The organism is uncultured Spongiibacter sp., from assembly GCF_964011655.1.
Classification (GTDB): Bacteria; Pseudomonadota; Gammaproteobacteria; order Pseudomonadales; family Spongiibacteraceae; genus Spongiibacter; species Spongiibacter marinus.
This window is the reverse complement of record NZ_CAXGPO010000010.1, coordinates 1-57,671: the sequence shown is the minus strand read 5'-3', so window position 1 is coordinate 57,671 and position 57,671 is coordinate 1. Positions and strand designations below refer to the sequence as shown.

Sequence of the window (57,671 nt, the reverse complement as noted above, 5' to 3'; positions counted from 1 at the left end):
CGAACTCACAGCCACCGACCTCGAGGTGATTGGCACCATTCCCAGCGATATCGACGGCGTCTATATTCGAAATACCGAGAATCCCGTCCACGAAGCTATCGGCCACTATCACCCCTTTGACGGCGACGGCATGCTGCACGCGATGGTGTTTAAAGACGGGAAAGCTGAGTACAGGAATCGCTTTGTTCGCACCAAAGGCTTTGACGCGGAACAAGAAGCTGGCGAGGCCATTTGGGCGGGCATTGCCAATAACCCGAAGAAATCCAAACGCCCTGGCTGGGGCGCCCAGGGCTATCTAAAAGATGCCTCATCGACGGATGTTGTGGTTCATGCCGGCCAGGTTCTGTCCACCTTCTGGCAATGCGGCGACGGCTACCGCCTCGACCCTTTTACCCTGGAACAGTACGGTGCAGAGCGATGGACGCCGCTGGACGGCATCTCTGCCCACCCAAAAGTGGACGAGCGCAGTGGCGAAATGCTGTTTTTTAATTACTCCACCTATCCGCCTTATCAACACTATGGCGTGGTCGACAGCAACAACAAGTTGGTGCACTACACACCTGTACCAACACCGGGGCCGCGCCTTCCACACGACATGGCGTTCACGAAGAACTACTCCATCCTGGTCGACCTGCCGATGTTCTGGAATCCCACCCTGCTCGAGCAAGGCAAATATCACGCGGAGTACCACCCCGAACTACCCACGCGCTTTGCCATTTTGCCGCGCTATGGCACTGCCGAAGACGCCATTTGGTTTGAAGCGTCGCCCACCTATGTGCTGCACTGGATGAACGCCTACGAAGACGGCGATGAAATTATTTTGGACGGCTACTTTCAGGATGACCCCGACCCAGCGCCGCTGCCGGGCCTACCGCCGGCTGCGGGTAAAATGATGGCCAACATCGACCTGTGCTCGCTAAAAACACGGCTGCATCGCTGGCGTTTCAACCTGAAAACCGGCGAGGTCAAGGAGCAACATCTGGACGAGCGCGCCCTGGAATTCGGTACCTTCAACCAGCGCTATGCCGGCACCAAGTCCCGCTACCTTTACTCCGTATGGAACGAACCCGGCATGTTCCTATTTTCCGGCCTGGTCAAACACGACCTGGAAACCGGCGACAGTTGGGAGCTGCCCTTTGGCGAACAACGCTACGGTAGCGAAGCGCCGTTCGCGCCGCGGATAAATGCCAAAGACGAGGACGATGGCTATCTGGTGAGCTTTATCACCGACATGAAAGCCGACCGCTCTGAGTGCGTTTTGATCGACGCCAAAGACATTGAGGCGGGCCCCGTTTGCCGAATTATCCTCCCCCACCGGATCAGCAGCGGTACCCACGCGACTTGGGCCGACGGCCAGAGTATTCGCGCGTACCAAAATCCCTGAAGCGCTGGTAGTCTTGACGTTCGTGCCGCCGACAGGCGGCCATAACAACCAACAATAAAAGTGGGGAACATATGGACGCAGCATTCTGGGACGGCCTCCGCGCGCCGGGTATTCCAAATACCGTAGATACTGAAGCCTACAACAATGTGCTGGAAATCATCGAGCAGGCCTTTGCCGAGCACGCCCAGCGCCCTGCTTTTACGGGCATCAATCACACATTGAGTTACGCCGAGATTGATCAACTTAGCGACGCTTTCTGCCGCTACCTTCAGCACAACACCAATCTTAAACCCGGCGACCGCATTGCCATCCAAATGGCCAACCTGTTGCAGTACCCCGTGGTGATTTACGGTGCGCTGCGCGCTGGCTTGGTGGTGGTGAATACCAACCCGCTCTATACCGCCAGGGAAATGCGTCATCAATTTAAAGACTCGGGTGCCAAGGCGCTGATCTTCATGAGCACATTTGGTGACAGCGTCGCAGAAGTCATCGCCGACACCGACATTGAAACGGTGATTGTCACCAATCTCGGTGACCTATTGCCCACCGGTAAACGCCTGCTTTTCAACTTTGTTGCCAAACACGTGAAGAAGATGGTGCCAAGCTACCACCTGCCACAACAACTGCAGCTGCGCGACGTGTTAGCACAAGGCAAAAAAGCGCCGGCACGCCAACCCGTTTCGCCCAAGCGCGACGACTTGGCCATGCTGCAATACACCGGTGGTACGACCGGCGCCGCAAAAGGTGCAATGCTCAGCCACGGAAATTTGGTGGCCAATATGATGCAGATAAATGGCATTCTGGAGCAGCACAACGAACACGGACAGCCGCTGTTTGATAAAACCAAAAGCGAGAACATCGTTGCGCCGCTGCCGCTGTACCATATATATGCGTTCTCCATGCACCTAATGTCAGCGGCATATAATGGTCAGCACAATATTCTTATCGCTAACCCACGCGACGCAAACACCTTTGTGCGCGCGCTCAAGCCCTGGAAAATCAACGTCTTTATTGGCCTCAACACGCTGTTTGTTTCACTGCTCAAACACCCCGAGTTCCGCAAGCTCGACTTCAGCGGGCTGAAGGCCACGAACTCAGGTGGCACAGCATTGGTTCCCGACACGGCGAGCCGCTGGCGCGAACTCACCGGCTGCAATATTGGGGAAGGTTATGGCCTAACAGAGTGCTCGCCGGTGGTTAGCGCCAGTGGCGCAGGCGCCTTCATTAACCCCGAATCAGTGGGGCTACCGGTACCCAACACCGCCCTGAAAACCGTCGATAGCGACGGCAACGAAACGGCGTTGGGCGAACCGGGAGAGCTGTGCGTGAAAGGACCACAAGTCATGCAGGGCTATTGGCAACGCCCGGATGCCACCGCCGAGGTTATCGATGAAGACGGCTGGTTCCACACCGGTGATATCGCCACCATCGACGAGCAGGGTATTGTGCGCATCGTCGACCGCCTCAAAGACATGGTGCTGGTATCAGGCTTTAACGTCTTCCCCAATGAAATCGAGAACGTGGTACTCGAGCACCCTCAGGTGGAACTGGCTGCGGCCATTGGCGTGAAAGACGAAAAAACCGGCGAGGCCGTCAAATTGTTTGTGGTGCCCACCGACCCAACGCTGACGAAAGAAACCCTGCTGAGCTATTGCCGGGAACAGCTAACCGCCTACAAAATTCCTAAGTACATCGAGTTTCGCGACGAGCTACCGATGACGCCGGTGGGTAAAGTTCTGCGCAAGGAACTGCGCAAAGAAACGGAAGAGGCCTGACGTTCATGAGCCGCCCACGGGTCTACATTTTAGGGGGAGCGCAAAGTGACTTTGCCAACAACCTCTACCGCAGTGGCGGTGATATCGCATCGCTTTTTATCGATACGGTTCGGCAGGGGCTCGATGCCTGCGCGCTCGACCCCGCAGACGTAGAGGTGGGACACGTGGGCAACTTTGTCTCATCGCTGTTTACCGGCCAGTCTCAACTGGGCGGTTTCTTCGGTCATGTCGATCCTGCTATGGCAACCCTGCCCGCCTCCAGCCACGAGGCGGCCTGCGCCTCCGGCTCTATGGCGCTGCTTGCGGCAATGGCTGACCTGCAGGCCGAGCGCTACGGCGTTGCCTGCGTAGTTGGCATCGAAGTTATGCGCAATGTGCCCGGGGACGACGACGCCAACAATCTGCGCCCCGCCGCCTGGGCGAGTCAGGAATGGCAGGACACACCCTATGTGTGGCCCTGCGCCTTCGACAATATGATTGATGAGTACCAACAGAGATACGGCCTGGATAAACAGCACCTCTACGCCATTGCCCAGCAAAATTTTGACAACGCCAAGCTCAACCCCAATGCCCAAAGCCGGAACTGGCAGTTTGGCCCGGACAGCTTCAGCGACGACGACACCGCTAACCCAAGGATCAGTGGCAATATTCGTCGCCAGGACTGTGGACAAATTACCGACGGAGCAGCTGCGGTGTTTCTGGCCAGCGAACAGCGCGCAAGGGACTATGCCAAGCAGCGCGGTATCGCCCTGGAGTCGCTGCCGTATATCAAGGGCTGGGGCCATATCAATGCCCCCATCGCCTTCGCCGAAAAACTGCGCTTGGGCGCAGGCCAGCCGGCCATCTTCCCGCATATACAGCAATTGTTCTCCCAAACCCTGCAACGGGCAGGCATGACAAGTATCAACGACGTCGACGGCCTGGAAGTGCACGACTGCTTCAGCATCACCGAATATATGATTATCGACCACTGCGGTCTGTATTCGCCGGGGGAAGCGTGGAAAGCCATTGAAAATGGCGATATCGCCCCCGGCGGCAAGCTGCCGGTGAACATGAGTGGCGGATTAATCGGCCTTGGGCACCCGGTTGGGGCCACCGGAGTACGCATGGCATTGGACGCCAGCAAACAGGTTCGTCAGACCGCCGGCGGCTACCAAATAGCGGGAGCCAAAAACATCATGACCTTCAACCTCGGCGGCAGCGCAACCACCTGCGCCAGCCTCATTATCGGTCGTGACTAGCGGCTATATTGAGCAGGCGATAGCGCTTTGATATAGTTATTCGCCTCGTCGTTGCCACGCGATTATGCACTCGGAATGTAGCTCAGCTTGGTAGAGCACTGCCTTCGGGAGGCAGGGGTCGGAGGTTCGAATCCTCTCATTCCGACCAATCCCCGAAAGACAAACACGCTTAGTGTGCCAGCCCCCATCTGATTGATTACGGGTATCATTCCACCCCGAAAGCACCGCCCCTCTTCTGCTTCCTGAACACGACACATCGATGGCTAAGGCAGCCACGCCGTTCATCGACGATCGACTAACGGTAACAGCTTGCTAGGGTGCTTCGCGTATATGTTCGTATTGCCATCACCGCCGTACTTGTCAGACTGGCTACACCGTGAAGGCTCTTGTTACAAAATATACGCGAGTAGGAGTTTAGTCTTGGTGGATCACCCAAATAGCGACCCTGCTGTACAACGCTTTTTACAGTCTATGCCCGCTAGTGCGGCGAACAGTTTCAGCACCGAACAGCTGCTCGGGATTCAACAGGCGATTGCCGGTCGGCAAGGGGGAAAACTCCCTGTCGACCTCCGCCTGACACTGAAATTACCGCTGATACCGAGCAGTCTTTTTATCGTGTTGCTGGCGGGGCGAAACCAGCGCACGCTATCGCCGCGCGAGCAAGCCGCGTCGGCAATGGCATTTCTATTCGTGGCGGCGATGGCGCTAACTGTCGCAGTTAGCGTGGGGCTATTGCTACTGTATATTGCCAAGTCTGCTGTTGGCATTAACATTTTTAGCGAGCAGTCTCTGGGGCTCTGGGACTGGCTTAGCAGTTGGTAAACAACACCATCTGCATGCCGTTGAGGTCGCACAAGGCTATGCCTCATCTTTCTCCCAGGCTTTTATTTTTCGATAGATTGTCGATGCACTCACGCCAAGGCATGCCGCAGCAAGCGGGATATTGCCATCACACTGCTCAATCGCCGATTCTATGGTTTCTTTCTCCACCATCCACAATGGGCGAATACCCGGCTTAGCCGCTACGACGCCTGGCGACATGGAGTCGGTACCCGTTAACGATTGCGGTGCAGGAGACGAAGTCGTCAGTGGCGTTGGCACAACGCTGCTCGTCACCACTCGTAGCATTTCATCATTGACGAATTCTTCATCGTGGACCACCACGATATTTTCGATAACATTTTGTAATTGGCGAATGTTGCCAGGCCACTCGTAGCTGAGTAACAACTCCATCGCCGCATCGGTAAACCCACGAAATACTTTGTTATTTGCCGCGGACTTCTCTGCCAGAAAATGCGTCGCCAAGGCGATAATATCCCTGCCCCTGTCGCGCAAGGGCGGCAACTTAACCGGAATAACATTTAAACGATAGTAGAGGTCTTCCCTGAACTGCCCCTGCCGAACAGCGTCTTCTGGGTCGCGGTTTGTGGCGCACACAATGCGTATATCTGAGTGCATCATTTTTTGACCGCCGACTCGACTAAACGTCCCCGTTTGCAAAAAACGCAGCAGTTTTGCTTGCAAAGCCAAATCCATTTCGCCGATCTCGTCGAGAAACAGGGTGCCACCATTGGCTAACTCGGCCGCACCTTTGCGCTGAGACACCGCGCCGCTGAAGGCGCCTTTTTCATGGCCAAAAATTTCCGACTCGAATAACTCGGCGGGGATCGCCGCGCAGTTAACAGGAATAAACGGCCCGGAAGCGCGCGAGCTGGCATCGTGAAGCGCTTGCGCACACACTTCCTTGCCGGTGCCACTTTCGCCAGTGACAAACACACTCGCCTTACTGCGGGCCGCGCTGTCGAGAAGCTGATAAATGCTCTCCATTGCCGAGGATTCGCCGACAAAATGCTCTCGTACAGCTCGGATTGGCCGGGGTTTTGATGCCGCCGAGGCACCAGCAGTGACTTGTCCCTGATCTAAGGTCGACTGCTGCGCGGCATCGGCAACAGCGGCGATCAGTCTGTCCTTGGAAAACGGCTTTTCTATAAAATCGAAGCCGCCATCGCGCATCGCCTCAACGGCGATATCGATGGAGCTGTTAGCGGTAATAATGATCACCGGAATATCGGCACGCGCTTTGGTAAAGCGCATTACCTCCATACCACTGATGTCGGGTAGGCAGACATCCTGCACCAAGATATCTGGCATCTTTTCCTTGATAGCTACCAGGGCGGAATGGCCGTCAATAAAATGCGACACCGCATAACCAGCGGCCTCGAGGTAACTGCTATAAAGGGCCCCGCTGGACACACTGTCTTCCACAACATATACCAGCTTTTGCGATCCCTCAGACATTGAATGCCCTCCGCAGATTTTTAAAAAATAACACGACTACAGCAGCTCTACCTGAACTTTCTGACGTGTTTCATGACACACCGCCAGCAACTGTTCGGCAAGTTCGATGATTTGCTCTCGGCCACTTGGTGGCGTTTCATTGATATAGCGGGCCAGACACGACAGGCGTTTGGCGCCGTACAACTCCGCCGAGTTTTTTAGAATATGCGCAACGGCCATGACTTCAGTCTCTGAATTATGATCGATGGCGGTACTCAAACGCGCCGACAATACTGATAATTCGTCAATAAACAGCCCAAACAAACGCGCAACCGTAGCCGGGTCGAACTGTTCCTGCATATCGCGATGCACTGCTACATCGAGCAACGCTTCGTCATCGACGAAGCCGGCTATGTCATCGCCCTTGATGGATGACTCACTGTCGCCCGATTCGCTCAGTACGGACACCAGCGCCAGCTTACTGACCGGCTTCGCCAACATCGCGTCAAAGCCCGCTGCGTCCATTACCGCGCGGTGCCCGCTCCCTTGTTCGCCGCTGAGCGAAATAATCATGGCATGCTGGTTAGGGCCCGACTCCCCTCGCAGCGCAACGCATATCGCCGACCCCTGCAGCCCCGGCATGTGCTCGTCTAACAACAGTGCGTCGTAACGCTCGTGTTGCGCTTTTGCCAGTGCGCTGCTTCCATCATTGGCGGTATCGCAGATGATGCCCTCAGCCTCAAGCATGGCCTTTACTGCCAATAAGCCGGGCAAGCTATCATCGGCGACCAAGACTTTGCGTGTCACTAGTGAGTGGCTTTGCGGTCGGGCCATCATTTTTTACCTCTGCGCTGCGGTGGCGAAAATAATTTTCTCCCATGACCACGCAATATCGGCACCAAGTACTTACAACAGCAACTTTGTTATAACTATCATGTTGTTAGCCTGCTTTGCGGCGAACGACAGCCAGAACAGCGACAATTTTTATCACCAACATCCTATATTGCTTTGCAAAATGCAAACTGTTCTGCAACTCAGCAATATGGCCAGCCAGGCGGAAATTGACTGCGCCGACCAGATATCAAATACTCAGATTACCTTTCGCGACTACGTAAATGCTTATGACTGACGATCGTCCCTCAAAGCAGCCGCAGGCTGGCAGCAGAAGTATTGAAAGCTGGGCTGAATTTGAGATCGACCACGAGGGCACCATTACCCGCATTCTGCACCGCGGCCCTATCGATACACTTCGGTCTCTCGCGTCAGTCAGTCCGGGAGACAAACTACGTGACCGCCTGCCCAGTGCTGCGCTGCATTCACTCAAATCCGGGGCGGCGGCTGGCGTCGCATCGCAAAGCTTTGCCGCAACCATGGATGGCGAGCCGCTTATCCTCCACCTTACGGCCTCTGATGAGCCGGCGGGGCGTTTTCTACTGACGATCTACCCCGATCGATTGGGGCTGAGTCGTATTCAACGCCAGCAAAAGCACCTGGAAATCATCTCCCGCTCACTGTACGAGTCCAGCCTCGACGCCATCATTACCATTGATGACAAGAGCGTCATCCATGAATTTGGCAGCTCTGCGGAACAACTCTTTGGCTACACCCGGGAAGAGGTGGTCGGTAAACATGTGGCGGACATCGTCATTCCCCACGGCATGAGAAAATCTCACAACGAGGGCATGGCCAACTTCAATAAGACCCGGCAGGGGCCTGTTCTGAATACGCGGATAGAAGTAGAAGCTATCCGGCGAGATGGCAGCCTCTTCCCCTGCGAGCTAACCGTTGTTCCCACTGCCGAATTCGAAGGGCAAACCTTCTTTACCGCAACCATTCGAGACATTACAACGCGCATCGAGCGGGAAAAAGCGCTTACTCAGGCAAGGGAAACCGCAGTTGCAAGCAGTAAGGCTAAATCCAGCTTTCTCGCGCATATGAGCCACGAGATTCGCTCGCCCCTGAACGCCGTTATTGGCTGTATGGACCTGCTGCTTGAAGGCGATTTATCCACCGAGCAACGCATGCTGGCAGAGACCTCACTTGCGGCAGGCAATAGTTTATTAAGCGTCATAGAAGACGTGCTGGACTTTTCAAAAATCGAGTCCGGGCAACAAGAAATTCACTCCAGCAAGTTCAGTTTATTAGAGCAATGTGAGCGCGTGATGGAGGTATCAACCATTCGCGCGGTAAATAAAGATATCGAGATCTCCGCCTGCATCGACCCCCGCATACCGAAAACGGTAATCAGTGACCTGAGCTTTGTACGGCGTATCGTCACCAACCTTCTCGATAACGCGATTAAGTTCACTGACTCTGGCGGCGTAAATCTAAAAATCTCTCAAACCGATGAAAAACTGGCTGACGGCCGACTCGGACTGGTACTTGAAGTGCGCGACTCTGGGGTTGGGATTTCAGAAGAGGATCAAGAGAAGTTATTTAATGAATTCTCTCAAGTAGATAATAGTGACAGCGCCGTTCACGGCGGCACGGGCCTTGGCTTAGTCATATGTAAAAAACTGACTGAATTGCTCGACGGCAGAATCTCGCTGACGAGCAAAAAAGGCGAAGGCTGCCGGTTCCGCGTTGAGATACCGGTCAATGCAAGCAACACTAACCTTCCCAGCCTGGCAAAGCCAAAACGCGCAACAGGCAAGCTGTTTTTGCGGAGCGACAACAAAACACTGCTTGCCAGCATACTGCAACAAGCGGACTGGCTGGGCATAGAAGCCGTCGCAATTCGTGCCTTAGAGAACCTTCCGAAATTATCTGCACGCGACATACTGATCGTGGACATGCGCTGCTTTGCCACACCGGAAAAATTGAGCACGTTATTGATGGCGCAGCAGATCCCCATTCAACAAGTGGTGCTGTACAACCGCAATTTTTCGGCGGAACTCTTGCAACACAGCAGCAAGGCCGGCTTCCAACATATGATGTATCGCCCCTTTCGGCCGAGCCAGCTCCTTGCCATTCTTGACGGCGACGCCGAATCGGAGCCCGCCAATGAACAGATCACCGACGAAATAAACCCAAGCCGGCACAAGCTCCTACTCGCAGAGGATAACGAAGCGAACCAGTTAGTCGCGAAGACTCTGTTGTTGCGTGCTGGCTATCAAGTCGACATCGTCGCCAACGGCATTGAGGCATTAATGGCCGTAACCAGTGGCCGCTACGACTTGGTGCTAATGGACTTGCGCATGCCTGAAATGGACGGTTTAGAGGCAACCCGACACATCCGCCAATTGCCCGGTAAAGAGCGCAACACCCCAATTATCGCAATGACCGCCAATGCCTTCGATACCGATGTAAAGCGCTGTGAAGACGCGGGCATGGATGGTTTCCTGTCTAAACCGGTGAACCGCGATGAATTGCTGAACACACTTGAGTGCTGGCTGCCTGTTGAACAAACCGCTGCGTCCAGCTCCCAAGATGACGTGAGCAACACCGCAACACTCACTGCAGCGCTGTATGCCGCGGAGATAGACACCACGATACTTGAACAACTCGTTGTCGATACAGGGTTAGAGACCGCGCTCATTATTTTAAAAATGGTCGTGGAGCAGCTTGATAAGTTGCAGTCTCTGACTGCAGCGATTGCGGACTCCGCCGATCAACCAGCACTTGCCGGGCTTCGCGACGCCGTACACTCCGCAAAAAGTAATCTTGGTTATTGCGGCGCAACGTCGTTGCAGGACTATTGTTTGCAGATCGAAAAATGCTGCGATGCTGAAAATACCCAGCTTCTTATGGAGCTACTTTCGGTATCCGGCGAGAAATTCTCGTCAGGCAAAGAAGCCCTCCATCATGCGATCGCTGAGTTAGAAGCGCGGTCAGTCTAAGCCTAATGTTTCTCGCAGTGCGGCTTAGCATCACCGGCAAGCCAGTTGCATTGCAAAATGCAAATCATGCTGGCTATCGAACCACTCTCTGCGCCGTTAAAAACCCACCTAACCCTTTGACAAGCACTTATAAATCATAGACTTAAAATAATTTTACGCGTCTGGCACAGGCATTGCCCCTTTAGCTCTAAACAGCCGAGAGGATGCCACCATGCGCCATCACACCGTTTACAACAAATCGCTCAACGCCCAGCTACGCTGTGTAAAAAAAACAGACCGTATATTGGCAGTGGCAGCCGCGTTAGCCTTCGCTCCGTGGCTTTTCGCTCATACTCTGTTTCGCCTGATTAAAGGCAAAAAAATCGTTGACCGCGTTACCTTGCACAGCGCTGCCGGTGATGGCGTGCCCGCCCTACTGCTGCACGATCAGGTAAACCTCAGTCGCCTGCCGTTGCTCCTAAACGTCATTAAAGGCGAGCTGGCACTGGTCGGTTACCGAGCGCGCACCGAGCAAGAGCCCGCTGCAGCGGGTACCGAAACCCTGAATCCAGGTATGTTTTCACTGTTCGAACTGCGACGAATTTCTGGTATCGACTTTATCGACGAAGAGGCCTGCAATCTCGAATACGCCGACAAGCAGGGATTCAAAACAGACGCTGCCATCATCGGCAAATCGCTGCTAGCAGGCCTGTTGTACAGCGGCGGCAAAACTCTGAAAGACGTCGACAGTTTTACGATTTTTGGCGTAAACATCGCCAACATCTCAATGGAAAACGCACTTTCGGTGATTAATAAGCACGTGACACATCGACATCGTGCGACAGTTTTCTTCGCGAACGCCCACACCTTAAATCTCGCCTACAACAACAGCGAACTGCGATCACAACTGAATCAAGCAGACTATATGCTGCCCGATGGCAGCGGTATCGAAATGGCCTGTCGGCGCAACGGTATTCGCCGTAAGGGCAATATAAACGGCACCGATATGCTGCCTTTGCTGTGCGAGCAACTCGCCCAACACGGCCAGCGCCTGTTCATGCTCGGCGGTGAAGACGGAATTGCCGATGCCGCGATGCAGGCAATGTTGAAGCAACAGCCACACTTGCGAAGCGCCGGCACACAGCACGGCTATTTCGACAAACAGCACTGCCAGGACATCGTCGATAAAATTAACGATAGCGGGGCGGACGTGCTGCTGGTCGGCATGGGTCAACCCCTCCAGGAACAGTGGATTCTCGCCCACCGGGAGCAACTAAATAGCCCAGTCGTCATCGCCGTTGGCGGCTTGTTCGACTTCTATGCCGAGAAGGTCTCCCGAGCGCCCCTGTGGCTGCGTGAGTTGGGTATGGAATGGATTTGGCGGCTACTACAAGAACCGGGCCGGATGTGGAAGCGCTACATCATTGGCAACCCTCTGTTTCTACTCAGGCTGCGGCAGGCCAGCCAGAGCTAAGGATCGCACCACATCGTATACCGCCACTGCGGTGGCGCACCCTCCAGCAATATGATTCGCAAAATGCAAACGCAAGCCACGATTTGCATTTTGCAATTCACCGCCCTCGACAAAAAACACTATCCTACTGTTTTTAAAGCATATTTTTATTCACATCAGCTGGCACGCCCCCTGCAATATCCAAGATATGCCGTCTCACAATAGCAGTGAGATCAACCTAATCAGCAGCAGGAAAGCGCTATGAACATTGCCAAATGGACCCTATCTTCACACCGCCTTTTCACGCCGCGACGCTGCCGCCGCGCCGTCCTCGCCAGTGTCGCATTAACGCTGGCGGCCTGTGCGTCGATGCCGGATATTTCGACAAGCCTGCCTGAGCGCGACAAGCCAGAGGTGGAACAACGCCACGAGTTTAGCAGTCGCATGGCGGTGAATACCTGCTCGACCGATGGCAGCGGCATGGCGCTGAACAGTGCGGACTATCGTGTCGATGAACCCTTAGCGCAGCAGTGGCGAAATCCCGGTACCCCGCGATCGTTAAACAGCCAAGGCCGGCGCTTGCTGCCACTGTCACCGGGCGACAGAATCGAAATTCGCATCCATGAAGGGGAGGAGTTCAGCGGCGAGTACTTGGTTAACCACGATGGCAATATTGAGCTTCCCTACCTCGCCCCGGTGCAGGTGGTTGGACTGGACACCGAAGAAGTGGAGAACCGCCTGCGCATCATGCTGGTTGCCCAACAGATGTTTCTCGCCCACACCCTTCACATCAGTGTGCGCCCGCTTCAGTGGGCCCCCATTATGGTTTCGGTGTCAGGCGCGGTATTTGAGCCTGGCCGCGTACTCATCAACGACCTGATTCCCGCGCAGACCGACGACAGTAAAATTCGCATCAGCGGCGACTACCCCACCAAACGCTACCTCAGTGAAGCCATACGCGCAGCAGCGGGTGCACGCCCTGACGCGCGTGTAGACAAAATTCTGCTGATTCGCGACGGCTGGCAGCAAGAAATCAATCTCGCAGGGATATTTTCGGGCCAGCACACCTACGACGTACCGTTGATTGCAGGCGATCAAGTGATCGTTCCCTCAGCAGGCTGCATGCAAGCCGAGCTGATTCGCCCGAGTCAAATCACGCCAAAGGGAATACGGGTGTTCATTTCAAATTTGACCAATCCAGCAAGCAACAACGCCTCTGCGGCAGTGGGCAAGTACAGCAGCAGCATGCCCTACGGCACGCGGTTACATCAGGCGGTGGTATCGGGCAACTGCAGTGGCGGCACGCAATTCACCAATGCCTCACGCTACGTCGTGTTGGTGGGCACTAACCCCATCAGTGGCGAGAGCGAAATTATGAAACGCAATGTCGAAGAACTGCTGCGCAATCCAGATTCCGACGATATCAATCCCTATTTACTACCCAACGACACCGTTAGCTGCTATGACTCTACAATAGGGAATTGGCGTGATATCGCCAGAGCGATTGTCGACGTCGCCACTCCCTTTTCACTCTTTTGATCTGCGCGGCTGAGAAGTGACATGACACCGACGATACAGCCAAATCAAGAGCTGCAACTCTACAAGGCGCCCGCTGACAAACCGCGCTGGACGCGATACATCGTGGTGGGGGTGATCTCCTTTGCAATGATTTGGGGAATGGTATTTCTCTACATTGCCTCGGCGCCCCAGTACGTCAGTAAATTCGCGTTTATGCTGCCGGGCAAGGCAGTATCCACCAAAGTTAATTTGGAAAGCATCGGTGAGGCCAGCAGCAGTAGTAGCTCACCGTTTGGCACCAGGGGTGTTAACCCGAGAGTGAATTACAAGGAAATCCTGCTGAGCACCAGCGTGATTGGTGGCGCGGCGAAAGCCCTGAATATCGACTACGCGGATTTTCGCAAGCCTGTGGTAAAGCTCGTAGACGAGACCACCATTATCCAAGTGGCAACCAAAGCGGGCTCTCCCCGCCTCGCACAGGACCAGGCACAGGCGCTAATTTCAGCGTTTAACACCCGAATAGAAATCCTCCGCGCTGATGAGCTCGACCGCCGCGAGGCAGGTATTGCGCAAGCGCTAAAAAGCTATAAAGAGCGATTGGAAGCCGCGCAACGCGCCTTAGTATTGCACAAGCAAAGCTCTGAATATGTGTCTGGCCGTCAGTATGAAGAGCTCAGCCTGCGCCTAGAGCGTTTGAAAGAGGAGCAAGTACGAGCCGAGGCCGAGCGCGACCGAGTCAGCAATTACGTCGACCAACTTTCTCGCAACTTAGGCATTACTCCGCAGCTGGCAGCGAGCGCGTTTATCCTGAATGCCGACCAACAGTTTCGGGAGCATTTAGAAAATTATCAAAACGCGACAACAACGCTGGCGGTGTATCGCTCAAAGTGGGGACAGGCTCACCCTCAGGTGGTAAAAGAAAGCGCGAGACAAGACAACACGCTCAAAGCCCTGCAACAGCGCAGCTTAGAATTGGTTGGCCACAACGACATGGGCACCATCAAGCTGATCAGCATGAATGATGCCGGCAAACAGAGCGCTCTCTTTCAAGATTTGCTGGTGTCATTCGCCAAAATTGAAGGCCTCATTGGCAAAATTCAACAGCTCTCAAGTGCTATCACTAAGCATGGTCTGAACTTAAAACGCTACGCTGAAGAAGCAGCGATCCTTGAGAACCTCGAGCGCGACTATCAAATAGCCGAAGCGGTTTATACCTCGGCGATCACGCAGATCGATACCAGCAAAACCGATATCTTTGCGTCCTACCCGCTAATTCAGGTACTTGCAGCCCCTTCTCTTCCCAGCCAACCGGCGTCACCCAATAAATTACTGGCCATTATTGGCGGTGTGCTGGGTAGCGGCATGGCTTTATTCGGATTATTTCTTCTGTGGAAACGCAAGCAATTGCTCCAGAAAATATTATCGAAAAGTGGATTTGGTACGCTCTAATTCTTACCTATCCGTTTTACGCCCTCGGCGCGGTATACATTATTGCGCCGGTGCTCGGTTGGATTCTGCTCGGCTACTGGGCCTACAACCTGTGGCTACCTGCGCCGATGCGCGCCAGGTCGATTCAAGTTGAACCGCACCCCGTGGTTATACTGTGGGTGGTCGCCATGCTGGTGATGGAAGTGGCCTTGATTATGGGGCATTTGGATTTCTATCTCGGCCTGCCCGCGATGATCAAGTCCACGATCGGCTGGGCAAAGGGCTGGGCACTGCTGGCTATTTTCATACTAATTGGCGCCACCTTACCTATCCGTGCAGAGCTGGTTTATCGCGCCTGCTGCGTTATTTGCCTGCATACGCTGTTGTTAATTCCGCTATTTGTTATCGCCGCGTATACCCCCATTCCCGGTACTATTTATATCTCGCCACTCAAAGTAATTGGCGGCCCCGGCCCGGAGTTCTTCGAGTTCCAGCTCTATGGCATTAACCCCGAATCCCTCGGCCCCCGCTGGCGCTTTTTCACCCCCTGGGCACCAGCTGCCGGCCTACTCGCCAATTTCTACTTAGTCTTTGCACTGCAGGAAAAAAATATCCGCTGGCGTTGGATCGGCATTATCGGCAGTGTCGCGATGGTGCTTATGTGCCAGTCTCGCGCCGGACTGGTTGCAATGCTTTTCGTATCGCCAGCGGTCTTTTTCATTTCCCGCCTCAACTCACCGGCACTGTGGCTAACTGGCGGTGTGGGCATATCAGCAGTGGCCGTTGTAGCCACCCAACTCATGGCCTTCGCTGAAAGCTCCATTGCGGAATTCAAAGCTGCCCGCGCAGGTTCGAGCCGAGTCCGCTCGGCGCTGGCAAGAATTGCAATACAGCGCTGGCGAGATGAAGCGCCTGTTTGGGGACACGGCGTTGTAGAGAGAGGGCCTCACCTAGTGGAATATATGCCTATTGGCTCCCACCACAGCTGGTACGGTCTACTATTCGTTAAGGGCGTCGTTGGCTTTCTGGCGTTGCTGATTCCCATGCTTGTCACCCTATTACTGTTACTCATGCAGGCCCAGCGATGCTGCGTATCTCGCGCAGGTTTAGCCTGTATGCTAATACTCATTATGTTCAGCTTTGGTGAAAACCTGGAAATTCTTGCGTATCTGTTTTGGCCGGCGCTGGTGTTAATCGGCATCGCCTTTCGCAATGACACCATTGCACAAAGTATTCTCCGCCAGCGTTCTTCAGTAACGCATCACTGATTAGGAACCCCAAAAAAATGGCTGCCTTCAACACCCTGCTTATCGGCTATTACGGCATGCAAAATACCGGCGATGATATGCTCATGGCCGCCGCTGCCGAGGGCGCGCGCCGCCGATATCACAGCCGAAATATTGCCGCCACTGGCGCCAGCGGCAGTGAGGCCTTGCAGCAACTGCAGCTAAGCGCCGTGCAGGCAAAAAAGCAACGCTTCAAAGGCCAGGATCGACTGCTCAAGTATTGGGCCGCGGCGCGCAGCGAGCACATTATCATCGGCGGCGGATCTGTCTTCCATACCGCAAAAGATATTGCGCAAAAAACCCACTATTTAAAACTCGCTACCAGCAACCAGCATTGTGCAGCAGGCGTCGGCCTGGGCCCATTCAATGACGTAGCGGCAGAAAAAGCCTGCGCAACATTCCTAAATGCCTGCACCTTTACCGGGCTGAGAGACAACACCAGTCTCGATATCGCCCGCAGTATCGCTCCCAACGCCAATACCGCACTGACCTTCGACCTGGCCCCTAGTATGATCAGCCAGCCCGCGTTCCAGCACGCGCTAATGCCCGAGCGCGACAACGCTATCGGCGTTGCACTTTGTCCCGTCGAACGGCTCACCGGCGATGAGAACGCTGAACATGTGCGCAACCAGATACTCGCCGACGCCCTGATTCAACATCATCGCGAAACCGGCGCGGAGATACGCTTGATCGACTTCAATGGGCACCCCACATTAGGAGATCAACAAGTACACCGTGATTTATGCGCGCGGCTTGGCGAGACGCCCTGCAAGATTATTCCCTACAACCCAAACCCCTATGAGGCCGTTAGGGAAATCAGCAAGCTATCAATGATCGTGGCGATGCGACTCCATGCGGCGGTCTTTGCCTACCTCAGCAATACCCCGTGTATTTCCCTGAACTATCACCGTAAATGCGAAAATTGGTGCCGCGATATTCAGCAATCGACTGACTTTTCCATTGATAGCCGGCATGTCGACAAAGACTCGCTAAGCACCGCAATAGCGACGATACATCGGGGCGGCTATGTCCCGCCCCGTTTGCCCCTTGCCGACGCGGAAAAAATGGCCCTCAGTAACTGGACTCACTAGCCATGACGACCTCAAATGTTGACCGCAGCACAGACAAACAACCTCGGTTTTCCGTTCTTATTCCCCTGTACAACAAGGCTGCACACATTGGCGATGCGCTGCGTTCCATACAGGCGCAGAACTACGACGACTTGGAAATTATTGTTGTCGATGACGGCTCCAGCGATGACGGCCCGGAGAAAGTTCGCAGCCTGGCAACATCTGACTCGCGTATTCGCCTTATCGAACAAGAGAACGCCGGTGTTTCCGCCGCTCGAAATACTGCCATCAGTGCAGCAACCGCCGACTACCTGTTGTTTCTGGACGCCGATGACCTATGGAAACCCGGGTTAATACAAGAAATCGAGGCGCTTATTCACCTATTTCCCGAATGCGGCGCCTACTCAACGGCCTACTCCCACTATTACGAAAACAGCGGAACAGAGCGCCCCATCCACCCGCGCTTTCCAGCGAGCACAATAAATCACAGCCAGTTCAGCTATGATTTTTTCGAGGTCGCCAGTCGGGGCGAACTACCCATTACCCCGTCGAGCTGCTGCATTCCAAAATCCGTATTCGAGGAGATTGGTGCATTTCCTTTGCATGAACCAATGGGAGAAGATCAGGACCTTTGGGTGAGAATCGCCTATAAATACCCAATGGCCTTTTCCCGGTCATACAAAGCACTCTACCGACAAGATGCCGACAATCGTGCGTGTATTAGTAATCCCCCCGATCAGGAGTGCCCATTCAGCCTGCGCCTGCGAGCCACAGCCGAGGCAAGCAACGATCCGCGAAGCAAGGCAATGTTAAGGCTGACCGCTAACCATATTCTTCACATCGCGCAGCTAAACATACAGGCCGGCGAATATGATAAAGCGCGGGCCTTACTACGTGACAAACGTTGCTGGCTACTACCAAAACGGAAATTGAAATGGGAACTTGCCTTGCTACTGAAGCGTTAGCCTGCGCCGCCCAATGGCAGGCGGTATTTAGCCACGGCGTTACTTTTTGTGGGGCAAACTATTTTCGCAATAAATGTGCGGCGTAATCCGGGGAGTGGCTGTCGACAGCGCACTATTGCGGGGAAGGTTTGTGCGGACAGCTTTGCACAACGCTTCCAGCTGCTGTGAGGGAGAGCCGCCCGATTCAGCCTTTGCGATACTGCGTAACAATCGCATGATTATACGATAGCCATAAAAGCCAATGACTTCGCCTAATCGCGGCTTGAACATGTCGCGCAGCGGGCCAGCGCTGTAGTGGCGAATATAGTCATTCATCTGCGGGCAATAATTATTATTCCAGCGCGACGAGATACGCTGAAAGCGGCTCTCCGTTTTCAGGAAATGAATAATGTGCCCGTTTTCGCCCCAGCCCACTTCATCCTCTTGCGGCAGTGTCATTGTCATTGCGGCGATAACACGGTTTAAAAACGCCAGTGATTCGGGCCCAGCGCGAAATATCAACACCCCAGAATTAATACGCCCCGAATACCCGTTGGCCGCAAATATCGATTTTCCGACGGACATAGCCTCGCTAAAGTCAGGGGCGTCTGCACGCGGCTGCGCATCGGCGTCTATAAACATGACCTCGGCGTAGCCGCATTGCAAGGCGTCTCGAATCAAGTACAACTTTAGCCAGGCCACCTCATTGCACAGCGAGTGCACACTTGGCTTGGTAACGGCTAGGTACTCGGCGCCGACACGCTCGGCGTATTGCCGCTGAGCAGCAATGCACTGCCGATAGCGTAAGTGATAACCGTTAAGGGCCAACGTGAAGATCAAGCGTGGTTTATTCATAGTGGTCACCCAGAGGCGGTGGAGTACGACGGCCAATATGTGCCGGCTCGCGAATACTGCGGCTGGAAAGCTCTACACAGAACTGACCCCAGAAAAAAATACCCAGCAGTTTCGCTCCCTCCTCTAGCTGCAATAGCGCAACACCATTGCTGATGCCACTGTCGATCAGTACATCAACGCTAACGGAAATACCCCAGCACATCGCCGCAGTCAGCGCATAGCGTCGCGACCGGCCGACAACCCCGCGAAACAGACAAAGTAGAAGAAGCGCTAACAAACCCAACGCCGCTTGGAAACAGGCTCGGATAACATCAACCAAAATACTGCCGGTTGTCATCGGCGCAGAGAATAAATCATGCAAAAGCAATAACAGGGTATAACTTGCAAACCAAAAGCTGGCGCTACTGCGACAATGGAAGCGCTCATCCTGCCGCCGTAGATACACGGCAAATAGCAATATGGCGGCACTCATACCCAAGACTATGGTACTGAGTTTCGCCAGCAAACCATCGTACCAATCCGCCTGGCCTCTGCTGCCGGTGCGACCATCTATGAGCGCCTCTGGCGACACGCCCAGGGTATTCGACAACATCAGTACCGAGAACAAAATCGCCAGGCTCAATGTCAGTGGCCACAAGGAAGGCAAGGCGAGCCACCGCCGATAATGCGGGGCGCGCCTAACAACAAGCTTTGTTAAGGACTCCATTTGTCGGCGCACCTATGACGGCATTGACGACATAATCAGTCGCTCAACGGTGTCGTATCCGCGAGTGGGAAGAATCAGCAACAGCGATGCGCACCCGGCCGTTAGCACCGTTTTTACAGGATCCCTAAGCGAGATCGTCCAGTCACTGCGCAGTGATTTCAGCAATAACAGCGCCGCATTCTTCGCATCTCGAGATTGAATGGCACGCCGGCAAAGGTAGCGGTACTGGTAAGCTCGCGCCAAGCCTTCGTGGTCGTTAAAAAATGATGGCGACAGCGCGCGATTTTTGTCGACATTGCGCTCCCAGGCGGCCAATTGCTTGACCCAGTTCGCCGATAAGCCGCCTCCGTTTACTCGGTAGTTCGTTAAGGCCTGCGCCAGCCCCTCGAATCGCCACGACGTCGAGAGCGCAATCCGTAACCAGCATTCCACATCCTCGGACTGTCTAAAGGATTCATCGAAGAATTGCTGGTCGCGATGGCCGACAGCGGCGTTCGTGAAGGCGATGTCCTTAAATACGCCTGCGCGGAAGACTGGCGCAGAGCCATTGCCCACCGGGTTTCGACAAAATACATCGACTGCCGTGACGCCCGTTGTTTTCGGGTATTGGCCGATCCCCATATCGACACTGGCTTCGTTCATAAACCGCGATGCACTGTAGCTAACACCGATGTCAGGGTTGGACAGGAGATGATCTACATGCCTGGCAATTTTCGTCGAATGCCAGCTGTCGTCAGCGTCTAGCAGGGCAATAAATTCGCCGTGCGCGTGGCGAATACCGGTATTGCGCGCACCGGCCAAGCCCCTGTTTTCTTGCTGAATAACCAGAATGCGCGAGTCCTGGTAGCCCCGCACGATGTCGGCACCGTTGTCCGGAGACCCGTCATCCACCGCAATTATCTCCAGGTGTGGATAGCTCTGCGCAATAACAGAGTCAATACATTCGCGAAGATAGGCCGCCGCGTTATACATTGGGATAACAACGCTCACTAAGGGCTGATCGCGGTGTGCTGAGTGATTATTTTTCATCGCTGGTTCCTCATTCACTATTACTGGCAGTGCCGGGCAGATACCCGACGGCCCGCTCTTCAATACGCTCCGCTTCCCGACAACACTGCGGGTACCGTTTTCAACGCTATTCGCAAATCAGTGGCCAGGCTTTGTTGGCGGATATACTGCAGATCCAGCTCCACCTGCTGATCAAAATTCAAATCCGCTCGGCCAGACACCTGCCATAGGCCTGAAATTCCAGGTAATGCCTTCAAACGTCCGCGCTGATACTCGCTGTATTGAGCCACTTCTGCAGGCAGTGCCGGGCGAGGGCCGATCATCGACATTTCGCCGCGCAGTACATTAATCAGCTGCGGTAACTCATCGATTGAGTATTTGCGAATAAACTGCCCTACCCGTGTCACGCGAGGGTCGTTTACGAATTTCTTGCAGATACCATCCCGGTCACCTGACATTGATTCCACTTGTCTATGCAGTGCTCTGTCAGTACACATCGACCGAAACTTATAAATTGAAAACTGCTCGCCATTCTTTCCAACACGCAGCTGACGGAAGAAAATTGGGCCGCGGCTTTCAAAAAGAATGGCCGCCGCTGTAACGACGAGTAGCGGTGACAGCAGCAATAGCAAACCGCCACTTAATACAATGTCGTAGCTACGCTTATAACCACTGCGTAGAAATTTCCGCAGAGATAACCCGGCGGGCATAAACAGGCTGGAAATAAAAATTAGGTAGGCACTGGAGACCTGATTCTTTATTGCTTGCATATCAATTACCCCATTGGTGTTCGCTTTCCAGGGAAATTGCAACCGCTATGCCAAACAAAAAAAATAAATTAACTGTATGTTTTTATTATATTTTTTAAAAATTACCGCTAAATAGCTTTACCGCTACTGCAAAGCTATTCGCATTTTGCAAGGCAGCTTGCCGACTAAAGCGACGATCATCAGGGGAAAATAAAAGACGGGGTAAGCACGCCGAGCGCAGTGGCGCTATGCGGCAGATAAGGGCGCGCGAATAACACCGCGAGGTGCGCGGTGTATCATCACGAGTACCGCCCACGCGCCGCCGAGATAGCAAATAATCATCGCCAGGGCGACGGCTTGCGCTCCCAGAAAACTCGACGCCGCGATCACCGCACAAAACAGCGCGGTGAAGGCCACGGCAATGTGATTTTCACTGCGTAAGTTGTCAGCCGCACGAAAATACATACTGGCAGACTCAAACACCATTCGAGGAACCGCCGACAGACACAAAAGCGCAACAAGCACACTGGCTGGCGCCCATTTCTCGCCGAACAGTAACGGCACGTATAACGGCGCCAATAGTGCCTGGCAAAGAATCACTGGCGCGATGAGTCGCATCGCCGTTTTTAAACTTGCGTAATAACTCGGCTCCAGTGCGCCACCCTCGCGACGGGTATCACACAGTTTCGGCAGCAAGGCCGTATTAAAGCTGTTTGTCAGCGACAGACTGATTCCCAGACCGGCATTGCGCGCAAAGGCATAAAGCCCAAACAGGTCAGCTGGTAACAGGCGGCCGAGGATAAATAAGTCAAATTGACCGCGGCCGTTTTTTAAGCACTCTGCGAGCAATACCCCTCCGGAATAGCGTCGCGCGGTCACCAGTTCCTGCAATGAAAATTGCAGCTTGGGCACCCAGCGGATACGCCGATTAATCACCACTACCCACACCACAGCGGCAAATAACTTGGGCCAAATGACGGACCAGACACCGAATCCGCTCAGCGCCAGTGCGGCACTGATCAAGTTATCCATTGTCACCGTGGCCCCCATAATCAGACCCGCTTCCTTCATGCGGCTATCACGCTGTAAGAGGTTAAATTGAACCATCGCAAAGGGGTAAATTAAGTGACTAAATGCCAGCGCCTGTAACAGCGAGGCCAAAACGGGAGATTGGTAAAGGTCGGCGATAAGGGGGGCGAGGAAAAACTGCAGCGCAAACATCGCGATGCCGATAGACAGGTTAAGCCAAAACACCGTCTGCGAAACCCGCCCCAGTTTGTGCTCCTCAGCTTTGACGATTAGGTTGCCAATGCCATTGGCAGCAAGAATTCTCACAATCTCCGCGGTCGCTAGCGCGAGCGCCGCGAGTCCGTAGTCCTGCAAACTCAAACAGCGAGCCAGGATGAGTGTCGTGATCAATCGCGACACGCGAACCATCAGTTCGCCGGTTGCCAGCCAACTGAGATTACGCCGAAAACTGCTTGCTGATTTCATGCCCTTGCCCTGAAACACCACTAATAAATGACTGGTCCGTTTACTCAGCAAAAGCCAGGCCAACCTTTTCCTGATTAAAAATTGGCGCTAAAGGCCATTACCACGGGCGTTGAACCCGAAACGTCCGGCAAAATGCTAGCCAAGCGCGGATAAATCTGGCTTGATTCGCATTTTGCGAAGCAACCTACAACGCGAACAGGGTCGTATCGACGCAAAGCGTGAAATGCCATTTCGTCTAAGCAGCGATAAGAGTCTGCTAACAGCGTGCTATTCACCCGAGCAAACCTCTATTAGGACGTTCCAATGATTGAAAATACGGCCAATGCATCCAACAAGCTGCCCGCAGATGCCATTTTCATCATCGTTACGCTGTTGGCAGCCATCAGCTGGATCTTCTCCAAGGAAGCCGTCGCCATCATGCCGCCGCTGCTGTTCATGTCGGTACGCTTCCTTATCGCCGCCGTCATTCTGGCGATGGTGGCAAGAGCGGAGTTGCGGGTTCTCAGCCGCGCGCACTTTATCCGCTGCGTGAAGGTCGGGATGGTCTTTGGCATTGCCATGAGCCTTTGGGTCGAAGGGCTCGCGGCCTCCAACCACGTCGGTGAAGCGGCGTTCATCGTCAGTTTGGGCGTCATTCTAGTGCCGGTCATTGCGGCGCTGTTATTCAAGGAGTCGGTTCCGCGCAGCACCTGGGTCGCGCTGCCAGTTGCCTGTGTTGGGCTCGCCCTCCTTTCTCTGAATCAGCAATTGCGGCTAGAGTTATCGCAACTGCTATTACTCTGTGCTGCGGCGCTATTTGCGCTGTATTTCAATTTGAACACGCGCGCGGCCAACCCGATGTCACGCGCCGATAAACACGGACACGCTCAACACGTTCCGCAGGTGCCAGTATTGGCACTAACGACCTTGGTATTGACCACCGTCGCGGCGGTTACCGGACTACTATCAGCACTGCTCGAGACCTGGCACATCAGCGTATTGGCCGGGCAACCGATGGTCTGGCTATGGGTCACGCTCTCTGCAACCGTTGGCACGGCGCTGCGCTTTTACCTGCAAACCTACGCACAGAGCCTGTCGCCGTATAGCAACGGCGTTATTATCATGGTGCTTGAGCCGGTGTGGACGGCACTGATCGCGGCGGCATGGTTTATGGAGCGCCTTAGTGCAACGCAATTGCTAGGCTGCCTGATGATATTCCTCGCGCTGATGATTACTCGGTGGCGAGCGCTTCAAGGTTTACTGAAATCTGTCTTTCGCAAACGCCGAAGTCCTTAACTCTATCTGCGTTGAGCCGCATCAAGATACTTCCAGCAAAAATGCGCTAAAGTGCGCGTTTACTCACTTGCCGCTGAAGAGATTGTCTATGTCACGAGGCATGAAGATTTACGCGTTTTTTATCGCCGCGCTCGCCCTCACCGTAATGGTAAATATCTTTTACGAGCCCTCGGAGGTTCGCGCATTGAATGCGGTATTGAAGCAAGACGACAAACTCAATAGCTACCCCTACCGCTTTCGCGTTTTAGCGGTAAAAAACGGTGTCGCGGTAATGACGTCACCTCGCTCAGCAGATGTGCCAGTGCCCGTCATCATTAAGGTTATTGACCCTTCTTTGCAGAACGTCTCTGTCAGCGAAGAGCGTTTTTTTGAGGCTCAGCAAATCTTGGCCGACCTGCAAGCCTACGCCAGAGAGCAGGTTATGGCTCAGGAGGGCATCAGCCGCGTTATCTGGAAGCTGGACGAGGAGTGGCTGCTCAGCCACGGCGTTAAACTGCCCCACTAAAACCCTGCGCACACACCTAGTAGCCTGAATATGCTCGACTATACTGTTACTCGTTAGTATCGGTGGGCACACCGTTTTTCCCACCATACTCAGTGGCCTTTAAGCAGAGGAAGACACCATGTCGAAGAAAGCGAAAAAGAAAATCACCAGTCTGAAAAAAGCCATCAAGCAGCGAAAATCGAAAATAGCCAAGCACGAAGGCAAACTCGCCAAACTCAAGAAAAAGCTGAAGAAGGCGGCTTAGCAACAACGGATCAGGGGCGTAAAGCAGCCCCTACCATTGCGCCGTTTATGGCGCTGTCGGCTCGCAACAAAACACGGGGATATCTCGGTCAGTGCGCGCCTGGTATTCATCGAAATCGGGATATAGGCTAACTAAGTGAGGCCAGAGTTCCCGCTTGGTATCAGCGTCCACTTCTCGCGCCGTGTAGGCGAGGCGCTCGCGCCCAACTTGAATCGTAATCGCCGGGTTCGCCTTGATATTGTGATACCACAAAGGGTGCGATGCCATGCCTCCTTGGGAGGCAACCAGCAGCTTCTTGTCACCCAGCGGCAGATGAATCAGTGCGATCTCTCTGGCTTTACCCGTTTTTTTGCCCGTCATACCAACAAGACAAATGGGATAACCGCCGGGAAAGTTTTTCATCAACCTCCCGCCACTTTTCTTATACACCCAGACATTGAAGCGGGTGTAGTGACGCATAACGGTCTTTATTACGCCTGACCAGCTCTCTGGAATACTGGCTACATCCTCGCGTCGTGTTTTTACATAGTCGAATTTCATATTCTGCCTGCCCCTATTTTATTGTTATTGGCCATGGGTCTTTTCACCTCAGAGAGTCATCGGTGAAGCTCTTCCATCAATTGGTCCTTTTCCTTCCACAGTGCGCTAACCCATTGCTGGAACTCATAGCGGAAGTCCTCATCGTCGCTGTAGCTACGACCCAAAAATTCGCTGGGAATCTCTCGTTTCTGCACGCGAACCTTAACGTTATCCACCCGTCCGCAAAGGAAGTCGCCAAAGGACGGCTGTGTGTGGCCGGGATAAGCAATGGTAATATCGACTAAGGTTTTGACACTTGAGCCCATTGCTCCCACAACAAAGCCGATGCCACCTGCCTTGGGTTTTAGCAGCCATTTATAAGGGGACTGCTGCGCGTCATGTTTGGCAGGGGTATAGCGCGTACCTTCCAGGAAATTGAAGACCGACACGGGTAAATGCTCAAACTTCTCACAGGCGCGGCGGGTGCTTTCAAAGTCTTGGCCACGCTTTTCTGGGTGCTTTTCCAGGTATTCCTTGCTGTAGCGTTTCATAAACGGGAAGTCCAACGCCCACCAGCATAAGCCTATTACCGGCACCCATATGAGCTCCTGCTTCAGAAAGAACTTGAGCATTGGAATTTTTCGATTCAGCAAATGCTGAAGAATAAAGATATCGGCCCAGGACTGATGATTAGAGGTCACCAGATACCACTGGTCCTTATCGAGTTGTTCAATACCATCCACTTCCCACTGCATGCGCTGGGTTAAGCGCATCCACTGAGAGTTGATCGCGATCCACAATTCGGCGATCCACACTGCCGCCGCCGTGCAGCGGCGTTGAAAGCCCGCTAACGGCACAAGAAAGCGAAGTAACGATACCACCATCAAAAACGGCGCCAGTACAACGGTATTCATGGCCAACAGGCACGCAGCGAGAAATCCCTTTACCACAGGCGGTAAAAAACCGAGCATCCGTCCTCCCCCTCTATTGTTGTCATCACCCCAGCTATCACCCTCGTTGTCACTGGGTCGCGGCCGTATTTTAGGGTATCCCCGCGGGGGAAGGTAGCGCTGCTAACATCACCCACCTCGGCAAGCCCCTAGCTCTCCATCAATAACGCTCGCATTGCCACTGCCGCGGATGACAGCTGCTGTCGTCGGCGCCTGATAATACCCACTCTGCGCTCGATGCATCGCCCGCTTATCGGCTTACAGCGGGCGCCCAATTGATGCATCTGCTCCTCACACAACGCGGGTACTAGCGCCACCCCCAAACCAGCGGCCACCATTGCCCCCACGGTAGTGAGCTGGAATGCCTCGAAGATCGCCGGGGGCGAAAGTGACTCCCTGGCAAAGGCATCTTCGGTCCAGCGGCGGGTACTGGAGCCCCTGTTCAGGGTAATCACCGTATCGCCGAGCAGGTCTTTTATCCGCAGACGACTGCGCGTCAGTAAGGGGTGTGCCTCTGGCAATACCGCCACAAAGCGGTCGGTAAACAGCGCTTCGAATTCCAGCCCTTCGCTATCGTCTGGCTCAAAGGCCACGCCAAGTTCAACACGGCCAGCGCGTACGGCTTCAATAAGCTCTTCCATCACAATATCGCGCACCGCGATATCAATATTGGGGAACTGCTGCCGGTAGGTCGCCAACACTGCAGGCAAACGTGTGCTGGCAAACGAGGGCATTGCCGCGATGGTCAACTTGCCCTGTTGTAAGCTATACAAACGCTGCAAGTCGGTAAAGGCATCGGACCAGTCCCGCAGCAGGCGCTGAGCGGTTGGCAAAAATGCACTGCCCTCGGGGCTTAAACTCAGCGACCGGGTCGAGCGTAGAAACAGGCTTCCACCCACTTCATCCTCGAGGTTCTTCACCGCCATGCTCAGCGCCGGTTGCGATATATTCAATTGCTCACATGCCTGCGCGAAGCTGCCTGTCTCGGCCACAGCGACGAAAGCGCGCAACTGTTTAACACTGACATTCATAAGAAAAAATTAACAATTAATAATTATTATCAATTTGATAAAAATATCTCAGCAAGGCAGTCTACGTCAATTACCCTATCACTCGCTCCAGCTATAGAGACATCGAATAATGAAGAACTGTCTTTGGGAACCTTCGGCGGCGCGCATTCAGCGCAGCCAATTGAGCCAATTCTTGCAGCAGCTCGACCGAGAGCAGCAGTGCCAGTTCGACAACTACGCCGACCTGCACCGATGGTCGGTGGAGTCCCCCGAGGCTTTTTGGCAATCAGTGTGGGACTTTTGCGATATTCGCGCCTCACAAACGAGCGACCAGGTTCTGGTAGACGGGAACCAATTTCCCGGTGCGCGATGGTTTCCCGATGCTCGCCTGAATTTCGCTGAAAACTTGCTGCGTAACCGCAGTGATAAAACCGCACTGATTTCCCGGCTGGAGAACGGCCGGCGCGAGACGATCAGCTACGCCGGCCTCTACCAACGAGTCAGCCAGTTAGCCCAGGCGCTGCGCAATGCCGGTGTTGGTCGCGGCGACCGCGTTGCCGGCTTTATGCCTAATATCAGCGAAACCGTCATCGCCATGCTGGCGAGTGCCAGTATTGGCGCAGTCTGGTCATCGTGTTCCCCGGACTTTGGCATTAATGGCGTGATGGATCGCTTTGGCCAAATCCAACCCAAAGTACTATTTGCCTGCGACGGCTATTTCTACGGCGGGAAAACCCTCGACAGCTTACCGCGCGTGTCGCAGATCAAGGCGCAGATCAGCAGCATAGAGACGCTGATCATTGTCCCCGTCAGCCGCACCGCCGAGGAAATATCGCTGCCCGAAGGGGCAACATTGTGGGCGGAGACACTCGCCGCGTATTCGCCGAACGATATTGAGTTCGAGCAGCTGCCCTTCGACCACCCGCTTTACATCATGTATTCGTCGGGCACCACTGGGGTACCGAAGTGCATCGTCCACAGCGCCGGCGGCAGCCTCATTCAGCACATGAAGGAGCACCGCTTACACACTGATCTGGGCAGTGAGGACACGCTGTTTTACTTTTCCACCTGTGGCTGGATGATGTGGAACTGGCTGGTAAGCGGCCTCGCCTGCGAAGCAACCCTTGTACTATACGACGGCTCTCCCTTTTACCCACAGCCGCAATCGCTGATGGACATGGCCGACGAGGAAGGCATTTCTATTTTTGGCACCAGCGCCAAGTACATCGAAGCGCTGCAAAAAGCCGGGGTAAAGCCCGCTGAAAGCCATCAACTCAGTGCTTTAAAAGCCGTGTTATCGACCGGTTCGCCATTGTCCGACGAGAGCTTTCGCTATGTGTACCGGCACATTAAACAGGATATTTGCCTGTCATCGATTTCCGGCGGCACGGACATCCTGTCGTGCTTTGTTCTCGGCAACCCCTGCCTTCCCGTTTACGAGGGTGAGATTCAGTGTCTCGGCTTGGGTATGGCAGTAGAGGTTTGGGACGATGATGGCAACGCCGTTGTCGGTGAAAAGGGCGAAATGGTCTGCACTCGCCCCTTCCCCAGCGCCCCCATCGGGTTTTGGAATGACCCCGACAATGCCAAATACCGCGCGGCCTACTTCGACACCTACCCCAATGTCTGGGCCCACGGAGATTACGGCGAGATCACCGAACACGGCGGCATGATCATTCACGGCCGCTCCGACGCCGTGCTCAACCCCGGGGGCGTGCGCATTGGCACCGCGGAAATTTACCGCCAAGTTGAAAAGGTGGCCGACGTTGTCGACAGCATCTGCATCGGGCAACAATATCAAGGCGATGTGCGAGTTGTCCTATTTGTGGTGCTGCGTGAAGGCTGCACGCTGGACGACTCCCTGCGCAATACCATCCGCAATACCATTCGTCAGGAAACCACGCCGCGCCATGTACCGGCAAAAATTATCGCGGTGGCAGACATTCCACGCACGATCAGCGGCAAGATTGTCGAGCTGGCAGTGCGCGATGTGGTTCATGGCAAAACCGTGAAAAACGTCGATGCTCTGGCCAACCCCGATGCGCTGGCCCTCTTCAAAGATTTGCCAGAACTCCAGTAACGCAGGGTCGTCCTCTACAAAATACCCGGAAATACCGCTTTGCGGTGTGCCGGGTAATTGTCGAAGGTCTGCCGATACCACTGGTGATTACTGAGAGCACGGGGAAGCAAGTTCGCCAAGGTCCACAACAGGAAAACAGCCCCCGCCGACGACCACGTTGCGAGCGCCCAACCACACCACACCATGATTTCTCCCAGGTAATTGGGACACGACACCCACTCATACAACCAGCCACGCGGTATTTTGTAACCGCTCTCTCCCGGTTTGCGCAGCGCGGCCAACATGGCATCGCTGCGACGATTGACGTAATAGCCGACGAAAAACAGCGCAACACCTAAGATCAAGCGCGGGTCGGTAATCCATGCCGCGGTGTAATCCATCGCCAACGACGACCAAGACAGTATGCTGGCATTGAGAAACGAAATGCCAAAGTTGGTGAACAGCGCGATCAGCGGCAGTAACAAGGGCGTTTTATCGCCCGGCTTAACGCTGCGCTTAAACGGGTAGATAAAACTGCGCTGGAAGTAATGTACCTGCCACAGCGCAAACAGTAATAACGGCACGGGCTGCCAAGCGTTGTCACCCAGAAAATAGATCACCGCAAAGCCGATTGACGACGGCGCCTCCATGATCACCCATGCCACGCGCGTCGGCACTCCCGGCCCCCACCACCAGGCGCGATCCTCGGTATCGTGGCGACCGTACGATGCCTTAATAAAAAACTGCAGTACCACAAATACCAACACCGACATTGCCGCGTAGGCCATTAGCAGGCCGTCGTGCCACTGTATAACCGTCATAACAACCTCACACCACATAAGTCTTCAGACTGGCGCCACAGCTCCGCTGCCAACGCCGGATCCTGCGCTGCCGCCACCGCCGCCACCTTGGTGGGCGGGCCGCGAAATTCAAAGGGGCCGGCTGGGCCGATATAGTCACCACCGCTAACCACTGGCGACGTCGCCGCATACAGCGTTGGCCAGGCTCCCTGCTCTGCTGGCTGCGCCAAAATTCGATTCCCCAAATACGCAATCCACTCCCACAGACGCCGCCGCAACCCCGCCGGCGCATCGCTGGCATAGGCGACGTTGGTTGCCGCATAGCCCGGGTGGGCGGCAAGACTGAGGGCCTCCATGCCCGCGGCGTCAAAGCGACGCTGTAACTCCAGTGCAAAACTCAGATTCGCTAATTTGGCGCGCGCGTATGCCGCGACTTTGGAGTAAGGCGTGTGCTGCCAATGCAGATCATTCATTAGCAATTGCCCCTTGCGCGCAGCGAGGCTGGAAACCGTGACCACCCTCGCCTGTGTCGCCGCACGCAGTGCCGGCAACAGTTGCGCGGTAAGTGCAAAATGACCAAGGTGGCTGACAGCAAACACCATTTCATGGCCGCGCGCATTGCGCAGCAGCGGCAGGCCCATCACCCCGGCATTGTTTACCAAACAGTCGAGTTGCCCATGTGTGGACAAAAACACGTCAGCCGCACGGGCAACTGAATCCAGGTCAGACAGTTCCATGGTTATCGCCGATAGCTGCGCGCCAGGCACAAGCTGCTGAATGCGCTGCAGCGTTTGATCGGCCTTTTCCTGGCTGCGGCAACTGACGACTACCCGCGCTGAGCGCGCCGCCAACTGCGCCGCCGTTTCAAAGCCGATGCCGCTATTCGCGCCAGTGATCAGCACAGTTTTGCCCGACAAGTCGGCAATTTCATTCGGGGTCCAGTGCGCCATGAATTCCTTTTCCTCTATAGTGGTAGCCTCAACGACGCGCGACATCTTAACCGGAGACTCCATTGGCACGCTCACACTGCGACGCATGCAACCGCCCAACGAAAACCTGCCTGTGCGACGTTATTGTCACGCGCCGCTGTGCATATGAGCTGATTATTCTACAAGACCCGAAAGAGGCACGGCATGCTCTCTCCTCGGCCCCGTTACTGCAGCGCTCCATACAAGATAGTCGATTAGTCGTCGGCGAGTATTTTCAGCCCGAGGCCTTGTTGGGCCCAGACTGGCGCAAGCAATGCCTGCTAATCTTTCCCGGCGAAAACCCGCTCAGCGCGGCGCAAGCACAGCAACGTCAGTTCTCCCAGATACTGTTGCTCGATGGCAGCTGGCGAAAAGTACGGCGACTGTTGCACTTGAACCCCTGGCTCACAGAGTTGCCCTGCCTCGCTATTAGCCCTTCGGCGCCCAGCCACTACCGTATCCGAAAGTCCCCCCGCAGTGACGGTCTATCAACCATCGAGGCCGCTGTGGCCGCGCTGAATGCGCTTGACCACAGCAGCAACTATAGCGACATCCTCGCCGCCTTCGATCAAATGATCGATTACCAAATTGCCGCCATGGGCGCCGCCACCTTTCGCAAAAACTATCCCGCCTAACCCCGCCTATTTCTTCCTATGCACGCCTTGTATGGCGAGCGTGGCGTCGACGCCGCGACGTTGACTTATGTAACGCAATTATATATCTTGCCGAGCAACTTATGTAAACCAGTTACAAAAAATAACGAGACATTATGCAGTCGCACTGTTCACAAGCTCGCCGTAAAGGCAAAGGCCTCGCCCGATGAAAGTACTGGTAACAGGGGCGTTTGGTAACCTGGGGCAATTGGTGGTGGAACAGCTATTGGCCGACGGCCATCAGCTGCGCTGCTGCGACCTGGATGCGCCACAACAGCGGCAATTAGCCAAACCCTATCAAGCACGCTGTGAAATCCTGCTGGGCGATATCACTGATAGCACCCAGCACGCGGCGCTAGTCGACGACATGGATGCCATCGTCCACCTCGCCTCAATGCTGCCCCCCTTAACCGAGCGTGCACCCGCTGTCGCTCATCGGGTAAACGTCGACGCTAGCTGTTCACTTATCGACCAGGCGCAAGCGCAGTCGCGGGCCCCGCTGTTTATCTTTCCATCGTCGGTAACCGTGTTCGGACACTCACAACGCCAGGCGCCACTGCGCCATTGTGCAGACCCGGTGATCGCCACTGACAAATACACCGAGCACAAGCTGGCAGTTGAGCAATACCTTCAGCAATCGGCTATTCCCTGGGTGATTATGCGAGTGGGGGTCTCGGTAGATGCTCGCACCACGCGAACAGAGCGCGAGGTACTTCGACAGCTGCTGGCGATTCACCCTGACACGCCGCTGGAATACATTCACCCCCGCGATGTCGCGCTAGCGATTAGTCGAGCACTGAGCTGCCCCGCCGCGCAAGCCAAAACACTTTTACTCGGTGGCGGGGAACGCTGCCAAATCAATCAACGGCAATTCATCAATACCGCGTTTCAAGCGCTGGGATTGCCACTACCAGAGGGTATTCACGGACAGGCAAATTTCTACACCCATTGGATGGATACGCGCGAGTCCCAGGCACTGCTGAATTATCAACGGCACAGCTTCGAAGACTACCAGCAGGAAATGCACATGCTCTTTGCCAACGTCAGGCGTCTACTCTGGCCACTTCGGCCGATATTGCGGCCGCTTCTGCCAACGGTGCTCAAGCAACTTTAACCCTTAAACCTATGCAGATAATGATAAAGGTGTGTTCTATGAAAACGCAGAAAAACCACCGCCTTCCTCTCACACTGGCAGGACTCATGGCGGCAACCCTGCCCCCCGCCGTGGCGGCGAACCAAGGCAGCTCCGCGGGCGTGATTGAAGAAGTGATCGTCACCGCGCGAAAACGCGCTGAGAGCATTCAGGAAACGCCGGTCGCCGTCACCGCGATCACCGGGGACTCGCTACGTGAGCAGGGCATACTCGGCGCTCAGGAGTTGAGTAAGTCGGTGCCCAGCCTGCAAATCAATAACAGCACATCGCCCCAAATTTTTATTCGCGGCATCGGCCAGCGAGCGCCCTTTGCGCGCTTCGACCCGTCAGTGAGCGTCTATTTAGACGGTATTTTCATCCCACGTCCGGATGGCCAGCTTTTGGATACCATCGATGTAGACAGCGTTCAGGTTCTGCGTGGGCCGCAGGGAACGCTGTTCGGTAAGAACAATACCGGGGGTGCTCTGGTCTTCACCCTGACAAAACCGGGAGAAGAATTCGGCGGCTATATTGAGGGCAGTCTTGGTAACTACAATGAGCAGCGCCTGCAAGCCGCGGTCGACTTACCCATCAATGATGAATTGCTGACCCGCATATCGGTAAACACCCGCCGCCGCGACGGCTTCCTGAAGGACGCCACCGGCCGGGAAAATCAGTCGATCGATCGGCTGTCTGCCATTTTCCAAACGCGCTGGCTGGCAAGCGATGATTTAACCATCGACGGTTTTGCCTTTGTCGGCCGCACGCGGGAAAATTTCCCCTCGTACCACTGTCGGATTGTCAACGAAGATGCCCTCTTTGTGAACGGCCTCGGCATACTTTGGCCCGGTGACACAGACCCAAACAATCCCTCGGCCTACAAAGACAATTGTGAGGCAAACTCCCGCGAGTCACAGGCAGACCTGCACACCAATCAAGGCGATAGTCAGCGTCAGAAAAAAGACCAAGACGAGCTTATGCTCGGCCTGACCTTTGACTACCAGTTCAGTGCAGACCACAGCATGAAGTCTATTCTGGGCTACCGCGACGCAACGAAATTCAACCCGCAAACGACCGCAGACGAAGGCGGGCCAGCAGAGTTTTTGCGAGCAGACCTACTCGACGACAGCCTGCAAGAATCGCTTACCTTTGAACTGCAATTCAACGGCGTTTTGTTCGACAGTGTCGACTACGCGGCGGGTATCTTCTGGCAAGACGAATACAAGTCCGAGCGCTTTAACACTGCCAACCCACTCGTCGGTGCCGAGCCCACCAAATTTCTTGGTTTGGCAGCTGGCCAGCAAGGTGTAGACATTGGCGTTGTCGGTGACTTGCTCAACACACTGACTGGTCTTGTTCCCGGTGGCACACTACCTTTAGTCGCGGGCGCACTGCCATTGGCAACCGTTCAGGACTTTGAAATCGACGGTGAAACCTTTGCTGCGTTTACTCAAGCCACATGGCACATCACCGACAACCTAGAGGTTACGCTGGGCGGGCGCTACACCGAAGAGACGCGCGACTCCTACTTGGTTACCCGCAGCGCCGACCTCGCTGAAGTGACCTCCATCATTTCTAGTGCAGACCCACGCTTTGTTCCGGTATTGCCAGATATGGGGGCCATGGCATTTTTGGGGCGTTGGTCACAAGACCCACTCACCATTGCCAACAACATCTTGCGCGAACGTTTCACTGGCGATATTCGAGCGCCCTTAGGCGATGCGAAAATCGACCAGCGAGAAGACACCTTCCGTCAATTCACACCGATGGCTTCTGCCGCCTATATCTTCCCCGAGGAACTGCTTGACGGCAGCATCATCAACTCGGCGATGGTTTACGCAACATGGAGCAACGGTTTTAAGTCAGGCTTCCAGGAGCCATTTGGCTTAGACGGCCTGAGCGTAGTTGAACCCGAAGAGCTCGAAAACCGCGAAATCGGTATCAAGATCGATGCGCTAGAACGCTCTCTGCGGATCAATCTTGCGGCCTACTCCATGACGTTTGAGAACATGCACCTAATCACTGTAAATGTTGATTCGAACAACACCTTGGTAGTTGGCTCGCAAAATGCGGGTGAATCAGTAATCGAAGGTGCCGAACTGGAGGTAATGTGGTTCCCGTCAATGAATACCATGGTCAACTTCACTTACAGCAACAACAATTATCGCTATGAAGAATTCATGGATAACGACCTGAAATCCCTGGCGCTTCGTGGTGAGTTTGTTCCCATCGACCGTTCTGACGAAGAATTTGCAGTATCGCCGGAAGAAACAGCGGCACTGGGTATCCAGTACACGCTCAATACCGAGTTCGGTCGCTTCGTGCCCCGACTAGACGCCAGCTATAAGAGCGATATTTACCTCGGCCTGGACCGAGGCGCGTGGGAGGCGTCAAAACGCAAGGAAGCACTCACGTATGCCGATGCCTATGTGCTCTTCGACGCGCGCCTGAGCTGGAGCAACGACGCCGATGACCTGAGCATTGCCGCCTACGTGAAAAACCTGACCGACGAGCGCTACGACATTGGTGCGGTAGCCGCCGGAGACAGTATCGGCACACTCACTACTGTGCTCGGCGACCCGCGCACCTACGGCATAGAACTTCGTAAAACCTTCTAACCTTCCTGTCATTAGGTGGTGTCCGGCCCACCCTCCGGCCACCGCCCTTTTTTTACGAGCGAATTGATGAACTCTTTTACAGCTAAAACGGCCTTGATCACTGGCGCCGCCGGTGGCCTCGGCAGTGCGCTGGCGGCGCTTCTGGCCAGTAAAGGCTGCCACCTCGCACTGGTTGATATCAACGGCGACGCACTCAAACAGCTAGCGGATTCACTGGAGGGACAAGGTGCCACAATTTCTTGTCACACCGCCGACCTCTGCGACCGCCATCAGCTGATAGATCTAGTCGATGCACTGAAAGAGCAGTACACATCGCTTGATATTCTGATTAACAACGCAGGGATAACTCTGCAGAAGAGTACTGAAAATCACCGCCAAGCGGATTGGGAAAAGGTCTTCCAACTGAATTTTTTTAGTGCTGTGTTTCTCAGTCGAGAATTGCTGCCGCTGCTCAGAAACAGCGGACAAGGACACATCGTCAACCTATCTAGCATGGCAGCATTCTTCGGTCTTCCCAGCCAGTGTTCGTACAGCAGTAGCAAAGCGGCCCTGCAAAAATTCAGTGATTCGTTACGCGCGGAACTGAGTGGCGAGGGAATCGGCGTCAGCTGTATTCATCCGGGAGCCATTAAGACCGATATGATTCTGGCCACACTCAAAGAATCGGACGATGTACAGCAGGCAGAGAAAAATATGCGACTGGCGCAGCGCGTTGGCGTGAGTGCACACTACGCCGCGCAGCGCATTGTAGGCGCGATAGAGCGCAACAAGCGCAGTATTTGCATTGGCGTCGACGCGAGGGTATTTAAAATTGTCAGCGGCGCATTTCCCGGCCTGTTATCACAGCTGCTGGCAAAAACATTTGCTCGCCTAAGCTAAGCGACAGGTCGCTTAGCAGCGATGCAGGGCCGCGCTACCTATCATGGCATTTTCCACAATGCCAATGCGGTCCTGCCCCCATAGCACTAACTCGCCATAGCGAAAACTCGGCACGCCCCAGCAACCCATGGCATACATCTCTTCCAGGTTTTTTTGCACCGCGCCCCGCCAGTGGTCATTGCCGAGTTGCTGTCGCGCTGTCTGCCAATCCAAACCACAGCGCTGAATAATACGCTTCAATCCACGATCGCTGGCGGCATCAATGCCTTGAGCATTTACGCCGCGGGCAAAACTAAGCAAAAACGGTAGCAAGCGTCCGCTAGACTCCGCGTAGTCACAAAGTGCATAGCAACGCTCCACGGCATCGCCCAGCGGGTCGGCAACAAAACCGTACTCCAGGCCCTGCTTTTCCGCCTCCCGAACCGTGTCATGAAAAATATACATTTTCTTGTCAGGAGGTACAGGCATCCCGCGCATCATCATCGGCAGCACCGGCTTCACCTCAAGCGCGATGCCGTAGTGCTCACTCAGCTGCGCCGCCTTCTCTAGCGCCAAGTATGAATAGGGGCTGCGCGCAGACCAGTAGAGCACTAAGGGCAGATCCGGATCGACAACATCGGCGCGCTCACCGCGACAAAAACCGCTGTAGCTGCGCGTATACACCGCCTTTTCATCCGGCCGCTTTGCACCGCCTTCGGCAATAAGCCGCCGTTCAAGGTGATCCAGCCGGTCCACGCCCCAATACCATTCCGGCGCACAGTAAATCATCGCCCCAGCGTAATGCCCCAGCGTTTGTAAGCGTTGAGAATTTTCCGCCAGGCACTGACGGGCCCAGGAATCCAACGCGAGTAATTGCGTCGGCATCCGTCCCTGCCAGAGCGCCGCCAGCAGGGCGCGCGCTTGCCGCGGAAAATCGTCTACGGGTAACGACAGCAGGGATACCGCCGTATGGTCGATAGCGGCCTGCTCTAACGCGGGCAATTGTGAGGGAAAGTCTAAGTTGTATAGCCTGGCAAGATGTTCAGCGTCGCGACAGGCATACTCCCGCCACATGGTTTTTTCCGGGTACATGTCCTCGGGCGACTCGACGATCACCCACCACTTTACCTCGACATTAAAGCGCGAGCAGACATCGTCCATTACCTGCAATAGCAAATAGCTGTAGGGGTCATCAACGCGAATGAACACATCGAGCGTATGCGGCCTGCCGGCCAAACGCCGCTTCGCGCTGTGGTAGCCCCGCCGCAAGGAAAGTAAGGACGTACTTGAAAGCACCCGGGCAAGGTGGGGCATTAGCGGGTTCATGTCACGACTCAGCTTGCTGAGCTAGCGGAAATTGCACGCCAAAGACGCGGTTGCGGCCAGATTGCTTGGCAAGATACAACTGCTCATCAGCAACTTTAAGCAGGTCCGGCGGCTCCAGTGCATCGCACTGGGCGGTGGTAGCAACCCCGAGACTCACCGTTACCGTTGCCGCCGTTTTCGATTCAACGTGGGGGATCGCCAGCCCTTCAACGGCCTGACGCAATTTTTCGGCAATATGTTTGGCGCCCTCCAGGTCGGTATCCGGTAACAGGCAGACAAATTCCTCACCGCCGAAACGGGCGAGCATATCGCGTCCGCGCTCAACACTGGAAGCCAACGCCGATGCTACTGCCTTCAAACACTGGTCACCGTCCAAGTGGCCATAGTGGTCGTTGTAGAGTTTGAAGTGATCAACATCAACCATCAGCAACGAAAGGGGCGACCCTGAACGGCGACATGCCCGCCACTCGGCATCCAGCCGCTCATCGAAAATGCGTCGATTGGGCACGCCGGTCAAACCATCCAGGGAAGCAAGCATGCGCAGCGCATCAGTTTGCGCTTTCAGTGTGAGCTGCGTTTTTACCCGAGCTCTAACCACTGCGGGGTTTACTGGCTTGCTAATAAAATCGACAGCACCCACCTCCAGGCCGTGGGTCTCCTCTTCGGGGCTATTTTGCGAGGTCACAAAAATCACAGGAATGTCGGCGGTATCGTCATCCTCTTTCAAACGTTGGCAGGTTTCCAGGCCATCCATACCCGGCATGATCACGTCCAGCAATACCAGATCGGGCTGTTTGTCTCGACACAGCGCCAGCGCTTGCTCGCCACTCGTCGCCATGAACACTTCATGATCGTCAGCGAAAATCTGATAGAGGGTCTGGATATTCACCGGCTGGTCGTCGACGAGCAGTAGCTTTGGCAGCGACCGCAACATCGGCTTCACCCAGTCGAGTGCTTTTTCCGTCATTGTTTACAGCTCCGTATTACTGTTTTGCGCGTCGAGCTCTGCCTTAACACGCTCCAGCGCAGCAAGGGCGCCGGCAAAATCGAGACTCGCTATGGATTCCGCCAGTATCTCGGCTCCGGCGACCGCTGCCAAGCCCACTTCCGCGCGGAGCGTATCGTGCACGGCCATCGCGCGCATATTACTGTCCCGAAGGAGAGCTTCTAGCTCCTCACAACCCTTGAGTAGCTGCGCGGCATCCACCTTGGTATGCCCTTCATCGCCTGCACTGGGCGCGGGCGTCAACTGGTTCGCCAACTCACTAAAAACGGCACATGCGCGTTTTAATTCGGCGTCTGCACGCTGGAGATCCTCAACAAGGGCATCGGCACTTGCCCCCTGTTTACAAGCATCCTCAAGGTCACCCAACATCTGCGCCAGCGCCGAAGCCCCCAGTGTGGCGGCAACACCGCGCACGGTATGCAGTTCACGAGTTGCCAGCGGCGCGTTATTTCCACGCAGACTTTTCTCAACCAGTTTGAGGTCACCGCAATGCCTGTCGGCAAATCGTCGCGCCTGCGTGGCCAGCAAGCCGCGATTATTCCCCATGCGCAGCAAGGCTTCCTTAAAATTGAAGCCCTCCGGTGACGCTGGCAAATCGGGCTCGACACGCTCAACCACAACTGACTCATCGGCCACTGCTTCTCGCCCCGCGGCCTTTAACACGGCATCAACCAATTCAGACAGCTCAAAAGGCTTGCCTACATGATCATTCATTCCTGCGTCTAAGCAGGCCTTGCGATCAGATGGCAGGGCGTTGGCGGTCATCGCGATGATGGGCAAATCTACCAGACCCATTTCCTGACGAATCTTCCTGGTCGCTGTCAGGCCGTCCATCTCAGGCATTTGCAAATCCATCAATACGGCATCAAAGGGCGATGCACTCGTGCGTATTTGCTCCAGCGCCTCCAAGCCGTTTTCAGCCAACTCGATCTCAGCGCCCTCCAATGCCAGCAGCTCCCGCGCCACTTGTTGGTTGGTGAGATTGTCCTCCACTAATAACAGGCGCATACCTGCCAGCGGACCCTTCGCCACTGGACTGACAACCTCGTTCTTGTCGCTGTCATCCACCTCGGAGACTGCGTCTACCGGCTCCGCCCTCGCCGGCAAGCTCGGTGCCACAGCATGTGTCAGCGCTTCGCTAACAGCATTGAAAATATCTGAGGCGGTTACCGGCTTCATCAAAAAACCATCCATCGGGCTGCCGCCCTCGCGCTCTTCCTGCGCGTATACATCTTTCGCGTGGGCGGTCACCATCACCAGTTTTGGACAGCGCTCACCCTGCTCGCGGCGGATCGCCTCAGCGGTTTGCCAGCCGTTCATGCCCGGCATCATCCAATCAATAAACACGACATCGTAAGGCGTCGAGGCAGCGCGGATTTTTTCCACGCCGGACTCGCCATCCGCCGCTTCGTCGCAGTGCCAGCCCATCGACTCGCAACTGGTAGAGATGATCTGTCGCGCGTTGGCGTTGTCATCAATACACAGTATACGAAGACCCTGTAAACCCTGAGAGAGTTCACGCGCACGCGGTGCCGAGCGCTCTGCCCCTTCGACATTTTCTAACAACAGGCTAAATGAAAACGTACTGCCGCAGCCTTCCTCGCTGTCGACTTCGAGTTCACCACCCATCATGCGGATCAAGCGCTGACAGATCACCAGGCCGAGCCCCGTGCCGCCATATCGACGGGTCGTTCCCGCCTCGGCCTGAGAGAAAGACTGAAAAATGCGCTGCTGCTGTTCAACCGACATGCCAATACCGGTGTCGCGAACGCTGAAACCCAAAACAATGCGCTGGCGCTGCTGGTGCTGCACCACCACACTGATCATCACTTCGCCGCTATCGGTGAACTTCACGGCATTCCCGGCGAGATTGATAAGCACCTGCTTGATACGCAGGGCATCACCACACACCTGACTGGGAATGGCCGGGTCCACATTGAAGAGTATTTCCAGTTGTTTTTCGTCAACATTCATACTCAGAATATTGGCGATATCGCGCAAGACCTCGTCCACGCTAAAGGGGTGAGGGTCCAGCAACAGCTTACCCGCCTCGATTTTGGAGAAATCCAGAATATCGTTGATGATCCCCAGCAAGGCCTCGGCAGCGCCACTGGCCTTTTGCACATAATCGCGCTGCCTTGCATTGAGGCCGGTATGATCCAATAGGTTTAGCATCCCCAGCACCGCATTCATCGGTGTGCGAATTTCATGGCTCATATTGGCGAGGAATTCGCTCTTTGCTTTGCTGGCGTCCTCCGCCACCGCCCTGGCGTGCTCCAGCTCGCGCTGTTCTTGCTTGCGGGTGGTTAAGTCCACGGCCACGCTGAGGAAGCCCAGTACATCCCCCTCGTCGCTGAGCATCGATACGGTTTTTAATAACACTGGGAACTCTTGCCCATCCCGTCGACGAAATACCCACTCTCGTTCATCACTGAAACCCGCCTTTAAAAGCGAATAGGTATCGAGCTCACCGCCCTGCTCAATCGCCTTGTCACGCAGGGCCTGGTTAAATTCGTCGCCAACAAAGAAGCTGTTGATATAGCGCTGGCCTACCACCTCTTCTTGGCGATAGCCGAGCATTTTCTCCGCAGCGGAATTAAACAGGGTGATTTTGCCCCTGGGGTCGCTGGCGATAATTCCGTAGCCGGCCTTTTCAAGAATTGCCCGCTGAGTTGCCAAGGTCTCACTCAGGTCCTTGGTACGCTGGGCCACCACCTCTTCAAGGGACTCATTGAGCTGGCGCAATTTGCTGCGCGATTCCTTCTCCTGGCTGATATCCCGGACGATCATCGCCGCGCTGGTTATTTTGCCAGCGACCTTCACAGGCGAGACATTAATAGCGACCTCAATACGGTTACCCGATTTATCTTTCCGGTGCGTTTCCACATGAGGCACAGGCACACCCGCGCGCATCTGCTTTAGAAAAAGCTGCTCTTCATCTCTGCAGTCATCCGGCAAAATCAGTGACGCCGTCGTCTTCCCTACCACCTCGTCTTCGCGATAGCCGAACAGCAACTCTGCCGCTGCGTTCCAGCTAATCACCACGCCATCCAGACTGACCGCGATCACGGCATCGTTACTGCCATCAATAATCGCGACTCGCTCCGCATTTCGCTCAATGGCTTCGTCGCGTCGGCGCATATTCACAACGAACTGAAGAAGTAATATGAAGGTGATCAGCGTAAAGCACACAAAAACCGCCGCATTAAAACGCAGCATGCGAAATACCGCATCATCAACCAGCGCTTGATCTGCGGCGACAACCAACGTGACCCAATGGCGGTCATCGTAGGTCAATCGCTGTTTCAGTGAGTACCAAGTGGCTTCCCCACCGCGCTCACGATAGGGCCGCAGGCCATCGGCCATCGGCGCATCGAAGGCCTGCCCCCACTGATAGGACGGCCCAAGTTCGTAGGCCAGGGTTTTTTCACTGTAGGGATGCAACAAAAAATGCTGCTCTTCATCGAGGAGGTAAACTCGGTAGCCCTGCGGCAGGTCTTCCCGGATCAATCGCTGGCTGTAGCTAAAATCCAGATTCATCACGACCACGCCAAACAAACGCTGTTGCGCGTCGAAAACCGGCGTTGCTATTCGCAGCGTGGGCCAAAGTGGGCGCTCGATCTTCCCGCGCTCGCGGTTAAAATTAACCCGCGAAAAATACACCTCGCCCTCATTGAGCTTGCTAGATTCTTTAACGTAGTCACTATGGCCTTTTTGCTGCAACTGAGACTGGGGAATAATTTGAACGGACTCGCCATCACTGTCGACGCGCACTAATTCCCGCCCACCATCATCCATTCCGATAAAGCGCAGCTGACGCACCTCACCGCGGCTGTACATGTAGGCACTAAAAATCTCTTGTAAGCGCTGCTGCCAGTCTTGCAGGTTGCTGCGGGTGTCGGGGTCTTCCCCGGAATTTTCCGAGGCGCGCATAATGCCAGAGATGGGCGGCGTGTTAGCCAGGAAAAGCGTGTCGCTTTCGTACTGGCCTATGTGGTTATCCAGCGCTCGCGCGCGAGCATCGAGAAGGCTGCTCAACACCTCGCCAACCGCCGACACTTCCTGTTGATAGGCACGACGCTCCGCCAACGGAAACATCACAATAAATACACAGAGGAAGACCAGCAGCACACCGGCGAGTAATCGCGGGCCAAGCGTGTTGTAGATATCCTTCAAGCGCTTAAAAATCAACATGCATCCTTTTGATATCGCGTTTCATCCGGAGGGGTCACAACGGGATGTTACCGTCATTCTCGCACACCCTCCTTTAAAACATAGTGCACCGCCGCACAGCAGAGCTGTATTCGTATTGGCCCCTAGCCTTCTACCGATATTGGTAAGAATCAGCGCGATAACGCTCACAATAACAACGCCTTGAATTCAATCGGCGCTGTCTTCCCGTCGTCGCTCCAGCACGCGCCGAGCCCTTGCGACAAAGGCCGCGTTGGCCTGCGGGTGTGCCGGCTCTCCGAGGTGCTGACGCCACTGCTCACTCAGGGCCTCCATACCGGCAACCCGGGCATGGTACTTGTCGTTCGCCGCAACAAGCTGCCACGGTACCGGCTGGGAGCACTGCTTCAACATGTACTCGTAGGCCTGGCAATACTGATGATGAAACGGAAAGCTATTCAGGTCAGCATCGGTGATTTTCCAGTGTTTCTCCGGGCTTTCCAAACGGGTCAACAGACGATTGCGCTGCGTTTCTTTATCGATGTAAAACAGCACCTTAACCACCATAATCTGGTCGTCAACTAACATCCTTTCAAATTCGGCAATCTCGCGACACGCACGCTCCCGCTCGTTGTATCCGTGCTCGACATGTTCCACCAGAATACGCCCGTACCAAGAGCGGTCGAATACACACAATTGTCCGGAGGTAGGCAGGCGCCGCCAAAATCGCTGCAGGTAGTGCTGCCCCGCCTCTATGGCATCCGGGGGCCCAATGGCATGGACCCGCACCCCTCGGGGGTCCATATACCGCAGGGCACGTCGCAAAAATCCCCCTTTCCCCGCCGCATCCGGGCCCTCTACCACGAGTATTGCACGGCGTCGGCTTCGGTATAATTGCAGCTGCAAAGCCATTAGATCGAGCTGGAGTTGATCGCGCCGCTGACGGTAGAGTTTCTTTTCTAAAACGGGGTGTTGTAACGACGATAAGTCAATTTGAGTCAAAGAGCGCCCTTCCCTTAATTAACCACCATAACGTTGCTTCATTAACGGGTCTTCGGGGGACTTCAAAAAGTCCGCTGCCAAGCAGTCTAGCAGCGCTTTATGCTCAAGGTCTTGTAGCCAATGCTGTGGAATATCATCGAGGCCGCGCCAGGCACCCAATAGCTGCCCCGCCAACGCGCCGCAGCTGTCACTTAAACCACTGTGATTAACCGACAGCACCAGACCAGAGGCAAAGTCCTCGGCGCACAGCAGTGAGTACAAGGCTACGGAAAATACGTCCAGGGCCATAGAGTCGCCACAGAGGGATTCTGCGGCACTGGCCGAGTTTGGCTGAGCATTGGCCAACTCAACGGCGTGATCGATAGCTCGGCGCAAGGCTTGGCTGTCCTTGTTGGGGCGCAGCTGCTCGTCGATCCGCGCCAGGCACGCCTCAGGCGGGTGACCATACAACAAGCCAAGCAACAGTATGCCCAGTGCGCCGCCGGTTAAACGACCATTAACGTGGCCATCGCTGAGGGCGCTGATATCGGCGCTGAGTGAGAACATTTCAGCACGCAGCGCCTCTCCCCAGAATTTGCGCGTATCACTAACAAAGTGCACAGCAAGGGGCGCAATTCGGCTCAAACCGGCACCGAACTGGTACTGGTTGTCAGCCGTTACGCCGCCCTGCTGACTTTTACTTAACACCGCCAGAAAACTATCGCGCGCTGCTCGCTGACTGTAGAGCCCGCGCTCTGCCAATAAGAAACTGCGCTGCTGCCCTGTGGTGGTTGTGGTCTGCGTGGATAGCCAACGTAAGTCCGCGCGATGAATAAAACTTCGTAAATCTGGCTGCTCGCCTCTCGCGCTCGCCACGCGGTAGCGGAGTATGCCTTCGGTGGTGAACATAAGGCGTTGCGTGTCGTCGGTGACCGCTCCCTTCCTTCCGTAGGCCGGCATATAGTCGAGTACGCCCCGCTCTCCGTACTGCTGCACAATATCGTCGAGACTAAAAAACTGCACCGGGGCGCCCAGCGCGTCACCTACCGCCCCGCCCAGCAAGCATGCTCTTTGGTAGTCGGCACTGTTTGCTGCCCAGTGCTCGCTCTGTTCGGCCATCTTTTCGCCTCACCTTTTTCCATCCTCTTACCAGTGTAGGCGCAAATACTGCGGCTTGCGGCTGAGACACAAATCGACCGAGGCGAGCACTAACTTGATTTACCGGTCAGGAAACCAAATATCTGTAAATTGCGTAAACGATGAAAAACAACACGAGACAAAAACATGATTTCCAAGGAAGCCAGTGCCGTACACAGCGCATTACTGGAAGCGGGCCTAGAAACACCGATGCGCCCCCAAAGCTCACTGAATGACGACCAAAAAAAGCAGCGGATCGCCGACTTGATGCTGGGTGTTATGGAAACCCTCGGCCTCGATCTCAGTGATGACAGTCTTGAAGAAACCCCATCGCGGATTGCGAAAATGTATGTAGATGAAATTTTTTGTGGCTTGGATTACAACAACTTCCCGAAAATCACCAATATCGACAACAAAATGCGTGTCGAAGAAATGGTAAAGGTCAGTGGCGTTAGCGTAACAAGCACCTGCGAGCACCACTTCGTTACTATCGATGGCGAAGCCACAGTCGCCTATATTCCCGGCGAGAAAGTGATTGGACTGTCGAAGATTAACCGTATTGTGCGTTTCTTTGCACAACGGCCTCAGGTGCAAGAGCGCCTTACCCAACAAGTGTTGGTCGCTCTGCAAACCCTGCTGGAAACGGAAGATGTTGCCGTTACCATCGATGCGATTCACTACTGCGTGAAAAGTCGCGGCGTCATGGACACTAACTCACGTACACAAACCACAGCCCTGGGTGGCAGTTTTAAAAGCGACCCCAGCACGCGAAATGAGTTTCTAAGCCAGAGCTGCCGCTAATGCGGCAGCCGTCTTCACCCCGCCTTAAATTAAATGCTCGTCGCTGAGCGGCGCTATTGCGATGCGCATTTCCGTCTCCTCACTCTTAACTGGCTGGCCCAGCATTTCGTCATAGGCACTGCGCTGAATTAGAAAAAACGTTTGGCAGCGACAGTCGGCCAGGCGTCTTCGCAGGCTTGTTATATCCCGCGTTACCATTCTCTTGCCGCGTTCATAGACCGGGAAACTCCCGCCGTCAATAATGGCCGAAAGAACATACATACCGCCATCGAGAGAATGCACCTCGATCTCAGATACAGGGTAATGATTCAGGTCGTCAAATTCACATTTCGTCATAGGTCACCTCCGCCTAGGTATACGCAGGCAAGGTAAAAGGTGTTTCGCTATCCGTGTGAACACACTGCTATCGATGGCGGCCGCTATGGCATAATTGCCGCGACGTAAACGAGGGAGAAAACCAAATGGCCATGCCAACGCTGCGCGATGCAACCTTGACTGTGGACGGGCGAGTCGCTCTATTGTGTTTCCAGCGCGACGACATCCGCAACGCCCTAACGGGCAGCGCGCTCATCGACGACATCTGCGATACCGTCAATTGGGCAAACCAAAACCCCGCTATCTCCTGCTTAATTCTCACTGGTGAAGGCCGCGCCTTTAGTGCTGGCGGCAATGTAAAGGAAATGCGCGACAAGCAAGGTATGTTTGGCGGCAACCCTGCTGAGATCAGCGCCAGCTATCGCAATGGCATTCAACGCATCTCAAGAACAATGCACAACGCCGAGGTGGTTACCATCGCTGCGGTAAATGGCGCTGCGGTCGGCGCTGGCTTTGACCTCGCCTGTATGTGCGATCTGCGTATCGGCTGTGACAGTACCCGATTTGGTGAAACCTTCATCAATTTGGGAATCATTCCCGGTGACGGCGGGGCCTGGTTTCTGCAGCGTTTAGTGGGCTACCAACGTGCCGCCGAGTTGAGCTTCAGCGGGCGTATTATTGAGGCAGAGGAAGCGCTCTCTCTCGGCTTATTGTTGGAAAAGGTCTCAGACGACACACTCTTGTCCTGCGCCCAAGGCTATGCAAACACCTATGCCAGCAAGCCGCCACAAGCACTTAGGCAAACCAAACGTCTAATGAAGCTCGCTCAACGCCAGGAACTGGACGATTTCCTGAGCGTTTGCGCCGATGTTCAGGCCCAGTGCCACCAAACAGAGGATCACATGGTGGCGGTAAATGCATTTTTTGATAAGACCAAGCCCGAGTTCAGCGGCCGCTAATTAGCACTTGCTGCTAGACCCTAGCGCGCTGGGCTGACGTCGATGCGATCGACAACGCCCTCGCGCTCGTCAAATACTTCCATGCTGACCGTAAAGCCCCATAGCTTAGATAAATGCTTCAGCACTTCTTTGGCATCGTCGGTAAGCGGTCTGTCGCGCAGCCGGGTGTATCGCAGCAGCAGCGAGCGGTCGCCCATGTGTTCATAGCGAAGTACCTGGATGTCCGGCACCAAAATATCGCGATTGTATTGCCGTGACAGCAGGCGCCGGACGTCACGGTAGCCCTCGTCATTGTGAATTGCCGCCACCTCGACAAAGTCGTTTTTCGCTTGATCTGCTATGGCAAAAAGGTGGAACTCGCGGATTAATTTTGGCGACAAATACTGCGCGATGAACGACTCGTCTTTATAGTTACGCATAGCAAAATCAAGCACTTCGCGCCAATCTCGCCCCGCAATATCGGGAAACCAGGCGCGGTCCTCAGCATCCGGCGACTCGCAGATACGGCGCAAGTCGCGGAACATGGCAAAACCGAGGGCGTAGGGGTTAATGCCGCTGTACGCGGGGTGATCAAAGCCCGGCTGCATGACCACATTGGTATGAGACTGGAGAATCTCGAACATAAAACCGTCATCAACCAAACCGCGGTCGTACAGGGTGTTGAGCAAGGTATAGTGCCAAAACGTCGCCCACCCCTCGTTCATCACCTTAGTCATACCCTGCGGGTAGAAATACTGCGCAAGCTTACGCACGATCCGAACGATCTCACGCTGCCACGTTTCCAGGGTGGGTGAATATTTTTCAATAAAGTACAGCAAGTTTTCCTGGGGCTCAGGGGGAAAATTCGCAGACTCAGCGGGGGCATCGTCATCGCCCTGCTTTTCCTTGCGCGGCAATGTTCGCCAAATATCATCAAACTGCTTGCGCGCGTGTTCTGCGCGCTCATGCTGACGACGCAATTCATCCTGCGCTGAAAGTGGTGAGGGCCGGTGGTAGCGGTCCACGCCATGGTCCATCAAGGCATGACAGGCATCGAGGGTTTCCTCCACACGATCAATGCCATATTTTTGCTCGCACTCAAAAATATACTTACGGGCAAATACCATGTAATCGACAATCGCATCGGCGCTGGTCCACTGCTTAAACAGGTAATTCCCCTTAAAAAAGGAATTGTGTCCATAGCAGGCATGGGCAATGACTAAGGCCTGCATCGGCATACTATTGTCTTCCATCAAATAGGCAATGCAGGGGTCAGAATTAATCACCAGCTCATAAGCCAAGCCACGCATTCCGCGGCGATAGGCTTCTTCGTTACGAATAAATTCCTTGCCGTAACTCCAGTGGGTGTAGCTGATCGGCAAGCCCACGGACGCGTAGGCATCTAGCATTTGCTCAGAGGCAATCACCTCAATTTGATTAGGGTAGGTGTCCAAACCAAACTCTTTGGCGATGCTCGCTATCTCGCGGTCGTAGCTGCGCAGCAGATCAAAATCCCAGTCGCCGCCACGGGACAATACGCGGTCTTTCACCGTCTCGCTCACGCCGCCTCCCGCTGGAATAATTCCCGCAGTACTGGATAGACATCGCGCCGCCCCATTACTTTGGCGACCGCAAAGTTTTCGCTGTGGATTTGGCTGTATGCGGCACCCAGCGGCGTGATGCTGCTGGCATTGTCCGGCACCTCTACGTAGGCGTAGTAGCGGCAGTGCGGCAAAATATCGTCGCGCAACTTAGCCGCGCTGCGTTGCGGATCGCTGCCAAAGGCGTCGCCATCTGACACCTGCGCGCCGTATATATTCCACTGGTCTGGCGCATAGCGATCTTTAATAATTTCTTCGGCCAAATTAAGCGCCGACATCACTACCGTACCGCCGGTTTGCGGGTCGTGAAAAAATGCGTGTTCGTCTACTTCTTCGGCGTTTGACGTATGCCGAATAAATACCAGCTCGACATGTTCATATTTTCGATTGAGGAACAAATACAGCAAGGTAAAAAAGCGCTTGGCCAGGTCCTTTTTTTGTTCCGACATCGACGCCGATACATCCATCAAACAGAACATAACCGCGCGACTAATTGGCTTGGGCTCCTTAACTTTATGCCGGAACCGAAGGTCGTACTCATCCAAAAAGGGAATGCGATCGATGCGGTCTTTTAAGTCTTGAATTTCTTGTGGATCAGCACCGCTTTCCTCAAGCTCACGCAGTTCTCGTTTCAGCGGTGCCGCTAGTGCGATCTTCCTGGCCATGGCATTTTGCAGGCTGCGTCGCACCGACAGGTTGGACGGCACCCCCGACGGGGTATAGCCCGCGCGACGAAAAGTGAATTGTTTAGCGTCACCCAGGACATTACGCGCTAAACGTGGCAGTTCCAGGTCGTCGAAAAAGAGGTTCATAAACTCCTCTTTTGACAGGGTAAACATAAAGTTATCCTGCCCCTCACCGCCTTCACCCTGGCCGTCCCCGCCCTCGCCTTCGCCGCCTCCGCCCCCTTGGGGTTTAGCGATGCGATCTCCGGGGGAGAAACTGTGGTTGCCAGGGTGAACCATCTCCCGGTCGCCACCCTGGCCAATACGGAACTTCGGTTCGGAAATATCTTTTACCGGGATTCCCACCTCGCCACCGCGCCCCATATCGGTGATGGAGCGCTCGGCGACAACGTCTGCCACAGAGCGCTTCAGCTGGGATTTATATCGCCTGATGAACCGCGCGCGGTTCGTCGCATTTTTGTTGCGGTCGTTCAGGCGGCGGTCAATAATCATCGACATATTCGCACCTTGCTTTCGACGTGGCAGTGTTAACTAGCCAGCTTTACGTACGCGCAGATACCACTCTGACAACAAACGTACTTGCTTGGGTGTGTAGCCCTTCTCGACCATGCGGGTAACAAAGTTTTCGTGCTTTTTCTGATCCTCATCGGAGGCTTTGGCATTAAAGGAAATGACTGGTAGCAGCTCTTCAGTGCTGGAGAACATTTTCTTCTCTATCACTTCGCGCAGTTTTTCATAGCTCGTCCAGTTCGGGTTGCGGCCCTCATTTTGAGCGCGAGCCCGCAGCACGAAGTTAACGATTTCATTGCGGAAATCTTTCGGGTTGGCGATCCCGGCGGGTTTTTCAATTTTCTCCAGTTCACCGTTCAAGGTGGCGCGGTCGAAGATCGCGCCGGTTTCCGGATCTCGGTAATCTTCGTCCTGAATCCAGTAATCCGCAAAGGTCACGTAGCGGTCAAAAATGTTCTGACCGTACTCTGAATATGATTCGAGATAGGCCGTTTGAATTTCTTTACCCACGTATTCAGCGTAGCGCACTGCGAGCCAGCCCTTGATAAATTCTAGGTAGGTACGCTGCACATCCTCAGGCAGCTGCTCGCGCATAATGCGCTGCTCAAGCACATACATGAGGTGCACGGGGTTAGCCGCTATCTCGGCGTTGTCGTAGTTAAATACCGCCGACAGTACCTTGAAAGCAAAGCGCGTTGACATCCCGGTCATGCCCTCATCAATACCGGCATAGTCGCGGTACTCCTGGAAGGACTTCGCCGCCGGGTCGGTGTCTTTCAGTGACTCACCGTCGTAAACACGCATTTTGGAATAAATGCTGGAGTTCTCCGGCTCGCCAAGGCGCGTCAATACCGAGAACTGCGCGAGCATTTCCAGCGTTCCCGGTGCACATGGCGCATCGGCCAGGGAGCTGTGGCGCAGCAGCTTCTGGTAAATTTTTACCTCTTCTGACACCTGCAAACAGTAGGGCACTTTGACGATGTATACCCGGTCGAGAAATGCCTCATTGTGCTTGTTGTTGCGAAAGCTCTGCCACTCGGATTCGTTGGAGTGGGCGAGTATTACGCCCTGAAAGGGAATGGCGGAGAAGCCCTCGGTGCCCTTGTAGTTTCCTTCTTGCGTCGCCGTCAGCAGGGGATGCAGCATTTTGATAGGCGCTTTGAACATCTCGACAAACTCAAGCATGCCCTGATTCGCCAGGCACAGGCCGCCGGAGTAGGAATAGGCGTCGGGATCGTCTTGCGCGTAGCTCTCGAGCTTGCGAATGTCCACCTTGCCGACCAGAGTGGAAATGTCCTGATTGTTCTCATCGCCTGGCTCAGTTTTGGTAATCGCCACTTGCTTTAACACTGAGGGCTGAATGCGGACAACGCGGAACTGGCTAAGGTCGCCTTCATACTCGTCCAGGCGCTTGATCGCCCAAGGTGACGCCAGGCCACTGAGATAGCGCTCGGGAATACCGTACTCTTCTTCAAGCTGCTTACCGTCGCGCTGGGGGTCAAACAACGACAGCGGCGATTCATTAATGGGCGAGCCTTTCAAGGCGTAGATCGGGTAGGCTTCCATCAATTTTTTCAGCCGCTCGGCGATCGACGATTTACCACCGCCTACCGGGCCAAGCAGATATAGCACCTGTTTGCGTTCTTCCAGGCCCTGCGCGGCATGTTTGAAAAATGCGACGATCTGCGCGATCACATCTTCCATGCCGTAAAACTCTTCAAAGGCTGGATAGCGGGCAATCAACCGATTGGAAAAAATTCGTGAAAGCCGAGGGTCACTGCGGGTATCTACAAGTTCTGGCTCGCCAATGGCTGCCAGCATTCGCTCAGCCGGGGTGGCGTAAGCAAGCGGATCGCTGCGACAAAGCTCGAGGTAGTCAGTCAATGACATCTCCTCGTCCTTCGCCTTCAGATATTGCTCGCGGACGTTATCAAGGATACCCATCGGTGCAATCTCCTTTCTGCGTTAACGCCACGTCGCTGACATTCCACTCGCGATGTAGCGCGACGACAGTTTCATGTGTGTGCGTCTTCACTCTACTCTGCTACGCAGAGATCATCTACTTCGATCCACAAAAAAAGACTACGCGATTACCGAAGTGTGGCTAGTGCATGTGCCAATAGAGTGCTTGGGAAAACGCTCGGCCTACAACTAGTGTAGACCGTAAAAACGCAGGGAAAGTGCCGCAGTAAAATTTACTGCGGGCGGAGGAATGCTAGTGTTCTATTTGACCGAGATTGGCATGGATTACCGCGCCACTAATCACCGGAGAGCGCGCACAAAAATACAAGGTATCGGCGATTTCTTGTGGATCTATCAAGCGCCCAGCCGACACATTGGCGGTGATTGCGGCAATCACCTCTGGGTCGTTGTTGATGTGCCCGCGCAGCATGGCGGTATCGGTAAAACCGGGACAAACACAGGCACTGTGGATACCGGTGCCGGCCAAGTCCTGCACCGTTGCTCGCATCAGCCCCACCAGACCATGTTTACTGGCCACGTAGGAAGCGCAGCCGCGCACAGCTTTTTCAGCGAGGGTTGACCCCACATACAAAATTGATGACCCCGGTTTCATATAGGGAATCAGCACGGCATTGAGCTGCTGCGGGGCGACCAAATTGATCTGCAGTACCGCGGCAAAATTCTCGGCGGCGAGCGTGGCAACGGTATCGCTATCTTGCCGTGCAGCATTGTGGATCAACACGATTTCGTCGGCACTTTCTGCAGCAATACTGAGCGCCTCCGCGGCCATACCCTCTAGCCAATCGATACGCCCCATGTCCACCGACAACTGGAGAACGCCCTCAATGTCCAGCGATCGCCGTGACAGGTTGATTACCCGGTACCCTTCCGCCAAAAAGCGCTCCACTGTCGCGCGGCCTATGCCTTGGCTTCCACCACTGATTACTACTAATTTATTCACAATACCTTTCCATTCACAGTCGCCGAATCAATCGCGAGTCCAGCTTGCAGAGCCCCACTGCCCCGGGCCCGAGGAAACCTTCATCACCAACTCGCTGATCTCATTGCCATCAATGAAAGGGGCGTCGTCGAGCAGGCGCTCCAGCACATAGCGAGCAAACTCTTCAACCGTGGTGTTGCGCAATGGCAGCAGTAAGGTGTCGGCCTTTAAAAACAGCAATTCTTCACCGTTAAATTCGGCGCGATAGTACTTGCCCTGTTCCTCAACCCGCATATACGGCGACTGCGCGGGCAGCAGCGTGTACTCATCTAACTCTGCGCACAGCTTGCGCAGACGTTTTTTAATCTCCACGTAGCTAAAGCACATACCGTCCTCACCCACCTCCGCGGTCAGGTCGAGGCTAACCCGAAAATTATGGCCGTGCAGCCGCTCGCGGTCGGTCGCCGAAAAGATAGTAAAGTGAGCGCCGGAAAACTTCAGATCTTCCTTGCATATTTCAATACAGGTATGTCGCTTGATGGGCATCCGCCCCTCCTTATTCTTTGGTGTCGCTCTGACGTTGTTGCCATTCGGCCGCTGCCAGCAAAATTTCTTCCGCCAGCTGCTGCTCGCCCCGGTCCAGCGCCGCCACGCGCACATCGGCCTCCCGTTCATATAAGGGCTGGCGTTCGGCGTACAGGGCCGATAAATCTGTTCCCGGTGCACAGGCAACGCCGCGCTCGGCAAAATTCCCCAGCCGCTTGGCCAGTTCGCTCTCTGTAACATCAATAAAGACCACAGGCCCCAGGCGGTGCAGTTTCTTCATCACCGGCTGGCTGTATACGGCGCTTCCGCCGGTTGCGAGCACCACCCCGGAAAAATCCTCCGCCAATAATGCACGCTCCTCGGCTTCGCGCAGCCCTAAGTACCCTCTTTGCGCTAGCAACTGCGCCAGTGTCTGGCCTTCACGCTGCTCGATAAGCCGATCGCCATCCACAAACCTCAACCCGGTGCGCCGGGCTATATGCCGCCCGAGCGTGGACTTACCACAGGCGGGCATACCAATAAGACTAAGGGAGTTGATCACTGAACTCGCTACCGCTACTAATCTGCTATCTAGAGTGCCACAGAGCGCGAAGCACACGCAAAACAAAGCGCTGTTGCCCCGCAGTGACTTTAATCAAGCCCCTGAATCCTGTAGCATTTCGGCTCTACACAGCACAGGCTCAAGCATGCAAACCCTGCACATTACCCGCCCCGATGATTGGCATATCCACCTGCGCGATGGCGATGCCCTGACACAGACAGTTAGTGACGCGAGCCGCTATTTTGGCCGCGCCATTGTGATGCCGAATCTTACCCCGCCGGTTCGCAAGCTCGATGAAGCACGCGCCTATCACGAGCGCATTCTCGCAGCGATACCTGCCGAGCGAGCGAGCTTCACCCCACTAATGGTGCTCTACCTTACAGACCGTACCCAGCCGGCCGATATTGCCGAGGCCAAGGCATCTGGCCTGGTTTATGCGGCGAAGCTATATCCCGCGGGCGCCACAACCAACTCCGACGCTGGCGTCACCGACGTCGATGGCCTGTGGCCGGTGCTGGATGAAATGGCGAAGCAGGGTATGCCACTGCTGGTCCATGGCGAAGTCACCGATGCCGATATCGACATCTTCGACCGCGAAGCAGAATTTATAGAGCGCCACCTCAAACGTATTGTCGCCGCCTTTCCCTCGCTGAAAGTCGTTCTGGAGCACATTACCACTGCAGATGCCGCCGAATTCGTCGCCAATGCCGGCGAGAACGTCGCCGCAACAATTACCGCCCACCACTTGCTTTACAATCGCAACGACATGCTTGCCGGCGGCATTCGCCCGCACTATTACTGCTTGCCCATTTTGAAGCGCAACCGCCACCAACAGGCGCTTATTGCGGCGGCAACCTCGGGCAGCCCGAAATTTTTCCTCGGCACCGACTCCGCCCCCCACGGCCGCCATCGCAAAGAGGCCGATTGCGGCTGTGCCGGTTGCTATACCGCCTACGCGGCCATAGAGATGTACGCGGAAGCGTTCGAGGCAGCCGGTGCACTGGATAAGCTAGAGGCCTTCGCAAGCTTCCACGGCCCGGACTTCTATGGTCTACCACGCAACCAGGATCAAATCACCTTACAAAAAGCCGACTGGCAAGCCCCTGAGGCACTGCCATTGGGGAACGACACGGTACGTCCGCTCCGCGCCGGAGAAACCCTGCGCTGGCAGGTAGCTTAAGCAATGAATGGCGATAAAAGCTTGATTGCACAGCGATTTCGTGGGTTTCTGCCAGTGGTCATTGACGTTGAAACCGGCGGTTTCAATTGTCACACCGACGGTATCTTGGAAATTGCTGCCACCCTGTTGAGAATGGATGACGCGGGCAACCTCGAGCCCGATGAGACACTCAGCTACAACATCGAACCCTTCGAAGGCGCGAATTTAGAAACCGCCGCCCTTGAATTTACCGGTATCGACCCCCATCACCCTGACCGACAAGCCGAAAAAGAAGTCACTGTGATGGGCGAGCTGCTGAAGAAAATACGTCAGCAAGTCAAAGCCCACGACTGCACACGCGCAGTACTGGTAGGACACAACGCCCACTTTGACCTGGGGTTTGTAATGGCCGCGATTAACCGCTGCGGCATAAAACGCAACCCCTTCCACCCGTTTTCGGTGATGGATACGGCTAGCTTGTCAGGCCTGGCATACGGACACACAGTACTGGCACGGGCCTGCCAACTGGCCGATATTGAGTTTGACAACAATGAAGCGCACAGCGCCGCGTACGACGCGGAAAAAACCGCAGAATTGTTTTGCCAGATCGTTAACCGCTGGCAAGATCTTGGCGGCTGGCGCTGGACATAAATTAAGTTATTGGAACTCCGGCACAGATCGGCGTCCAACACCGTAGAGATAACGCGGGCGAAAATACGCCCTCGACACCGTAAACACCCACTAAACGTCAGGAGAGACCCACATGGCTTTTGAATTACCTGCACTGCCTTACGACAAAAACGCACTTGAGCCCCACATTTCAGCGGAGACCCTGGACTTTCACCACGGCAAACACCACAACGCCTACGTGACCAAGCTGAATGAACTGACGGCAGGTACCGACAACGAAGGCAAGTCACTGGAAGAAATCATCAAATCGGCAAGTGGCGGCCTGTTCAACCAAGCAGCCCAGGTGTGGAACCACACTTTCTACTGGAACAGCCTGAGCCCCAACGGCGGCGGCGCACCAACTGGCGAGCTGGCAGCAGCCATCGACGCTAAGTTTGGCTCCTTCGACGAGTTCAAAGCCGCTTTCAACGCTAGCGCGGTCGGCAACTTCGGCTCTGGCTGGACCTGGCTGGTAAAAAACAGCGATGGCAGCCTCGAAATCGTTAACACTGACGACGCTGACACACCTATCGCTCGCGACGGTCAAACGCCATTGTTCACCGCCGATGTTTGGGAGCACGCCTACTACATCGACTACCGCAATGCGCGTCCCAAGTACCTTGAAGGCTTCTGGAACTTGGTGAACTGGGAATTTGCTGCCGCTAACTTCGCAGCCTAATCCCCGCGACACTGCGTGTTGCAAAACCCCACTTCGGTGGGGTTTTTTGTATCTGGCGGAAACGCCTCCCCCGCCCCATCACCTCACCACTCCGCCGCCACAACCGCGTTTAGCGCGGGGGTTCTGTATACGCGCTTACGCCCTCAACACCACAAACTCTCACTCACAAAAAAGCCCGATCACCTTGCGGTCACCGGGCTTTTTTAGGAGCTTGCGGCTCGCGCCGCAGAGTCGCCGTATTACAGCTTGTCAGAGTTCTCTGACAGGTAAGCCGCTACACCAGTCGGTGATGCGTCCATACCTTTGTCGCCTTTATTCCAGCCAGCAGGGCAAACTTCACCGTGCTCTTCGTGGAATTGCAGTGCCTCAACCAAACGCACCAGCTCATCGACGTTACGGCCGAGAGGAAGGTCGTTAACCAGCTGAGAGCGAACCATGCCTTCTTTGTCGATCAGGAACGCGCCGCGGAATGCCACGCCACCTTCAGCTTCAACGTCATATGCACGGCAAATGTCGTGACGCACGTCAGCAGCCATGGTGTAGGTTACAGGACCGATGCCGCCATCTTTGATAGCAGTGTTGCGCCAAGCGTTGTGAGTGAATTGAGAGTCGATCGATACACTGATCACCTCAACACCCAGCTCGCGGAATTTGTCCATACGGTGATCCAGAGCGATCAGCTCTGAAGGGCAGACAAAGGTGAAATCCAGCGGATAGAAGAACAGAACCGCGTATTTGCCTTTAGCCGCTTCGCTAAGCGTGAACTCATCAACGATCTCGCCGTTGCCAAGTACTGCCGCACATGTGAAGTCAGGAGCTGGTTTACCTACGAGTACACCCATGATGTTTACCTCCGGTTGTTTTCATTAGACAGTGCAATCACGCACTCTTAAAAAGGAGTAGACCGGCAATCATACACGCCGTCACAAACCAATCCCATTGAAAATTCTAATCGCCCCCATAGCCTGCAACTATGGCAAAACCGACTAAAAAACCCGAATACCCAAAAAGACAATTGACAAGCATTCTCATTTTCATTAACTTTAGAATCCTGAACACAACGACACCACACAGGTTCCAGCAGATCGGAAGAGCGTCGTGTAGGGA

The 57,671-nt window shown here is 54.7% G+C and carries 49 protein-coding genes and 1 tRNA gene (1 of these 50 running past the window's edge); 25 read left to right on the top strand and 25 right to left on the bottom strand.

Annotated features, from left to right (window positions below):
• The 5 genes from ABNS66_RS07005 to ABNS66_RS06985 form a co-directional block, all read left to right on the top strand.
• Positions 1-1,384, top strand: partial view of a carotenoid oxygenase family protein gene (locus ABNS66_RS07005; protein WP_286836759.1) — the 3' portion only. 89 nt of this gene lie to the left of the window's left edge; the window shows 1,384 of its 1,473 coding nt (coding positions 90-1,473); the start codon falls outside the window, past its left edge; it ends in the stop codon at positions 1,382-1,384.
• A gap of 71 nt (positions 1,385-1,455) precedes the next feature.
• Complete coding sequence (locus ABNS66_RS07000; RefSeq protein ID WP_286836757.1) at positions 1,456-3,159, top strand: AMP-binding protein; 1,704 nt, start codon at positions 1,456-1,458, stop codon at positions 3,157-3,159.
• A 5-nt stretch (positions 3,160-3,164) separates the two neighbouring features.
• On the top strand, positions 3,165-4,400 hold the full coding sequence (locus ABNS66_RS06995; protein ID WP_286836755.1) for an acetyl-CoA acetyltransferase: 1,236 nt from the start codon (positions 3,165-3,167) through the stop codon (positions 4,398-4,400).
• A 71-nt stretch (positions 4,401-4,471) separates the two neighbouring features.
• Positions 4,472-4,548: transfer RNA gene (locus ABNS66_RS06990), tRNA-Pro, on the top strand.
• Between the two features lie 275 nt (positions 4,549-4,823).
• Entirely contained in the window at positions 4,824-5,222 is a 399-nt protein-coding gene (locus ABNS66_RS06985; protein ID WP_204995243.1) for a hypothetical protein, read from the top strand.
• A gap of 36 nt (positions 5,223-5,258) precedes the next feature.
• On the opposite strand, the gene ABNS66_RS06980 is transcribed toward ABNS66_RS06985, so the two are convergent.
• Both ABNS66_RS06980 and ABNS66_RS06975 read right to left on the bottom strand, forming a co-directional pair.
• The gene (locus tag ABNS66_RS06980; RefSeq protein ID WP_286836754.1) at positions 5,259-6,698 is read right to left on the bottom strand and encodes a sigma-54 dependent transcriptional regulator; all 1,440 of its coding nucleotides are present in this window, start codon (positions 6,696-6,698) and stop codon (positions 5,259-5,261) included.
• 36 nt (positions 6,699-6,734) lie between these two features.
• Positions 6,735-7,511 carry a response regulator gene (locus ABNS66_RS06975; protein WP_348655290.1) on the bottom strand — a complete coding sequence of 259 codons (777 nt, stop codon included), beginning with the start codon at positions 7,509-7,511 and terminating at the stop codon, positions 6,735-6,737.
• 287 nt (positions 7,512-7,798) lie between these two features.
• Here ABNS66_RS06975 and ABNS66_RS06970 point away from each other — a divergent pair, with 287 nt between their 5' ends.
• The 7 genes from ABNS66_RS06970 (at position 7,799) to ABNS66_RS06940 (ending at position 18,215) form a co-directional block, all read left to right on the top strand.
• A complete protein-coding gene (locus ABNS66_RS06970; protein ID WP_286836750.1) occupies positions 7,799-10,516 on the top strand; it encodes a response regulator in 2,718 nt (905 codons plus the stop codon).
• A 211-nt stretch (positions 10,517-10,727) separates the two neighbouring features.
• Positions 10,728-11,969: a WecB/TagA/CpsF family glycosyltransferase gene (locus tag ABNS66_RS06965; protein ID WP_286836748.1), complete on the top strand. Its 1,242-nt coding sequence runs from the start codon at positions 10,728-10,730 to the stop codon at positions 11,967-11,969.
• A gap of 240 nt (positions 11,970-12,209) precedes the next feature.
• Positions 12,210-13,487 carry a polysaccharide biosynthesis/export family protein gene (locus tag ABNS66_RS06960; protein ID WP_286836746.1) on the top strand — a complete coding sequence of 426 codons (1,278 nt, stop codon included), beginning with the start codon at positions 12,210-12,212 and terminating at the stop codon, positions 13,485-13,487.
• Between the two features lie 21 nt (positions 13,488-13,508).
• Positions 13,509-14,915 carry a hypothetical protein gene (locus tag ABNS66_RS06955; protein ID WP_204995237.1) on the top strand — a complete coding sequence of 469 codons (1,407 nt, stop codon included), beginning with the start codon at positions 13,509-13,511 and terminating at the stop codon, positions 14,913-14,915.
• On the top strand, positions 14,855-16,162 hold the full coding sequence (locus ABNS66_RS06950; protein WP_286836744.1) for an O-antigen ligase domain-containing protein: 1,308 nt from the start codon (positions 14,855-14,857) through the stop codon (positions 16,160-16,162). Before ABNS66_RS06955 ends, ABNS66_RS06950 begins: the two co-directional genes overlap by 61 nt.
• 17 nt (positions 16,163-16,179) lie before the next feature.
• A complete protein-coding gene (locus tag ABNS66_RS06945; protein ID WP_286836742.1) occupies positions 16,180-17,271 on the top strand; it encodes a polysaccharide pyruvyl transferase family protein in 1,092 nt (363 codons plus the stop codon).
• 2 nt (positions 17,272-17,273) lie between these two features.
• A complete protein-coding gene (locus ABNS66_RS06940; protein ID WP_286836740.1) occupies positions 17,274-18,215 on the top strand; it encodes a glycosyltransferase family A protein in 942 nt (313 codons plus the stop codon).
• A gap of 39 nt (positions 18,216-18,254) precedes the next feature.
• On the opposite strand, the gene ABNS66_RS06935 is transcribed toward ABNS66_RS06940, so the two are convergent.
• From ABNS66_RS06935 to ABNS66_RS06915, 5 genes are all read right to left on the bottom strand, one after another.
• Positions 18,255-19,049 (bottom strand): hypothetical protein, encoded by a 795-nt coding sequence (locus ABNS66_RS06935; protein WP_286836739.1) that lies wholly within the window; start codon positions 19,047-19,049, stop codon positions 18,255-18,257.
• A complete protein-coding gene (locus ABNS66_RS06930; RefSeq protein WP_286836738.1) occupies positions 19,042-19,755 on the bottom strand; it encodes a hypothetical protein in 714 nt (237 codons plus the stop codon). Before ABNS66_RS06930 ends, ABNS66_RS06935 begins: the two co-directional genes overlap by 8 nt.
• Before the next feature lie 12 nt (positions 19,756-19,767).
• On the bottom strand, positions 19,768-20,784 hold the full coding sequence (locus ABNS66_RS06925; protein WP_286836737.1) for a glycosyltransferase family 2 protein: 1,017 nt from the start codon (positions 20,782-20,784) through the stop codon (positions 19,768-19,770).
• A gap of 59 nt (positions 20,785-20,843) precedes the next feature.
• Complete coding sequence (locus ABNS66_RS06920) at positions 20,844-21,533, bottom strand: sugar transferase (protein ID WP_286836735.1); 690 nt, start codon at positions 21,531-21,533, stop codon at positions 20,844-20,846.
• Between the two features lie 225 nt (positions 21,534-21,758).
• Entirely contained in the window at positions 21,759-23,006 is a 1,248-nt protein-coding gene (locus ABNS66_RS06915) for an oligosaccharide flippase family protein (RefSeq protein WP_286836733.1), read from the bottom strand.
• Positions 23,007-23,309: 303 nt separating this feature from the next.
• Here ABNS66_RS06915 and ABNS66_RS06910 point away from each other — a divergent pair, with 303 nt between their 5' ends.
• From ABNS66_RS06910 to ABNS66_RS06900, 3 genes are all read left to right on the top strand, one after another.
• Positions 23,310-24,281: a DMT family transporter gene (locus tag ABNS66_RS06910; RefSeq protein WP_286836732.1), complete on the top strand. Its 972-nt coding sequence runs from the start codon at positions 23,310-23,312 to the stop codon at positions 24,279-24,281.
• An 88-nt stretch (positions 24,282-24,369) separates the two neighbouring features.
• Complete coding sequence (locus ABNS66_RS06905) at positions 24,370-24,786, top strand: hypothetical protein (protein WP_286836731.1); 417 nt, start codon at positions 24,370-24,372, stop codon at positions 24,784-24,786.
• Between the two features lie 118 nt (positions 24,787-24,904).
• Complete coding sequence (locus tag ABNS66_RS06900) at positions 24,905-25,030, top strand: hypothetical protein (RefSeq protein ID WP_275587302.1); 126 nt, start codon at positions 24,905-24,907, stop codon at positions 25,028-25,030.
• A gap of 45 nt (positions 25,031-25,075) precedes the next feature.
• Here the strand turns inward: ABNS66_RS06900 and ABNS66_RS06895 are convergent, their stop codons facing one another.
• From ABNS66_RS06895 to ABNS66_RS06885, 3 genes are all read right to left on the bottom strand, one after another.
• On the bottom strand, positions 25,076-25,570 hold the full coding sequence (locus ABNS66_RS06895) for a nitroreductase family deazaflavin-dependent oxidoreductase (RefSeq protein WP_286836730.1): 495 nt from the start codon (positions 25,568-25,570) through the stop codon (positions 25,076-25,078).
• A 56-nt stretch (positions 25,571-25,626) separates the two neighbouring features.
• On the bottom strand, positions 25,627-26,520 hold the full coding sequence (locus ABNS66_RS06890; RefSeq protein ID WP_286836729.1) for an acyltransferase: 894 nt from the start codon (positions 26,518-26,520) through the stop codon (positions 25,627-25,629).
• 128 nt (positions 26,521-26,648) lie between these two features.
• Positions 26,649-27,530, bottom strand: a complete 882-nt coding sequence (locus tag ABNS66_RS06885) for a LysR family transcriptional regulator (protein WP_348655289.1) — start codon at positions 27,528-27,530, stop codon at positions 26,649-26,651.
• A gap of 109 nt (positions 27,531-27,639) precedes the next feature.
• Between ABNS66_RS06885 and ABNS66_RS06880 the strand changes: the two genes are divergently transcribed.
• Positions 27,640-29,589 carry an acetoacetate--CoA ligase gene (locus tag ABNS66_RS06880; RefSeq protein WP_286836727.1) on the top strand — a complete coding sequence of 650 codons (1,950 nt, stop codon included), beginning with the start codon at positions 27,640-27,642 and terminating at the stop codon, positions 29,587-29,589.
• A 14-nt stretch (positions 29,590-29,603) separates the two neighbouring features.
• On the opposite strand, the gene ABNS66_RS06875 is transcribed toward ABNS66_RS06880, so the two are convergent.
• Both ABNS66_RS06875 and ABNS66_RS06870 read right to left on the bottom strand, forming a co-directional pair.
• The gene (locus tag ABNS66_RS06875) at positions 29,604-30,389 is read right to left on the bottom strand and encodes a DUF1295 domain-containing protein (RefSeq protein ID WP_204995222.1); all 786 of its coding nucleotides are present in this window, start codon (positions 30,387-30,389) and stop codon (positions 29,604-29,606) included.
• Positions 30,386-31,318 carry an oxidoreductase gene (locus ABNS66_RS06870; protein ID WP_286836726.1) on the bottom strand — a complete coding sequence of 311 codons (933 nt, stop codon included), beginning with the start codon at positions 31,316-31,318 and terminating at the stop codon, positions 30,386-30,388. The genes ABNS66_RS06875 and ABNS66_RS06870 overlap by 4 nt, the downstream gene beginning before the upstream one ends.
• Before the next feature lie 62 nt (positions 31,319-31,380).
• Between ABNS66_RS06870 and ABNS66_RS06865 the strand changes: the two genes are divergently transcribed.
• From ABNS66_RS06865 to ABNS66_RS06850, 4 genes are all read left to right on the top strand, one after another.
• Positions 31,381-31,971 carry a tRNA-uridine aminocarboxypropyltransferase gene (locus ABNS66_RS06865; protein ID WP_286836725.1) on the top strand — a complete coding sequence of 197 codons (591 nt, stop codon included), beginning with the start codon at positions 31,381-31,383 and terminating at the stop codon, positions 31,969-31,971.
• A gap of 184 nt (positions 31,972-32,155) precedes the next feature.
• Positions 32,156-33,103 carry an NAD(P)-dependent oxidoreductase gene (locus ABNS66_RS06860; protein ID WP_286836724.1) on the top strand — a complete coding sequence of 316 codons (948 nt, stop codon included), beginning with the start codon at positions 32,156-32,158 and terminating at the stop codon, positions 33,101-33,103.
• 38 nt (positions 33,104-33,141) lie between these two features.
• On the top strand, positions 33,142-35,739 hold the full coding sequence (locus tag ABNS66_RS06855; RefSeq protein ID WP_286836723.1) for a TonB-dependent receptor: 2,598 nt from the start codon (positions 33,142-33,144) through the stop codon (positions 35,737-35,739).
• A 66-nt stretch (positions 35,740-35,805) separates the two neighbouring features.
• Positions 35,806-36,618 (top strand): SDR family oxidoreductase, encoded by an 813-nt coding sequence (locus ABNS66_RS06850; protein ID WP_204995217.1) that lies wholly within the window; start codon positions 35,806-35,808, stop codon positions 36,616-36,618.
• A gap of 12 nt (positions 36,619-36,630) precedes the next feature.
• Here ABNS66_RS06850 and ABNS66_RS06845 read toward each other — a convergent pair whose 3' ends face one another.
• From ABNS66_RS06845 to ABNS66_RS06825, 5 genes are all read right to left on the bottom strand, one after another.
• A complete protein-coding gene (locus ABNS66_RS06845) occupies positions 36,631-37,923 on the bottom strand; it encodes a DsbA family protein (RefSeq protein WP_286836722.1) in 1,293 nt (430 codons plus the stop codon).
• A 1-nt stretch (position 37,924) separates the two neighbouring features.
• On the bottom strand, positions 37,925-38,890 hold the full coding sequence (locus ABNS66_RS06840; protein ID WP_286836721.1) for a diguanylate cyclase: 966 nt from the start codon (positions 38,888-38,890) through the stop codon (positions 37,925-37,927).
• A 3-nt stretch (positions 38,891-38,893) separates the two neighbouring features.
• On the bottom strand, positions 38,894-43,123 hold the full coding sequence (locus ABNS66_RS06835; RefSeq protein WP_286836720.1) for a response regulator: 4,230 nt from the start codon (positions 43,121-43,123) through the stop codon (positions 38,894-38,896).
• Positions 43,124-43,309: 186 nt separating this feature from the next.
• Positions 43,310-44,101 carry a polyphosphate kinase gene (locus ABNS66_RS06830; protein ID WP_204995213.1) on the bottom strand — a complete coding sequence of 264 codons (792 nt, stop codon included), beginning with the start codon at positions 44,099-44,101 and terminating at the stop codon, positions 43,310-43,312.
• An 18-nt stretch (positions 44,102-44,119) separates the two neighbouring features.
• Positions 44,120-45,199 carry an ADP-ribosylglycohydrolase family protein gene (locus ABNS66_RS06825; RefSeq protein ID WP_286836719.1) on the bottom strand — a complete coding sequence of 360 codons (1,080 nt, stop codon included), beginning with the start codon at positions 45,197-45,199 and terminating at the stop codon, positions 44,120-44,122.
• Between the two features lie 165 nt (positions 45,200-45,364).
• On the opposite strand from ABNS66_RS06825, the gene folE reads away from it, so the two are divergent.
• Positions 45,365-46,018, top strand: a complete 654-nt coding sequence (folE, locus tag ABNS66_RS06820; RefSeq protein ID WP_286694446.1) for a GTP cyclohydrolase I FolE — start codon at positions 45,365-45,367, stop codon at positions 46,016-46,018.
• 24 nt (positions 46,019-46,042) lie between these two features.
• Here folE and ABNS66_RS06815 read toward each other — a convergent pair whose 3' ends face one another.
• On the bottom strand, positions 46,043-46,354 hold the full coding sequence (locus ABNS66_RS06815; protein ID WP_204995210.1) for a DUF6482 family protein: 312 nt from the start codon (positions 46,352-46,354) through the stop codon (positions 46,043-46,045).
• Positions 46,355-46,479: 125 nt separating this feature from the next.
• On the opposite strand from ABNS66_RS06815, the gene ABNS66_RS06810 reads away from it, so the two are divergent.
• Complete coding sequence (locus ABNS66_RS06810) at positions 46,480-47,292, top strand: enoyl-CoA hydratase-related protein (protein ID WP_286836717.1); 813 nt, start codon at positions 46,480-46,482, stop codon at positions 47,290-47,292.
• Between the two features lie 20 nt (positions 47,293-47,312).
• Here the strand turns inward: ABNS66_RS06810 and ABNS66_RS06805 are convergent, their stop codons facing one another.
• The 6 genes from ABNS66_RS06805 to ABNS66_RS06780 all read right to left on the bottom strand — a co-directional run bounded on the left by ABNS66_RS06805 (position 47,313) and on the right by ABNS66_RS06780 (position 54,057).
• A complete protein-coding gene (locus ABNS66_RS06805) occupies positions 47,313-48,833 on the bottom strand; it encodes a SpoVR family protein (RefSeq protein WP_286836715.1) in 1,521 nt (506 codons plus the stop codon).
• Positions 48,830-50,056: a YeaH/YhbH family protein gene (locus ABNS66_RS06800; protein ID WP_286836713.1), complete on the bottom strand. Its 1,227-nt coding sequence runs from the start codon at positions 50,054-50,056 to the stop codon at positions 48,830-48,832. Before ABNS66_RS06800 ends, ABNS66_RS06805 begins: the two co-directional genes overlap by 4 nt.
• 33 nt (positions 50,057-50,089) lie before the next feature.
• Entirely contained in the window at positions 50,090-52,012 is a 1,923-nt protein-coding gene (locus ABNS66_RS06795) for a PrkA family serine protein kinase (protein ID WP_204995206.1), read from the bottom strand.
• A gap of 271 nt (positions 52,013-52,283) precedes the next feature.
• Positions 52,284-52,991 carry an SDR family oxidoreductase gene (locus tag ABNS66_RS06790; RefSeq protein WP_204995205.1) on the bottom strand — a complete coding sequence of 236 codons (708 nt, stop codon included), beginning with the start codon at positions 52,989-52,991 and terminating at the stop codon, positions 52,284-52,286.
• A gap of 27 nt (positions 52,992-53,018) precedes the next feature.
• Entirely contained in the window at positions 53,019-53,516 is a 498-nt protein-coding gene (locus ABNS66_RS06785; protein ID WP_036256633.1) for a 6-carboxytetrahydropterin synthase, read from the bottom strand.
• A 10-nt stretch (positions 53,517-53,526) separates the two neighbouring features.
• Positions 53,527-54,057 (bottom strand): shikimate kinase, encoded by a 531-nt coding sequence (locus ABNS66_RS06780; RefSeq protein ID WP_204995204.1) that lies wholly within the window; start codon positions 54,055-54,057, stop codon positions 53,527-53,529.
• 145 nt (positions 54,058-54,202) lie between these two features.
• Here ABNS66_RS06780 and pyrC point away from each other — a divergent pair, with 145 nt between their 5' ends.
• From pyrC to ABNS66_RS06765, 3 genes are all read left to right on the top strand, one after another.
• Entirely contained in the window at positions 54,203-55,237 is a 1,035-nt protein-coding gene (pyrC, locus tag ABNS66_RS06775) for a dihydroorotase (protein WP_348655288.1), read from the top strand.
• Positions 55,238-55,240: 3 nt separating this feature from the next.
• Positions 55,241-55,867, top strand: a complete 627-nt coding sequence (rnt, locus tag ABNS66_RS06770; RefSeq protein WP_204995202.1) for a ribonuclease T — start codon at positions 55,241-55,243, stop codon at positions 55,865-55,867.
• 112 nt (positions 55,868-55,979) lie between these two features.
• The gene (locus ABNS66_RS06765; RefSeq protein WP_027874454.1) at positions 55,980-56,564 is read left to right on the top strand and encodes a Fe-Mn family superoxide dismutase; all 585 of its coding nucleotides are present in this window, start codon (positions 55,980-55,982) and stop codon (positions 56,562-56,564) included.
• A 239-nt stretch (positions 56,565-56,803) separates the two neighbouring features.
• Here the strand turns inward: ABNS66_RS06765 and ABNS66_RS06760 are convergent, their stop codons facing one another.
• On the bottom strand, positions 56,804-57,406 hold the full coding sequence (locus ABNS66_RS06760; RefSeq protein ID WP_027874453.1) for a peroxiredoxin: 603 nt from the start codon (positions 57,404-57,406) through the stop codon (positions 56,804-56,806).
• Positions 57,407-57,671: the final 265 nt, after the last annotated feature.

Excerpts from the sequence above, each read along its gene's own strand:
- ABNS66_RS07000 (WP_286836757.1), top strand. The coding sequence starts at position 1,456 with ATGGACGCAGCATTCTGGGACGGCCTCCGCGCGCCGGGTATTCCAAAT.
- ABNS66_RS06995 (WP_286836755.1), top strand. The coding sequence starts at position 3,165 with ATGAGCCGCCCACGGGTCTACATTTTAGGGGGAGCGCAAAGTGACTTT.
- ABNS66_RS06980 (WP_286836754.1), bottom strand. The coding sequence starts at position 6,698 with ATGTCTGAGGGATCGCAAAAGCTGGTATATGTTGTGGAAGACAGTGTG.
- ABNS66_RS06975 (WP_348655290.1), bottom strand. The coding sequence starts at position 7,511 with ATGGCCCGACCGCAAAGCCACTCACTAGTGACACGCAAAGTCTTGGTC.
- ABNS66_RS06970 (WP_286836750.1), top strand. The coding sequence starts at position 7,799 with ATGACTGACGATCGTCCCTCAAAGCAGCCGCAGGCTGGCAGCAGAAGT.
- ABNS66_RS06965 (WP_286836748.1), top strand. The coding sequence starts at position 10,728 with ATGCGCCATCACACCGTTTACAACAAATCGCTCAACGCCCAGCTACGC.
- ABNS66_RS06960 (WP_286836746.1), top strand. The coding sequence starts at position 12,210 with ATGAACATTGCCAAATGGACCCTATCTTCACACCGCCTTTTCACGCCG.
- ABNS66_RS06955 (WP_204995237.1), top strand. The coding sequence starts at position 13,509 with ATGACACCGACGATACAGCCAAATCAAGAGCTGCAACTCTACAAGGCG.
- ABNS66_RS06945 (WP_286836742.1), top strand. The coding sequence starts at position 16,180 with ATGGCTGCCTTCAACACCCTGCTTATCGGCTATTACGGCATGCAAAAT.
- ABNS66_RS06940 (WP_286836740.1), top strand. The coding sequence starts at position 17,274 with ATGACGACCTCAAATGTTGACCGCAGCACAGACAAACAACCTCGGTTT.
- ABNS66_RS06935 (WP_286836739.1), bottom strand. The coding sequence starts at position 19,049 with ATGAATAAACCACGCTTGATCTTCACGTTGGCCCTTAACGGTTATCAC.
- ABNS66_RS06930 (WP_286836738.1), bottom strand. The coding sequence starts at position 19,755 with ATGGAGTCCTTAACAAAGCTTGTTGTTAGGCGCGCCCCGCATTATCGG.
- ABNS66_RS06925 (WP_286836737.1), bottom strand. The coding sequence starts at position 20,784 with ATGAAAAATAATCACTCAGCACACCGCGATCAGCCCTTAGTGAGCGTT.
- ABNS66_RS06920 (WP_286836735.1), bottom strand. The coding sequence starts at position 21,533 with ATGCAAGCAATAAAGAATCAGGTCTCCAGTGCCTACCTAATTTTTATT.
- ABNS66_RS06915 (WP_286836733.1), bottom strand. The coding sequence starts at position 23,006 with ATGAAATCAGCAAGCAGTTTTCGGCGTAATCTCAGTTGGCTGGCAACC.
- ABNS66_RS06910 (WP_286836732.1), top strand. The coding sequence starts at position 23,310 with ATGATTGAAAATACGGCCAATGCATCCAACAAGCTGCCCGCAGATGCC.
- ABNS66_RS06905 (WP_286836731.1), top strand. The coding sequence starts at position 24,370 with ATGTCACGAGGCATGAAGATTTACGCGTTTTTTATCGCCGCGCTCGCC.
- ABNS66_RS06900 (WP_275587302.1), top strand. The coding sequence starts at position 24,905 with ATGTCGAAGAAAGCGAAAAAGAAAATCACCAGTCTGAAAAAAGCCATC.
- ABNS66_RS06895 (WP_286836730.1), bottom strand. The coding sequence starts at position 25,570 with ATGAAATTCGACTATGTAAAAACACGACGCGAGGATGTAGCCAGTATT.
- ABNS66_RS06890 (WP_286836729.1), bottom strand. The coding sequence starts at position 26,520 with ATGCTCGGTTTTTTACCGCCTGTGGTAAAGGGATTTCTCGCTGCGTGC.
- ABNS66_RS06885 (WP_348655289.1), bottom strand. The coding sequence starts at position 27,530 with ATGAATGTCAGTGTTAAACAGTTGCGCGCTTTCGTCGCTGTGGCCGAG.
- ABNS66_RS06880 (WP_286836727.1), top strand. The coding sequence starts at position 27,640 with ATGAAGAACTGTCTTTGGGAACCTTCGGCGGCGCGCATTCAGCGCAGC.
- ABNS66_RS06875 (WP_204995222.1), bottom strand. The coding sequence starts at position 30,389 with ATGACGGTTATACAGTGGCACGACGGCCTGCTAATGGCCTACGCGGCA.
- ABNS66_RS06870 (WP_286836726.1), bottom strand. The coding sequence starts at position 31,318 with ATGGCGCACTGGACCCCGAATGAAATTGCCGACTTGTCGGGCAAAACT.
- ABNS66_RS06860 (WP_286836724.1), top strand. The coding sequence starts at position 32,156 with ATGAAAGTACTGGTAACAGGGGCGTTTGGTAACCTGGGGCAATTGGTG.
- ABNS66_RS06855 (WP_286836723.1), top strand. The coding sequence starts at position 33,142 with ATGAAAACGCAGAAAAACCACCGCCTTCCTCTCACACTGGCAGGACTC.
- ABNS66_RS06850 (WP_204995217.1), top strand. The coding sequence starts at position 35,806 with ATGAACTCTTTTACAGCTAAAACGGCCTTGATCACTGGCGCCGCCGGT.
- ABNS66_RS06845 (WP_286836722.1), bottom strand. The coding sequence starts at position 37,923 with ATGAACCCGCTAATGCCCCACCTTGCCCGGGTGCTTTCAAGTACGTCC.
- ABNS66_RS06840 (WP_286836721.1), bottom strand. The coding sequence starts at position 38,890 with ATGACGGAAAAAGCACTCGACTGGGTGAAGCCGATGTTGCGGTCGCTG.
- ABNS66_RS06835 (WP_286836720.1), bottom strand. The coding sequence starts at position 43,123 with ATGTTGATTTTTAAGCGCTTGAAGGATATCTACAACACGCTTGGCCCG.
- ABNS66_RS06825 (WP_286836719.1), bottom strand. The coding sequence starts at position 45,199 with ATGGCCGAACAGAGCGAGCACTGGGCAGCAAACAGTGCCGACTACCAA.
- folE (WP_286694446.1), top strand. The coding sequence starts at position 45,365 with ATGATTTCCAAGGAAGCCAGTGCCGTACACAGCGCATTACTGGAAGCG.
- ABNS66_RS06815 (WP_204995210.1), bottom strand. The coding sequence starts at position 46,354 with ATGACGAAATGTGAATTTGACGACCTGAATCATTACCCTGTATCTGAG.
- ABNS66_RS06810 (WP_286836717.1), top strand. The coding sequence starts at position 46,480 with ATGGCCATGCCAACGCTGCGCGATGCAACCTTGACTGTGGACGGGCGA.
- ABNS66_RS06800 (WP_286836713.1), bottom strand. The coding sequence starts at position 50,056 with ATGTCGATGATTATTGACCGCCGCCTGAACGACCGCAACAAAAATGCG.
- ABNS66_RS06795 (WP_204995206.1), bottom strand. The coding sequence starts at position 52,012 with ATGGGTATCCTTGATAACGTCCGCGAGCAATATCTGAAGGCGAAGGAC.
- ABNS66_RS06785 (WP_036256633.1), bottom strand. The coding sequence starts at position 53,516 with ATGCCCATCAAGCGACATACCTGTATTGAAATATGCAAGGAAGATCTG.
- pyrC (WP_348655288.1), top strand. The coding sequence starts at position 54,203 with ATGCAAACCCTGCACATTACCCGCCCCGATGATTGGCATATCCACCTG.
- rnt (WP_204995202.1), top strand. The coding sequence starts at position 55,241 with ATGAATGGCGATAAAAGCTTGATTGCACAGCGATTTCGTGGGTTTCTG.
- ABNS66_RS06765 (WP_027874454.1), top strand. The coding sequence starts at position 55,980 with ATGGCTTTTGAATTACCTGCACTGCCTTACGACAAAAACGCACTTGAG.
- ABNS66_RS06760 (WP_027874453.1), bottom strand. The coding sequence starts at position 57,406 with ATGGGTGTACTCGTAGGTAAACCAGCTCCTGACTTCACATGTGCGGCA.